Raw genomic sequence first — 55,613 nt, 5'->3', positions numbered from 1 at the left:
CCGATCACGCCGCCTAGCAGCGCGCCGCCGACACCCTTGTCACCATAGACCTTGGCGCAGCGTTCATTCATTTCGGCCCAGCGCGGGTCTGGCTGCGGGTAGGCGTTGGGATAGTAGCCCTGCGGCGGCGGGGGAGGGGGCGGCGCATCGACCACAGGCTGGGTCATCACCACGGTGGGGTAGGGCGCGCCGATCATTGGCGGATAGTAGATGGAGCCTGCCGCACCGCCGTAATAGCCGCCGGTGTAGCCGCCCTGCCAGCCACCGCTGACCGGACCGGGATGACGGTGTTCACCAGCCAGTGCCGGAGATGACACGGCACCCAGCGCAATGGCTGCGATCAAGAGACGACGAAGCATGCGGTTTGCCCCTGAAAAGGTTCGTTAACCGCAAACTTACCATCAGGACCCCCATAAAACCAAGGTTTCCGGCGCGCGAGAGTGCCGCCTGTCCCGAATCGGGGCAGGAATCAGATGCAGGATCAGATACGAGCCGCGATTGCTGCGGCAAGCGCCTCGATCCCGCGCGCGTCGTCCTCGTCGAAACGGTCGGGCGAGGGGCTGTCGAGATCAATCACCGCAATAACCGCGCCATCGCGAATCACCGGCACGACCAGTTCGGAGCGGCTCGCCGCATCGCAGGCAATGTGGCCCGGAAAGGCGTGCACATCCGGCACGAGCTGGGTCGTCGCGGTTGCTGCCGCCGTGCCGCAAACGCCCGAGCCGAGCGCGATGCGGATGCAGGCGGGCTTGCCGATGAAGGGGCCAAGCACCAGCTCCCCGCCGACCATGCGGTAGAAGCCTGCCCAGTTCAGATCCGGCAGGTATTGCCAGATCAGCGCCGCCAGATTGGCCATGTTGGCGATACCGTCGGGCTCGCCTTCAGTGAGGGCCTTGGCGGCTTCGAGAAGATCGGTGTGGAGTTCGGCGCGGCTCTGGCCGTCGGTGGGTGCGAATGTGAACATGGCAAGGTATCTAGCGTAACCGGTCCGAAAAGTCGCGCCGCGCAACTTCGCACAGGTGTGCCATTGCTCTGAGACACGGTCAGGCCTAGATTCCGGGCCATGAAGCTCCTCAAGAAACTGCTGATCGCGCTGCTCGTGATCGTCGCCATCATCGCCGCCTGGGTTGCCTGGTCAATTCACGGGTCCCCGGCCGAGTACACGCTCAACGAAACCTCGGGACCGAAACCCAAGCTGGCGCGACCCGACGGCCAGACGATCCCGACGATCAAGACGGCCGATCCGATTGGCTGGAAGGACGGCGAGGCTCCGGTCGCGGCGCAGGGTCTGCAGGTCACCCGCTTTGCCGACAAGCTCGATCACCCGCGCACCGTGGTGACCCTGCCCAACGGGGACGTGCTGGTTGCCGAGACCAATTCGCCGCCGCGCAAGGTCGAAGGCATCACCGGAGTCGTGATGGGGTATCTGTTCAAGAAGGTTGGCGCTGGCGGCCCTTCGCCCAACAAGATCGTGCTGCTGCGCGATGGCGATGGCGACGGCAAGGCCGAGCAGCGCTTCGTGATGGAGAACCCGGCGCTGGATTCGCCATTTGGCATGGCCTTCCGCGAAGGTCGCCTGCTGGTGGCAAACCACAACGCAGTGCTCTCGTTCCCGTATGAGCTGGGGCAGACCGCGCTGACGGGCAGCCCCGAGAAGCTGATGGACCTGCCGGGCGGCGGCAACCACTGGGCCCGCAACCTCCTGCTTGCGCCGGACGGTTCCAAGCTGTTCGTCACGGTCGGCTCGGCCTCGAACATTGCCGAAGAGGGCATCGAGACCGAATATCGCCGTGCTTCGATCCACCAGTACGATTTCGCCAAGAAGAAGTCGTTCGAGTACGCAGGCGGGCTGCGCAACCCCAATGGTCTGGACTTCAATCCCTACAGTGAAGAGCTGTGGACCGTGGTCAACGAGCGCGACATGCTCGGGTCGGACCTCGTGCCCGATTATCTCACCAACGTACCGTTTGGCGCGAACTATGGCTGGCCGTGGGTCTACTGGAAGAACAACATCGACCAGCGCGTGACGGCACCGATGCCGGAATACATGCTCGATTACGTGCGCAAGCCTGAATACGGCCTTGGCGCACACACTGCCCCGCTGGGGCTTGCCTTTGCGAAGGGTGGCAACCTGATGGGCGACAAGTTCCAGCAGGGTGCGTTCGTTGCGCGCCACGGGTCATGGAACCGCCGTCCGCTTTCGGGCTACGATGTTGTCTTCGTGAAGTTCGACACGCGCGGCAACGTCCTGCCCAATCCGCCGGTGCCGGTGCTGACCGGCTTCCTGACCGATGACGACAAGGCGCGTGGCCGTCCGACCTGGGTTACCTTTGCGAAGGACGGCGCGCTGCTGGTCAGCGACGATACCGGTGGCGTGATCTGGCGAGTCTCGGCTCCGGGGGCGAAGCCAGCTGCCGCCATAACGCCGCTCCCGACGCGTTCGGCACCGCCGCAGCCCAAGGGCACCGGCAAGTTCATCATGAAACCCAACGCTGATTCGGACCTGATGAAACCTCAGCAGTAAGCGCTTTTGCCCACCCCGCCCCCTCCTGCCTGCGGAAGGGCCGCGAGACTTTCTGAACGCAGTGAAGTCAGTCGCGGCGGGGTGGGCTCGTCAGAGCGACCGACCAGCTCGGCCCGCCAGCTCGTTGACGTACTGCCACGCCACGCGGCCGGAGCGGCCACCCCGGCGCTTTGACCATTCCAGCGCGTCGCCTTCCTCGTAAGCCAGGCCGAAGTGCGCCGCGTAGCCGGCGATGATGGCGAGGTAATCGTCCTGCGTGCAGTTGTGGAAGCCGAGGCTGAGGCCGAAGCGGTCGGCAAGAGCCAGCCGGTCATCCACAACGTCGCGCGGGTTGATCGGATCGTCCTGCTCGGAAAGATGGCGCTCCACAATCGCGCGGCGGTTCGACGTTACTGCCAGGCGCACGTTGGCCGGGCGTGCCTCCACGCCACCCTCCAGCCACGAACGCAACTTGCGCGCGCCATCGCTGTCGGAGGCGTCAAATCCGAGATCGTCCAGGAAGACGAGGAAGCGACGATCGACCTTGCGCAGGATGGCGAAGAGATCGGCGAGGCCAGCGTCCGGGCTCGCCTGCACCAGCGCGATGGATCCGGGCAGAGCGGTCTGCGCTGCCAGCGTCGCCGCCCGCAGCAGGGCCGATTTGCCCATGCCGCGCGCGCCCCACAGCAACATGTCGTGCGATGCAGCGCCGCGCGAAAGCCGTGCGACGTTTTCGACCACTGCCGCCTTCTGCTTGTCGATTCCCTGCATCAGGTCGAGCGCGGGCGCTTCCAGCGGATCGATCCCCCGCGCCGCCTTGCCGTCCCAGACATAGGCGGGGAAGGCCAGCCAATCGGCGCTGGCCTCGCGCGGCGGGGCAAGGCGCTCCAGCGCCTCGGCTATGCGGGTGAGCAGGACTGCGGTCATGCCCAGCCGATTATCGGGCCGGCGGTTATCCCGCAAGCGCCTCGCTGTCGAGATCGTAGAGCAGCGCTGCACCCGCCATGGCGGAGGAGCCGAGGCCTCGCGCTTCGGGTACGATCACGCGGTTGAAGAACTTGGTGACCGCGATCTTGCCGTGCAGGTCGGACGCGCGCGACTGGCGTGCCAGCTGCCAACCGGCGACGGCGACGGCGCACATCGTGGTGAAGGGCACCGAGCCCGCCAGCTTGTCGTCCAGCGAGGCAGTAGTGCTCATCCATTGGCCAATGGCCGCCGCGTCCTTGGCGAGCGCGGCGACTTCGGGGACGTCTTCCATTTCCGACGCGATCTCGGCCATCAGCGCCTGCAACACGCCGCCGTTTTCGTATCCGAGCTTGCGCGTGACGAGATCCGCCGCCTGGATGCCGTTGGTGCCCTCGTAGATCGGAGCAATCCTTGAATCGCGCAGGTGCTGGGCAGCGCCGGTCTCCTCGATGAAGCCCATGCCGCCGTGGACCTGAATGCCGAGGCTGGCGACTTCGCATCCGATTTCGGTGCCCCACGCCTTGAGCATCGGCACGAGCAGTTCCGCGCGCTTCTGCGCCGCGTCGTTGCCGAGCGCACCGCGATCGACCTGGCCTGCGGTGTAGTAGAGCAGGGCACGACTGCCTTCGGTCAGCGCCCGCATGCGCATCAGCATGCGGCGGACGTCGGGATGCTCGATGATCGCGACCGGGGCCTTGTCGGCCGAACCGGCGCGGGCCGACTGCACACGGTCACGCGCATAGGCCCGCGCCTGCTGGAAGGCGCGCTCGGCGATCTGCACGCCCTGGCTGCCGACATTGATGCGGGCCGAGTTCATCATCGTGAACATGGCCCGCAAGCCGCCGTTCTCGTGCCCAACCATCTCGCCGATGCATTCGCCATCGTCGCCATAGCTCATGACGCAAGTGGGCGAGGCGTGGATGCCGAGCTTGTGCTCGATCGAGACGCAGCGGACATCGTTGCGGGCACCGAGCGATCCGTCCTGTTCCACGTGAAACTTCGGAACGATGAACAGCGAAATGCCGCGTGAACCCTCGGGCGCGCCCGGCGTGCGAGCGAGAACGAGGTGGACCACGTTGGCGGCGGCATCATGCTCGCCGAAAGTGATGTAGATCTTGGTCCCGGCGATGCGCCACTTGCCGGCGTGAGGCCCTTCGGTGATCGGCGTGGCGGTGGTACGCAGCGCACCAACATCGGAGCCGGCCTGCGGCTCGGTCAGGTTCATCGTGCCCGACCACTCGCCGCTGATCAGCTTGGGCAGGTACATGGCCTTTTGCGCGTCGCTGCCGTGATGCTCCAGCACCTCGATCGCGCCAACGGTGAGCATCGGTAGCAGGGTGAAGCCCATGTTGGCCGCGCCCAGCGTTTCGAGAGTGGCAGTGGCCAACGTGAACGGCAGTCCCTGACCGCCAAATTCCGTGGACCCCGCGATCGAGTTCCAGCCCTGCTCGACGAAGGCCTTGTAGGCGTCGACATAGCCGGGGGGCAGGGTAACCTCGCCATCGCGCCACTTCGCGCCGATCTGGTCGCCCGCGCGGTGCAGCGGCGCCCATTCCCCCGCAGCGAATGCGCCAATGCCTTCGACGATCGCCTCGACCAGATCGGGCGTGGCAGCGGCAAAGCGTTCGCTCTGGGCGAGTTCGTCGATCCCGGCGCTCACGCGGATGGCGAGAAGCTGGTCGGCGGTGGGCGGCGTGAAAGTCATCGTCCTCTCCTGTCTCGCGCAATTTCAGGCGCAGGGCATGTGCGCTTGGCGCGGAGCCTGGGTCTCCCTATAGCGAGCCTGATGGAGCCGACAAAGCCTTCCAAAGTGCATCTGTCCGACGCCCGAGGACTCGAGCTCGCCGCGCAGGTCATCACGCTCGGCGGGACGGTCGCCGTGCCGACCGAGACGGTCTATGGCTTGGCCGCCCGCGCCGACGACGATGCGGCGGTGGCCGGGATCTACCGCGCCAAGGGCCGGCCCGATTTCAACCCGCTGATCGTGCACGTGCCCGACGTTACGGCCGCCGAAGCTCTTGCTCTGTTTGACAGGCGCGCGACGAGCCTGGCGAAGGCCTTCTGGCCCGGTGCGCTGACCATTGTCCTGCCCTTGCGCGAGGGTGCACGATTGGCGCCCGCCGTCAGCGCCGGATTGCCCACCGTGGCCCTGCGTTGTCCGGCACATCCGGTAATGCAGGCCCTGTTGAAAACCTGTGGATTGCCACTCGCCGCACCATCGGCGAATCGCTCGGGCGGGGTGAGCCCGACCAGCGCAGCCCATGTCGCGGCATCTCTGGGTGGCCGCGTCGACCTGATTCTCGATGGCGGAGAGACGCGGCAGGGAATCGAATCCACGATCGTCGGCCTGCGCGCGGATGGGTCATGGACCGTCCTGCGTCCGGGCCCGATCACCGAAGCCGAAATTGCCGGCGTTCTGGGCGGACAGAGCGCCGCCATGACGTCAGCAAAGATCGAGGCTCCCGGGCAGTTGGCGAGCCACTACGCCCCGGGCAAGCCCGTGCGGCTGAACGCGGTGAAGGCGCGGGCAGGGGAGTTCATGATCGGCTTCGGTGATATCGCGGGAGACGTGACGCTGTCGGCAGCTGGCGATCTGGCTGAGGGGGCGGCGCGGCTCTACGCCTGCCTGCATCAAGGCTCGACGGCGCCGCAACCGCTTATCGCCGTGGCACCGATCCCCGACGAAGGCATCGGCGTGGCGATCAACGACCGCCTGCGCCGTGCTGCGGCCTAGAGCGCTTTAGTCGCGTGCCTCATAGGGCACGCTGGCCCGCATCGCGTCCATCTCGGCATAGATGCTGCGGGCGTCACTGCAGGCCTCATCATCACCACGGCTGCAATCGCGGCGCGCCTCTTCGTATTGCCGCGCAAGCTTGCCATAGCGCTCTTCACGGCGGCGGATTTCGCGGCCGCGCTTCTGGTCCCGCTCGGAATCGCTGACCGTGATGCGATCGTAGACGCCAGCCGTCGTGTTGACGGCCTTCGCGCCCACCCGCACCGGCGCTGTCGCCAGGTCGAACGCGCTTTTGGCGACGCAGCCGGAAAGCGCGAACGCCAGAATGGAAAGCCCTGTGAGGCGACGGCGCATGAACTTCTCCCTCAAGGGAAAAATCCCACTATCCTAGCCACTTGGCAAGCAGGACCTGCACCAGTTTGGTCCTCGCGGAGTCAATCCGGTGCAAGTTGCACTGCAGGTCACTGGCCGTCGGCATCTTCGCTGGCGTCAGCCGCGCCTGCCGTATCCTTATCGCTGTTCGGCGTGACGCCATTCTCGCAGACCAGCTTGCCCGAGCCCATGGCGCTGACCTTGCAGGTAGCGCGGCCGAAAACACGCACTTCGCCCGAACCCATGATGTTGGCGTTGACGTGTCCGTTGGAGGCAAAGCGGGCATTGCCCGAACCGGCAACGTCGACCTTGACATCGTCGACCGTCAACCCATCCATTTCGGCATCGCCGCTGCCGGCGACAGTCATCTTCAATTCCCTGGCCTTGCCCGCCGCGCGCAGCTTGCCCGAACCGACCACGTCGATGCCGAGCTTCTGCGCGTCGATCGCGCGCGCCTCGACCACGCCTGACCCGGCGACGGTGATCTTGGCATCGCTGCCGCCGAGCTGGTCTGTTGTAAGATTGCCGGATCCGGCCAGCACGACCTCGCTCAACGCTGGAAGCGTGACGTTGACCGTAGCCGCGCGGGTTGACTGGCCGAGCTTCCAATCCTCGCGCGTGATGCCAAGCTGGCCTTCGGACAGGGCAAAGCGCAGCTTGTCGGCGCCTTCGCCCTCGACCGTGATCGCCAGCTTGTCGCCCCGGGTGATGCGCACGTTGTCGGGACCGAGCAGGGCAATGCCGGTCGGCGCCGCACCGCTTAGATCGAGATCGGCAAGCGGAACGCCCTTCTTGCCATTGAACGAGATATTGCCGCCGTCACAACCAGCGAGCGCAGTGGCCAGACCCATGACGGCAACACCAGCAAGCGCGCGAGCAAAATTCCTTAACATGACTTGGTCACTCCTGACGCTATTTCTGACTGTATTGCCGATATAACACGGTGATACGATCTCGACCAAGTCGTTGGTGGAGCCGGGCCATAAGTTGGTCGCAAAACCGGCAACGAAAAAGGCCCCCGGTTTCCCGGAGGCCTCTTTTCATGCGCAAGTGCGTGAAACGGATCAGGCCGTTTCGTAGTACTTCGGCGCGTGTTCGTTGAGGATCGCGAGGATCTTCTTGAGCGCAGCAGGCTCGTCGGTCTTTTCCATTGCCGCGAGTTCGCGGGCGAGGCGCGAGGAAGCCGCTTCGAAGATCTGGCGTTCCGAGTAGGACTGCTCCGGCTGATCGTCGGCGCGGAACAGGTCGCGCGTCACTTCGGCGATCGACACGAGGTCACCTGAGTTGATCTTCGCTTCGTATTCCTGGGCGCGGCGCGACCACATGGTGCGCTTGACCTTGGGCTTGCCCTTGAGAGTATCGAGCGCTTCGCGCAGCGTCTTGTCGGACGACAGCTTGCGCATGCCGATCGCTTCGACCTTGTTGACAGGAACGCGCAAAGTCATGCGTTCCTTTTCGAAGCGCAGCACGTAGAGCTGCAGCTTCATGCCGGCAATTTCTTCGTCCTGAAGTTCGACCACCCGGCCGACACCATGCTTCGGATAAACGACGTAGTCCCCAACATCGAAGGCGAGAGCCTTACCTGCCATTGGTAATCCTTTCGACGCGGGCAGGACCGGCAAACGGAGATCAGCGAAGCCTTGGGGGAAATGGACATGAGCCTGCCGGATCGACGGTCATGCGAGGCTTGCGATCCGGTTGCTGTTCTTGTCCTGCCGTTTTTCGTGGTGAAAGACGCCGGACGGGCATGAACCCACCGGCGCTTGGCGGCCTACATAACATCTCGGCAACAAAATTACCACCCCTGAACGCACTGCAGCGCAGCGGAAATCGTTTGCTGTCTCCGTTGCGGAGACAACAAACGCCTTACGCTGCGCAGGCGGAGGGTCGGAAGCGCAAGGGCGGCAGGAGCCACCGGCCCTTGCAACGTGCTGAAATCAGTCGCCTTCGCCGGGCTCGGCGGAGAAGTACTTGTCGAACTTGCCTTCTTCGCCCTTGTGCTCGTCGGCATCGGCCGGAGCGTCCTTCTTGGCGGTGATGTTCGGCCACTCTGCCGAATACTTGGCGTTCAGTTCAAGCCACTGCTCGAGCCCGGATTCGGTATCGGGCAGAATCGCTTCGGCCGGGCATTCCGGTTCGCACACGCCGCAGTCGATGCACTCGCTGGGGTTGATCACCAGCATGTTCTCGCCCTCGTAAAAGCAATCAACGGGGCACACTTCGACGCAATCCATGAACTTGCAGCGGATACAGGCGTCGGTGACGACGTAGGTCATGGCGATTTGATCCCTCAGGTCTTCGTTTGAGGCCGTGCTAGAGGCCTTTATGCCGTGGCGTCAAGCGGGGCCATCAAACCGGCAACCCGTCTGGCGAGGATTGGTCAGGAATTTCGAGCACACGGTAGCAGGATTGTGCTTCGCTGGCCGGGCCGCGCCGTCCGGGGATCGCCAGAACCTCGATAACGGTCACCCGGCTGCGCATCGGCAGGACGAGCACGTCGCCCATCTTCACGCCCGCGCTGCATCGCTCGATCCGGCGGCCGTTGAGGCGGATGTGGCCCGCGGAAACCCAATCCTGGGCAAGGCCGCGGCTGCCGGCGAAACGGGTGAACCAGAGGAACTTGTCGATCCGCAAGCAGGCTGTCTCCTCTCCTATCGCGCCACCAGTTCGGCGAGCGCGGCAAATGCTCCTGTGGGTGGCGGCTTCGGTCTTTCCGGCTCGGTCGCAGGTTCGCGACGGGAAGGCCGCCAGTCCCATAGTGGCGGGTGCGGGGGGCCGAATGCCTTTTCGGGCAGGCTGCGCCCCATGTGCACGCGAAAGCCTCCGGCACGCAGCAAGGCGGCATAAGCAGCGGTCGAAAGATTCATCGAGCGGGCAATCGCGGGATCCAGGAAGACGCGCCTTGCCTTCGTGGCCATGCGGGTTGCATGCGCCGCCTGGAGCAGCTTTTCGGCAAGATCGACCCGAAGACTTTCGTTGCCGAGCCTGCGGTATCCGGCAGGTGCAATCTTCGCGTGGACAACCGGCTGCATCGTCTCGGGCGGCAGGGGCGCTGGTCTGCCCCAGATGCGCGCCAGCCGGTGCCACGCCTGCATCGCGCCAGGGCGCAAGGCATTGGGCAGGAACAGGTCGAGCGCACCAATGCGCACGCCCAGCTTCTTCAGGCGCTGGCGCTGCGCTGCGTCGAGCCGGTCCAGTCCCGAGCCTTCCCGCACCAGCACCCCGCCCGCTTCCACGAGATGGAGCAGCAGCGCGCGCAGTTCAGGCCCGGAAGCGGGATCGCGGCTGGCTTCGTCGAGCGCAAGCAGGGGTTTGAGATGGCGCTGGTGCTGCGTCTGCAACCAGCCGTCCAGCGCCGCGACGACTTCCGCCTTGTCGGTGGGAGCAAGCCTGTCCAGCGCGACGTCGGGCTTGAGCCGAGGGGCCAGCATGGTTCGCCCGCGCTCGAGCTTGGCGACCACCGTGTCCTGCCAGACCAGCGCGGTGTCCTCGAACTCGATGCCCCTGGATTCGCGCGTGGCTTTGGCCAGCGCCTTGGCGCGATTGTGCAGGAGGCCCGGCAAGTGGCGCTCGGCGGCAGCCAGCAGCAGTCGGCGATCCTCGGCACGGGCGAGGGGATCGACCACGAAGCGGAAGCCCTCAAGATGTCCGATCGGCTCGTCATCCACGAGTACCGCGCCCTCGTCCGACAGACGCACCGGCAGCAGCGATGCGTCAGCCCCGGCCTTGCGCATCAGCACGGCAGTGCGGCGATTGACGAAGCGTTCGGTCAGCCGCGCGTGCAGCGCATCGGAAAGGCGCGCCTCTACGGCGCGGGCGCGGGCGGACATTTCGTCCTTGGCCAGCACCCAGTCAGGCCGCTGCGCGATGTAAGCCCACGAACGGATTGCGGAAATTCGAGCCTGCAGAGTGTCGATATCGCCCGAAGGATTGTCGAGCTGGGCGATCGCCTGCGCCACGTAGTCCGCGCCGAGATAGCCATGGCGCAGATCCTGCCACAGGCGGGCGACGAAGCGGCTGTGCGTTTCCTCCCCCTGCGAGCGGAAATCAGGCAGGCGGCAGACGTCCCAGAACCGTTCGACCGCACGCTTGCCGCGCACGCTCGACGCCGTATCCACATCTTCGGCCAGGCGTTTGAGCACCGCAAGGTCGATAGCCTGCGGAGGCGTCGCCAGTTCGGGGCGAGGGGGGAGGCTTTCGAGGTCCTCGATCAACGTTGCAAGGCTGTCGAAGCGCGGCTCCGCCTCGCGCCAGAACAGGCGGGTGAGGGGCGGGAAGCGGTGTTCCTCGATCGCGTAGATTTCCTCGTCGGTGAATTCAGGATTGGTGCCACCCGCGCCTGCCAACGTGCCGAAAGTGCCATCGCGCTGGTGCCGCCCGGCGCGGCCGGCGATCTGTGCCATTTCCGCTGTCGTCAGGCGGCGCTGGCGATGGCCGTCGAACTTGGACAAACCGGCGAAGGCGACATGATGGACATCGAGATTGAGCCCCATGCCCACGGCATCGGTGGCGACGAGATAGTCGACCTCGCCCGCCTGGTACATCGCCACCTGGGCATTGCGGGTCTGCGGGCTGAGCGCCCCCATGACCACCGCCGCGCCGCCGCGGAAGCGCCGCAGCATCTCGGCCATGACATAGACCTTCTCGGCACTGAAGGCGACAATCGCGCTGCGCGGCGGAATGCGCGAAAGCTTCTTGGCACCGACATGCGTGAGCGTCGAAAAGCGCGGGCGAGTGACGATTTCCGCCTCGGGCACCAGCGCCTTGATCATCGGCTCCAATGTCGAGGAGCCAAGCAGCATCGTCTCCTCGCGACCGCGCGTGTGCAGCAGGCGATCGGTGAAGACGTGGCCGCGTTCGGGATCGGCGGAGAGCTGAGCTTCGTCCAGCGCGACGAAGGCAAGGTCCGGGCGCGAAGGCATCGCCTCGACCGTGCAGAGATGCCAGCGCGCGCCCTTGGGCTCGATCTTCTCCTCGCCGGTGATCAGCGCGACGTTGTCCGCGCCCTTGATCGCGCAGACACGGTCATAGACCTCACGCGCCAGCAGCCGCAGCGGAAAGCCGATCGCACCCGAGGAGTGCGCGCAGAGACGTTCGATCGCGAGGTGGGTCTTGCCGGTGTTGGTCGGCCCAAGCACCGCCTTGACCACGCCTCCACCATTTGCGCCGGTGTGGGCGCTCTTCCGAGGCTGGGCAGGAATGCGCGGGGCCATGTGTCTGAATGTGGCGGGCATGATGCCCATAAACAAGAAAGGGCGGGGAATTTATCCCCGCCCTCGATTCTCGTGCGCTCATCGAGCTTACTGGTTCCCCCAGAGTTACTGGTTCATCGTCGCGAAGAAGTCTTCGTTGGTCTTCGAATCCTTCATCTTGTCGAGCAGGAACTCCATCGCATCGACAGTGCCCATCTGCATGAGGATGCGGCGCAGGACCCACATCTTCGAGAGCTGGTCCTTCGGCACAAGCAGCTCTTCCTTGCGGGTGCCGCTCTTGCCCACATCGAGCGCGGGGAAGATGCGCTTGTCGGCAACCTTGCGGTCGAGCACGATTTCCGAGTTGCCGGTGCCCTTGAATTCTTCGAAGATCACTTCATCCATGCGGCTGCCGGTGTCGATCAGCGCGGTGGCGATGATCGACAGCGAGCCGCCTTCCTCGATGTTGCGGGCAGCACCGAAGAAGCGCTTGGGGCGCTGCAGGGCATTGGCGTCGACACCGCCGGTCAGCACCTTGCCCGAGGAGGGCACCACGGTGTTGTAGGCCCGGCCCAGGCGAGTGATCGAATCGAGCAGGATGACGACGTCACGCTTGTGCTCGACCAGGCGCTTGGCCTTTTCGATAACCATCTCGGCAACCTGCACGTGGCGCGTGGCGGGCTCGTCGAACGTCGAGGAGATGACCTCGCCCTTCACGCTGCGCTGCATGTCGGTGACTTCTTCCGGGCGTTCGTCGACCAGCAGCACGATCAGGAAGACTTCCGGGTGGTTGTCGGTGATTGCCTTCGCCATGTTCTGCAGCAACACGGTCTTGCCGGTGCGCGGCGGCGCGACGATCAGCGCGCGCTGGCCCTTGCCCTGCGGGCTGACCAGATCGATCACGCGGGCCGACTTGTCCTTGACCGTCGGGTCGAGCGTGTCGAGCTTGAGGCGCTCGTTCGGGTAGAGCGGGGTGAGGTTGTCGAAGTTGACGCGGTGGCGCACGGCCTCCGGCTCGTCGAAGTTCACCTTGATCAGGCGGGTGATCGCGAAATAGCGTTCACCATCCTTGGGCGCGCGGACTTCGCCTTCGACGGTATCGCCGGTGCGCAGGCCCCACTTGCGGACCTGGTTGGGCGAAACATAGATATCGTCAGGGCCGGCAAGGTAGTTGGCCTCGGGGCTGCGCAGGAAGCCGAAGCCGTCCGGCAGGACTTCGATCGTGCCGATGCCGAGGATTTCCTCGCCGTCTTCCGCCATTTCCTTGAGGATGGCGAACATCAGGTCCTGGCGGCGCATGGTGCTGGCGCCTTCGACCTCGAGCTCTTCGGCCATCTGGACCAGCTCGGCGGGGGTTTTCTGCTTGAGTTCCTTCAGGTGCATTTCGTGTTTTTCCAAAGGGTTGGATAGATGGCCGGAAACCTCTGAAGGGCTTGGAGAAAGCGAGAGGGCGGCTGCATCGATCGGCAGCACATCTGCATTCCGGTTCGCCGCAGATATGCCTGCGCCAACCGATAGTCAATTGTGGATAGGGGCACGGGGGTGGTATCCTCCCGGCATCAAACCGGAAAACCGGTCTTTCGAGAGGAACAACAATGATCAGATTGCCCCGCCGCGGCGAAACCTTCCCCCGCCCGCAGGCCCAAGATGCTCCGGCCAATGCTTGGGGCTCGCAATGGAAGCATCTGCCGCGTTCGCCCATGCACCTGGTGCGTAACGCAATGCGCGATGGCCTGCGGACCTTGCGCGGCTGACCTGGGCTCTGACCCCTCCCGCCTGAGGGAGGGGAGAAGAGTCAGAACGGCTTCACGATCACCATGATCACGATCACCGCGGCAGCGATGCCCGGGATCTCGTTGAGCATGCGCAGCTTCTTGCCTGAAAGCTTCCGCACCCCTTGGGCGAGCAACTGCGCGTAGCTGGCCAGCCAGAAGTGATAGGCCGTCAGCACCAGGACGAAGGCCAGCTTGAGGTGGAACCACCCTTGCGCAAACGCGCCGATGTCCACCGCCAGCAGCAACCCGAGCACCCAGACCACCACCAGAGCCGGCCACATGATGATCTTCATCAGCTTGCGCTCGCGGTCCACCCAGACCGCATTCTCGGGCGAGCCTTCCGGCGCCTCCTGATGGTAGACGAAGAAGCGCGGCAGCATGAACAGGCCGGCCATCCAGAAGATCACGAAGATGACATGGCCCGCCTTGAGCCAGAGATAGAGCATCGCCAATACCTGCTGCATCTGTTGCGGCTCCGCCTGCCAGTGCGCCCCTGCTGAGGGCTATTTCGGCGCGGAAACCGGGGTTTGCAAGTGCCCGAAAAGTTCAGTCGCGCGACCAGCTCCGCACGATCTTCAGCAGGGCCTCGACGTTTTCGATCGGAGTGTGCTGGCCGATCCCGTGGCCCAGGTTGAACACGTGCGGACGGTCGGCGAAGGCTTCTAGGACGCGGATCGTCTGCTTTTCCAGCTCCGGTCCGCCTGCCAGCAGCAGCAGCGGATCGAGATTGCCCTGCACCGGCATCCCCGCAGGCATTTCGCGCGCGGCCCACAGCGGATCGATGGTCTCGTCGACGCCCACGGCATTGACCCCCGTCTCGCGGGCATAGGCGGCCAGCTTCTCGCCTGCACCCTTGGGGAAGCCGATCACCGGCACGTGCGGATAACGGCGCTGCATTTCGGCCGCGATCCTGGCATTGGGCGCGATGACCCAGCGTTCGAATTCGGCAGGGGCTAGGCTGCCCGACCATGAATCGAACAGCTGCAGGCCTTCGGCACCGGCCTCGACCTGTCCCGAAAGGTATTCGATGGTTACCTGCGTGATGGCATCGACGATCGCCTGGAACTGGCCGGGATCGCGATAGGCCAGCGCACGGGTATCGTGATGATCGCGGCTGCCTTCGCCTGCCACCATGTATGTGGCAACCGTCCATGGGCTTCCGGCAAAGCCCAGTAGCGTCGTCTCTGGGCCGATCTGTGCCTTCACCTTGGCCACCGTCTCGTAGATCGGCGAAAGGCGCTCAGGCGCCGCGACAAGGCTTTCCAGCGCAACGTCGAGCAGGCGCGGAGACAGGTCCGGGCCTTCGCCGACGAGGAACTTGAGATCCTGACCCATCGCATAGGGCACGATCAGGATGTCCGAGAACAGGATCGCACCGTCGAAACCGAAGCGGCGGATCGGCTGCACGGTCACTTCTGCCGCGGCGTCAGTGTCATAGACCAGCGCCAGGAAACCGCCCTTTTCAGCGCGCAACTCGCGGTATTCGGGCAGGTAGCGCCCCGCCTGGCGCATCAGCCAGATCGGCCGACGGGAAAGATTCTCACCCTGAAGAGTCCTGAGAAGAGGGCCGGGCATTTCGATCCAATCCACTAAAATAGATTCTTAGAATCAGGTTGAAGGTGTTTGTTGGCCCTGTGGAAACCGGGGATTGCGTGTCACTGCCCGATTTGTGAGTCCGCTTCCACACTTTTTGCTGTTCGCGACTCTGGACAGCACATGAGTCAACGCGAAGTTCTCACCGCTCTCCACAGGCTGGGGAAAACGCTGTCCACTTGTCCACAAGTGCCCCTGAAGATGACTCGGATCGAGGGTGAATCTGCGGGTCAAACTTGTCCCTGACTCTGTCCCGTGGTTTATCGGTGCTGTTTCCACAGGGTCATCCCGACCCTGCCCGGATGTCCACGGAAAGCCCGCCAAATGCAGCGCCTGCACCTGCACCTCCTGTCGGATTCCACTGGTGAAACGCTGGAAATGATCGCCAAGGCGGCGCTCGCGCAGTTCGATGGCGCAGACGTCGTGCGGCATTTCTGGCCGATGGTGCGTTCGATGCAGCATCTCGATCGCATCATCGGCGAAATTGCCGCAAATCCTGGACTTGTCCTGTTCACGCTGGTCAATGCCGAAACGCGCGAGCGACTGGAACAGCGCTGCATTGCCCTGGGCCTGCCGATGGTCCCCGCGCTCGATGCGGTGACGGATGCGCTGCAGCAGCAGCTCGGCGTTCAGGCCAAGGGTCGCCCCGGCCGCCAGCACATGATGGACGAGGCCTATTTCGCCCGCGTCGATGCGATCCAGTTCACCATTGCCCACGATGACGGCGTGAACTGGGAAAACTGGGAAGAGGCCGACATCGTGCTCGCCGGCGTTTCGCGCAGTTCGAAGACGCCGACCTCGATCTACCTCGCCAATCGTGGATACAAGGTGGCGAACATTCCGATCGTGGTGGAAAGCCCGCCGCCGCCGATGCTGTTTTCCCTGCGTCGGCCAATGGTCGTGGGCCTCACCACCAGCCCGGAGCGCCTGATCGCGGTGCGTCGCAACCGCCTCCTGTCCTTGAACCAGGCGCCCGAGACCGCATATGTCGACAACGAACAGGTGACGCGCGAAGTGCAGTACGCCCGCCGCATGTTCGCCGACAATGGCTGGCCGGTGATCGACGTGTCGCGGCGTTCAATCGAGGAAACAGCAGCGGCCGTGATCAATCTCTATAACGAACGTGGCGCTGCTGGCGGCAGCGGGGACGGAGCAAAACCGATATGACACTCGTGCCCCAGAAGCTGATTTTGGCCAGCCAGAGCTTCTCGCGCCGGATGATGCTCGAAGCCGCGGGCGTGCCCTTCGAGACGCGCACGTCCGATGTTGACGAAGCCGCGATCAAGCGCGAGCTGATCGGCGTCACCGGCTGCCAGATTGCCAGCGTTCTTGCCGAAGCCAAGGCTTTTGCCGTGTCCCTCGCCATGCCCGGACGGCTGGTGCTCGGCGGGGACTCGATGGTCGAAGTCTGCGGCCGTCAGTTCGACAAGCCGACGAGCCGCGAGAACGCTGTCGAGCATCTCGAATTCTTCTCAGGCAAAGACATGCACCTCCATTCCGCTGCCGTGCTGATGCGCGATGGCAAGGTGGTGTGGAAAACCTGCGAGACCGCAAACCTGCGGGTCCGGGAGCTTTCTCCCGCATTTATCCAGAGCTATCTCGACAGGGAGTGGCCCCAGGTTTCGGGCTGTGTCGGCGTGTTCCGCATCGAGGCACTGGGCGTGCAACTGTTCGAGAGAATCGAGGGCAGTCATTTCACGGTTCTCGGAATGCCGCTATTGGCGCTGCTGGGCGCGTTGCGTGAACAGGGTGAGTTGCCGTCTTGAAGCCTGACAAAGTTTCCGGGCCTTATGCCGAAGTGATCGGCGATCCGATCGCACAATCGAAATCCCCGGTGATCCACGGCTTCTGGCTGGAAAAGCTTGGCCTGAAAGGGCGCTATGATCGCGCGCATGTGAAGCCTGTAGGTCTCGCCGACTACCTTGCCGCGCGTCGCGCCGATCCTGACTGGCGCGGCTGCAACGTGACCATGCCGCACAAGCAGACGGTGATTCCACTGCTCGACCGGCTGGACCCCATGGCCGCGCGCATCGGCGCGGTGAACACCGTGGTGCCCGAAGACGGCGCGCTGGTCGGCTACAATACCGACGCGCCCGGCTTCCTCGAACCGCTGCGCGAAGACCTCGGCAGACCTCACTACTTCCGCATGGCCCGCGTGCTCGGCACCGGCGGCGCGGCGCGGGCCATCATCGCCGCGCTGGCGGACGAGCACATGGTCGTCGTGCTGGCCGGCCGCAATGTCGAAAAGGCCCGTGCCCTGCTCGACGAACTTGATCCGCAGGGGGAGCACCACGTCGCCCCGCTCGATCATTTTGCCGACGCCACCGATTTCGCTTTCGACGACCGCGAAGGCTGCTTCGATCTCGTCGTCAACGCCTCGTCGCTGGGCATGAGCGGTCAATCCCCGCTCGCCTTCGACATGACCCACGCCCCGCCGGGCTCGGTATTCTACGACATCGTCACCAGCCCGCTCGAAACCGAGTTCCTGAAATCCGCCAGGGCTGCCGGATTCCGCACGGTCGATGGCCTGTCGATGCTGATCGGCCAGGCCGACCACGCCTTCCGCCGCTTCTTCGGCGCCGTGCCGCCGCGCGGGCAGGCAGACAACGAACTGCGTGCGAGAATTCTGGCATGAGCAGGCCCTACATCCTCGGACTCACCGGCTCGATCGGCATGGGCAAGTCTGCCGTCGCGCTCATGCTGCGCGAACTGGGCGTGCCGGTATTCGATGCCGATGCCGCCGTGCACCACTTGCAAGGCCCGGGCGGCGAACTGATCCCAGCCATCGAGGAAGCCTTCCCCGGCACCACCGGCCCCGAAGGCGTCAAACGGCAGGAATTGGGCGCGAAGGTATTCGGCAATCCCGAAGCATTGAAGCGTCTTGAAGCCATCGTCCATCCTGCCGTTGCCCGCATGCGCCACGCCTTCATGGTAGAGCACATGGGCGAACCGCTCGTGGTGTTCGACATTCCGCTGCTTTATGAAAAGGGCCATGGAGCGGATCTCGACGCGGTCATGGTCGTCTCCGCCCCCGTCGAGGTGCAGCGAAAGCGCGTGCTCGCCCGTCCCGGCATGACGCCCGAAAAATTCGCCCACATTCTTTCGCTGCAGGTGCCTGACGCCGAGAAGCGCGCCCGGGCGACCCACGTGATCAACACCGGCGTCACCCTCGCCGAGACGGAGGCCCAAGTTGCCGCGCTGGTTGCGGCCATCCGGGAAAAAAACCCCCGTCAGTAACCGTCTCACCCCCTTGCCAGTCCGCGGCGAGGGGTCCACATATTCTTCAATGCGTGAGATCGTTTTCGATACCGAGACGACCGGACTGGACCCGAAAAGCGGGGATCGGCTGGTCGAGATCGGCTGTGTCGAAATGGTCAACCGGGTGCCTACGGGCCAGGTTTTCCATTGTTATTTCAATCCTGAGCGCGACATGCCGGCCGAGGCTGAAGCTGTCCACGGCCTGTCGATCACATTCCTTTCCGACAAGCCGAAGTTTGCCGAACTGGCAGACGAGTTTCTCGCCTTCATCGCCGACTCGCCGATGGTCGCGCACAACGCCGGATTCGACTTCGGCTTCATCAACAATGAGCTGGAAATGTGCGGGCGCCAACCTGTCAGCCGGGATCGCATGGTCGATACGGTGGCGATCGCGCGGCGCAAGCACCCCGGTGCCAAGCTCAGCCTCGATGCCTTGTGCACGCGCTACGGCATAGATCGCAGCCACCGCACCAAGCACGGGGCGCTACTTGACGCGGAACTGCTCGCCCAGCTCTATGTCGAGCTGATGGGCGGGCGGCAGATCGGCCTTGAACTGGCGGCAGTTGCCGCAGGGGCAGCCGGTCTCGTCGTGGTGGAGGAGTCGATCACCGTCACCTCCAGCCTGACCCGCACCTTCCGTTCCCCGCGCCCGCACGCTGCGAGCGCAGAGGAGCTTGCCCGTCATGCCGAATTCATGGCGGGCTTTGCCGAGCCGATCTGGTCGCGCTGAAACCTTCCGGCTTGCCCGTGGGTTCAGTCAGACCGGGCGTCTCGCCCGAGTGACAGGAGAAGTGACTTATGGATATTCGCGTTTCGGGACACCAGGTCGAAACCGGCGCTGCGCTGCAGACCCATGCCGAGGAGCGCCTCGGCGCCATCGTCGACAAGCACTTTTCCCGAGCGCTTTCCTCGAACGTGACCTTGGGCAAGGCCCCGCACGGGGGCTTTCGATGTGACATCGTAACCCACGTGACCCAGGGCCTGATCCTCAAGGGCAGCGCCGTGGCGCAGGACGCGCACGTTGCGCTCGACCAGTCGGCCGAGAAGATCGAGAAGCAGCTGCGCCGTTATCGCCGCCGCATCAAGGACCGCCATGAAGGCGCCGATCACGCCCGCAAGGCAGACGAGGCCAACTTCGAACTGCAGGAAGCCGCCTACACCGTCTTCGCCCATGACGAAGCGGGTGAGGAAGAACCCGCCGACGCACCGCTGGTCATCGCCGAAACCCGCGTCGACGTGCCCACCGCCAGCGTCTCGGACGCAGTGATGATGCTCGACTTGCGCAACACCAATGCCCTGCTGTTCAAGAACGCCGGCACCGGGGTGCACAACATGGTCTATCGCCGTGGTGACGGATCGATCGGCTGGGTCGAACCCAAGTAAGGCCCAAGTAAGGACCGCCAGGCCAACCCGGCTCGCCACGGCGGGCCGGGGATGGCAAATGCAAGCCTGCGTACGGCCCAGGAACGTGCTTTGCGCTTGCCTTCCCCCGCATTCGGGAGCATGGCGCGCCCCAATTCACCGTGCCTTTGCACTCATGTGATACGTTTTACCGTATGTCGGCTCTGTTCCAACTCGATCCACAAGCTGTCCGCGTCATCCGCGCCGATTCCAAGCAGCAGATCCTTGCCGATCTCGCTGCCTGCTTCGCGTCGGTCTACGCGCTCGACAAGGAAGTGGTGATCGATGGGATCGAGGAACGCGAAAAGCTTGGCAGCACCGGCTTCGGCCGAGGCGTTGCCATTCCCCACGCGCGTATCGACGGGCTGGAACGTCCGGTTGCAGTGTTCTTCCGGCTCGAGAATCCGGTCGAATTTGCCGCCGCCGATGGCATGCCGGTCGATTGCGTGTTCGGTCTGCTCTCGCCCTCGCAGGCTGGCGCCACGCATCTTCAGGCCCTCGCTGCGATCTCGCGCCTGATGCGGGACGAGCGGATGCACGAGCGTCTGGTCTCCGCTACCGATGCCGATGCGATCTACGGCCTGCTTGTCAACGTCATCGATCGCGATGCCGCCTGAGGACGGCGCCGACAGCGCAAGCCTGCACTGGCGCGCGCTGGAAGGTCTCTACGCTTCGGCGCCGGTCAACAGCCTGTTCGAATCCCGCCTGGAAATCGTCGGCGAGGGCTTGTCCCGCATCCATTTCGATGTCTCGCCCTCGTGTTTTCATGCTGCTGGGGCGGCCCATGGCACCATCTACTTCAAGATGCTCGATGACGCCGCGTTCTACGCTGCGAACACGCTGGTTACCGACCGTTTCCTGCTGACCACATCGTTCAACCTGTTCTTCAGCCGCCCGATCAAGGGCGGGCGCGTCACGGCGGAAGGGCGCTGGGTCTCGGGCCGGCGCCGCGTGCTCGTGGCCGAAGCGCGCCTGATCGATGAGGAAGGCGAGGAAGTGGGGCGGGGAACCGGCACGTTCCAGCGCTCGCGCATCCCCTTGTCCAGCCTCGATGGCTACAACGCCGGCCTGCGCGCCGCGCTCGCCTGATCCGCAGTGACGGAATCGCGCCTTCCGGCACACCTCGAAGTCCAGGGAATCATCCGTGCGGTCCAAGCCGAAGGCGGCTTTGCCATGGTGCTGCACAAGGGCGAACGCGATGGCGGGACAGTCCTGATTGTTATCTTGGAAAATCAGTCTCTTGGCAGTCTTTACGAACGCATGCCCGACATTGATGGACGCCGCAAATGGTGTATTTCCAAGTCGCAAGTAATTGAAAATAAGCAGGAATTCGAAGACTATCTGAGCCGCCGAATGCAGCAGGATCCGGACGTGTGGATAGTTGAACTGACCGTCGCGGATCGCGAACGGTTCGTCCGGGACAACCTTTCCGCTGGCTGAACGCGGGTTGACTCTTCCGCAGCGCACAATAAAGGCCCCATACCGATTTTTGCGCAGGCGGTGACGGACGGCAGCAAGGCCCGACGCACTGGCACGCAGACGGGGGGCAACCGACATGGCCCTTCGGCGATTGACCGGCACGCGGCATCGTTCGCGCACACCGGCCTTTTGTCGCGCCATGGCAGGAAGCTCACCGCCCATTGACGACAAAGTATGAGCACGAAGTTCAAATACGCAGCCAGCTTCAGCATTGCTGCGACTTTCATCACAACGCTTCTCAGCACTGGCGGATCCCACGCCGCCGCTCAAAGCCTCAACACCCCGGCCGCGATCACCGCGACCTTCATCTCCCAGCCCGTGGTTCAGCCCACCCCGATTCAAGCCGTTGCCACCGCAACGCCCGGAGCTGCCATCGAAGCTGAAGCCGCCGACGCGGATTCGCTTGCCGAGCTGGTCGAGGACACCCAGATTCCCGCCACGCTGTCGAACGAGCTCGAGTGCCTTGCCGGCGCCGTCTACTTCGAGGCCAAGAGCGAAACTCTTGCCGGACAGCTTGCCGTCGGTCGCGTGATCGTCGCTCGCGCCAATTCCGGGCGCTTTCCTTCGTCGTACTGCGGCGTGGTCTACCAGCCCTCGCAGTTTTCGTTCGTTCGCGGCCACGGCATGCCGGCAATCAACCGCGACAGCCGCGCCTGGCAGACTGCCGTGCGCATCGCCAAGATCGCCGATGAAGGCCTGTGGAAGAGCCCGGTAGAGGGCGCAATGTTCTTCCACGCGGCCCACGTCTCGCCGCGCTGGGGCAAGACCCGCATCGCGCGCGTCGACAGCCATATCTTCTATCGCTGATTTCAGCTGCCTTGGACGGCAATGAAAAGGGCCGGTCCCCGATGCGGGGCCGGCCCTTTCTTCTTGGCGTCTCCCTCGCCGTGGCGAGGGAGACGTAATCAATCAATGTCGGAAGTGGCGCATGCCCGTGAAGACCATGGCCAGGCCGGCCTCGTCGGCAGCCTTGATCACGTCTTCGTCGCGGATCGAGCCACCGGGCTGGATCACGCAGGTCGCGCCTGCTTCCACCGCCGCCATCAGGCCATCGGCAAACGGGAAGAACGCATCCGAAGCAACGGCAGAGCCTACCGTGCGCACTTCGGCAAAACCGTGGGTTTCAGCCGCTTCCTTGGCCTTGGCTGCCGCAATGCGCGAGCTGTCGCGGCGATTCATCTGGCCCGCACCGATACCGGCGGTGACGCCGTCCTTGGCGTAGACGATCGCGTTTGACTTGACGTGCTTGGCCACGGTCCACGCGAACAGGGCGTCTTCCAGCTCCTGCTCGGTCGGGGCGCGCTTGGTCACGACCTTGAGGTCGGCTTTCTCGATCTTGCCGGCATCGCGATCCTGCACCAGCAGGCCGCCTGCGATCGGCACCGTCGTCAGGCCCTTGCGATTGGCATCGGGCAGACTGTCGATCAGCAGCAGGCGCAGGTTCTTCTTGCGCGCAAAGGCTTCCTTGGCCGCATCGTCGGCGCCGGGCGCCACGACCACCTCGGTGAAGATTTCGCAGATCGCGTTCGCGGTCGGCCCGTCGAGCGGAACGTTGGTCGCCACGATGCCGCCGAATGCCGAAACCGAATCGCACTCCAGCGCGTCCTTCCACGCATCGAGCAGCGTATCCGCCGTGGCGACGCCGCAGGGATTGGCGTGCTTGACGATGACCACGGTCGGCTTGGCGCCGGCGAACTCCGCCACCAGTTCCAGCGCGGCGTTGGCATCGTTGTAGTTGTTGTAGGACAGCTCCTTGCCCTGCACCTGGGTTGCCTGTGGCAGGCCGGTGACGGCAGGATTGCGCGGCACATAGAGCGCTGCGTCCTGGTGCGGATTCTCGCCATAGCGCAGCGTCGTCACGCGGGTGTGCGCGGTGGCGAGGACGGGCGGGAAGTGCTCGCCCTGGTCCACGGTGGCGAACCACTGCGAGATCGCCGAGTCATAGGCCGCCGTCGCCGCATAGGCCTTGGCCGCCATCTTGCGCCGGAAGGCCAGCGTCGTCGCGCCGCCGGTCTGCTCCAGCTCACCCAGGAACGTGGCGTAGTCCGCAGCGTCGGTCAGGATCGTCACGTAATCGTGGTTCTTGGCGGCAGAGCGCACCATCGAAGGTCCGCCGATGTCGATGTTCTCGATCACTTCGTCGCGCCCGGCACCCTTGGCCACGGTCGCCTCGAAGGGATAGAGGTTGACCACGACCAGATCGATCGCGCCGATCTGGTGTTCGGCCATGGCGGCGGCGTGTTCGGGATTGTCGCGCACGGCCAGAAGGCCACCGTGGATCGTCGGGTGCAGTGTCTTGACGCGGCCATCCATCATTTCCGGAAAGCCGGTGTGCTCCGACACGTCCTTCACGGTGAGGCCTGCATCGCGCAGTGCCTTGGCGGTGCCGCCGGTCGAAAGCAGCTCGACGCCGCGCGCTGCCAGCGCCTTGCCAAGATCCACAAGACCGGACTTGTCGGACACCGAAAGCAGCGCCCGCTTGATCGTAACCTCGCTCACGTGGGAATTCCTATCTATCGCATCTTCTTCAGCAGCCAGGAGAAGCTCTCGCCGCTGCGGGGAACCTTGGCCGTCACGACCAATTGCCGCGTGCCGATAGGCCTTCCGAGCCCGTCTGCCCAGAGGGATTCCTCTATTCCGACAGCATCGCGGCCAGAGCGGAACTGCCACAGGCTGCCGTCTGGCAGCGATAGCGTCACGCCTTTGCCATCGGCGCTGGCGGCCAGTTCGATATGGGGCCCGAGATGAAAGCGCAGAGCAACGCCGATCATCCCGCGCTTGCCCTTGCGCCCTGAGGGCACCAGCAGGTCCTCGCCGCGCAGCTCGGTCCCGTCATCGCGCAGGATCAGGATGCGGCGGTGGGTCAGGCCGTAGCGACTGACGTAACCGTTGTGGCTCGCCTCGATCCGCGTCGCGCCGGGCCCTGCACCTTCGGCCGAAAGTGTGCGCCGATCGACCTCGACCTCGGACACGCCTGACCCCAGCTTGCCGTTGATCAGCACTGCGGTGGAATTGAAATCGTCGATCGTCAGCGTCGAATGCGCTGCCGTCGCGCGCAGGCCCTGTTCAAGCCGCAGCGGGATCATGCCGCCGGCAAAGGCCGCGCCGCCGCAGTTGACGATCAGTCGCTCCGCCCCGTGGCTCAGCTCGAATGCCAGCGTCGAAGCACAGCCATCGCGGGTATGCCGCGCCACCGGCGGGGGCCCCGCATCGAACTGCAGCACCGCTTTGCCCGCCGTCGCGCGTTGGTAGCCCCACTGCCGCGCATCGCGCAGGGGCCGCGTGCGGACGCCGCTGGCGCGCACCAGTTCCTCGATCCGCTCGGCCGGGACAGCGCCCGCGCCCTGCCAGTTGCCAAGGCCGCCATCGCCGTGAAGCAGCGCCAGCAGGGGCGGCACCAGCAGCGTCAGCATCGTCTGGATCTGCGGTAGCGGTTCGGCCCGGATCGCCTCGTAGCAGGCGCGCAGGTCCACCAGCAGCTCGATCGCCTCGATCTGGCAGAGCGGGCTGCGCGACAGCACGCCGCCATCGTCACCCACCAGTTCGCCCAGCGCCTTGACCAGCCCGGCCTCGCCATAAAGGCGGCGCGGCTTGCCATCGGCCATGAGCAGACCGACCGCGACCAGCGCGCACCAGCCTGCCACTTCGGAAAGCCGGTCGTCAGCCTTGGTCACGCGGCGGTCGAGCCAGCGCGCCGTGTCCTCGATCGTGTGCAGCACCCGCGTCCGGAACGCGCGGTCCTGGCCCGAAAGGATCAGCGGTGCGTGGACCATCCAGTTCAGCAGGCGGTGGCCGACATTGCCCACGTCCCACGCCGGCGTGGGGTCCGGCTTGGGATTGGCGGCCAGCCAGGTCTGGAGAATACGCTCGGCCACTTGTGCGCATTGTGCCCGCGTGCCGCCCGATTCAAGATCGCGCAGCCAGCGGAAACCATGGACCATCCGCTCGAATGAGGGCGACAGGCGGGGCCCCGAAAAGGCCGTGTCGGCGATGGGTGACTTGTAGCCGTGGACAAGGAAATGCCCGGCGCGCAAGGCCTTGCCCGCTGCGGCATCGCCCGGCAGCGGCGGCGTGACCGTGGCCGTCAATCGCGTGCGGGCGCGCTTGCGGAAAGGATGGATCGCGCTGGCCGGAAGTCCCAGGCTGTAGGCGAACCGCACCAGCCTGTCGCCCGTGCCGATGGCGGGAGGTGCGAAATCGGCAAGGGCAAGCGCGCGCCCCGGCTCGATCACCGCCGGGTCCGGGCGGTCGTCGTCAAGCGCCACGTAGCGGCTGCTTGCCTCGGGCGTCGGATCGGCCAGCGGTTCCTCCTTCGTCGCATCGAGCGGGATGGCGGGCGTGGGAGCAGAGCGGCCAGCACCTGCCGGGCGACTTCCAACATCCGGGAAGCCGCGTGTCTCCATGTCAGGCGGCCTCGCCCTGCCCAAGGGCCTTCAGGGCGGCGATGTTGGCCGCATACTGCGAAGGGCCGCCCTTGAACGTGGCGGTCCCGGCGACCAGCACGTCGGCCCCAGCTTCGACGCAGGAGCGGATCGTGCGGGTGTCGACCCCGCCGTCGACCTCGAGGTGGATGTCACGGCCCGACTTGTCGATCATTTTCCTCACCGCCTCGATCTTGCGAAGCTGGCTGGAAATGAAGCTCTGCCCGCCAAACCCGGGGTTCACGCTCATGATCAGGACCAGATCGACGTCATCGATAAGGTAATCGAGCATCTTCGCCGGGGTTCCGGGGTTGAGCGAAACGCCCGCCTTCTTGCCAAGGCCCTTGATCGCCTGAACCGTGCGATGAATGTGCGGGCCTGCTTCGGGATGAACCGTGATGATGTCCGCCCCGGCATCGGCAAATGCCTGAAGGTAGGAATCGACCGGCGAGATCATCAGGTGCACGTCAAACGGCTTGGTCGTGTGCGGGCGCAGCGCCTTTACCACCATCGGTCCGATCGTGATGTTGGGCACGAAGTGGCCGTCCATCACGTCGACGTGGATCCAGTCTGCCCCGGCTGCATCGATTGCTCGCACTTCCTCGCCCAGCCTGGCGAAATCTGCGGAAAGGATCGACGGCGAAATCAGCGGGGTCATCTGGTCATCTTCCTGCGTCGGGTGGCAGGCAGATTGGTAAACGCTCATGCGCTCAGGCATAGCCACCCCATCCCTTGCGCTTACCTTTCGCGAATCGGCGGAACAAGCACTATCGGCCTCATTATCCACACGGAATGTCCCGCTTTGGAGGCGGTTGATGGGATGAACGGCGGGCGAGCCAAGGGTTCAGCCACTATTCACGGCACGAATCTTACTTAACGAACCAGCCAACCGCCGTTATTGGAATCGGCGGGGAAGAAACGAGGCGCTGCGAGAGCTTTCATTGGAAGCGCGTGGATCAAGCGGTTGCCGCAGGAAACATCGAAATCGGGGCTTTTTGATATGACCAAGCCGAGACGGCTGCGCGCTGCGGCCGCTTTGACTGCCACTGCACTCGCCGCCACTGCAATGGGTGGAAGCACTGCTGCCAGTGCGGCTGGCCCGAACTGTGCAGGGCCGGTGAGCGACACCTGGATCAACGTCACGATCGACGGCGTGCGCAACGGCAATGGACTGATGGCGGTGACCCTCTATGCCGACGAGCCGCGCAAGTTCCTCGTCAAGAAGGGCTCGATGTACGTCGGCCGCGTTGATGCCACGGCGCCCGAAACGCGCATGTGCCTTTATGTGCCCAAGCCCGGCGTCTATGCGCTCGCCGTCTATCACGACGAGGATGCGAGCCGTAACATCAAGCGCAGCGGGGTTCTCGGCCTGCCCGAGGAAGGCTTCGGCTTTTCCAACAATCCGCCGACGATCGCAAGCATTCCCTCGTTCCGCTCGGTCCGCCTGAACATCTCGAAGTCGGGCCTGTCGACCCGGATTCATCTTAAGTATCCGTGAACGCTTGCCTCCTCCCCTCCCGCAGGCGGGAGGGGTTGGGGGTGGGAAGCTTGTGTATTACTCGCCCGCAGGCACGCCGATATCCGCGAAAGTGCGCGCCAGGTGCCATGGCGCCAGTTCCTCGGCCAGCGCATGGGCGCGCGGATCGTCGACGTCCATCCACCACGCATCGTCGATGTCCATGGTGCCCGCGCGTCCTGCATCGGCGAGCCGTTGCATGCCGTCCGAAAGGCTGCCGGGCTTGCCTTCGGCAATCGCCTCGTGGATCGCCCTGGCCAGGTCCGGGGTGGCCAGAAATGCCCCGCAATCGACCGCATCATAGGGTGCGATGGTCTTGCCGATAGCGGTAATCATGCCGTCGTCATCCATCTTGACCCAAGTCGCGTCCTCGGGATCGACCAGCGGGTTGTCGATGCGGCGGTCAACCGCCAGCGTCACGGCGCAGTCCGGCCGGTGTTCGTGGATCAGCCGCTCCAGAATGTCGGCATCGAACATGTGGTCGGCCATCATCAGCAGATAGTTGCCGTCGCAGCGCGTGGCCCCGGCCATGACCGAATGGCCGTTGGGCGTGGACCAGTTGGTCAGTCGCACCGGCACGATCTCGATGCCGGCGCGCATCGAAAGGTCGGCAAGAAAACCTTCCAGAAGGTCGGCCTGATGGCCCGTAACCACGACGACGCGCGTAACGCCGGCCTGCATGGCCTGCCGCACGCCGATTTCGATCAGCGGCACGCCTGCAACCGGGGTCATCGGCTTCGACGGGGAAAGCTCGGCAAGGCGGCTGCCAAAACCGGCAGCGATGATCAGCGCATCCATGGTCGCTTCGGGTAAAGGTTTAGGAGCCAAATGAAAAGGCCGACCAGACGAAACGTCGGGCCGGCCTTTCAATCCGTCAGGGAAGCTGTCGCTTATTCAGCGGCGAGCTTCTCCACCGAAGCGTATTCGTCGACCATCTGGGCGGCGACGTCGTCATTGAACTGCTGCGGCGGGTGCTTGCAGAAGTAGGCCGACGGGCCGATCAGCGCACCACCTTCGCCACGGTCGAGCGCGACCTTGCAGCAGCGGATCGCGTCCATCACGCAAGCAGCCGAGTTCGGGCTGTCTTCAACCGACAGGCGCAGTTCCAGGTTCATCGGAACGTTGCCCCACTGCTGGCCTTCCATGCGGATGAAGCACAGCTTGTTGTCCTTCTGCCAGGGAACATAGTCCGAAGGACCGACGTGGATGTTCTCGTCCTCGAGACGCGTGGCGAGCATTGCCTGCACGGCCTCGGTCTTCGATTCCTTCTTGCTGCCCAGACGCTGGCGGTCGAGCATGTTCATGAAGTCGGTGTTGCCACCGGTGTTGAGCTGGTAGGTGCGCTCGACGTTCACGCCGCGAGCAGCGAACAGGCTGGAAAGCACGCGGTGAACGATCGTTGCACCGACCTGCGCCTTGATGTCGTCGCCGACGATGGGGATGCGCTTCTCGCGGAACTTCGCTTCCCATTCCGGGGTCGAAGCGATGAACACGGGCATGCAGTTGACGACGGCGACGCCGGCTTCAAGCGCGCATTCCATGTAGAATTCGGTCGCTTCCTGCGAACCGACGGGGAGGAAGTTCAGGAGAACTTCGGCGCCCGATTCCTTGAGAGCCTTGACGATGTCGGCCTGGGTGGCTTCGGGCTGGTCGGCCACGATGAAGCCCTTTTCGCCGACCGAGGTCATGTGCGCGGCAACGCCGTCCGACACGCGGCCCATGATCACCTTGCCGCCGGTCATCGGGACATTGGGCTGGAACACGGTGGTGTTGTTCGGCGCGGCGAAGATCGCCTCGGCGATGTCCTTGCCAACCTTGCGCGCATCGACGTCGACGCCGAGCACGAAATCGACGTCACCGGCGCCATAGCCGCCAATGCGGTCGTGGATGAGGCCCTGCGACGAATTGTTGTTGCGATAGTAGGCTACACCCTGCACCAGCGAGCTAGCGCAGTTGCCCACGCCGATCACGGCGACCTTGATTGGCTTCATGAATAACGATCCCTTCAGACAGGCGCCCTGCGGCGGCTGTAATCAAACTGCCTCAAAATACCGAAATGCCATCGAATGCAAGCCGAATCCTCAGTCCGTCAAGACGAAGCGGGGAACCGCCGGTCATGGCAGACCTTGCAATCCCCACTCCCTGCTCGCAATCGTGCCGCCTGCGCTGCACCAAAGGGTGGGCGCGCAAGCCACAGCAATTTCCGATGGGACCGCGCCCTTAACGGAAAAAAGCTGCCAGCGATAGCCCGTTTCGCCAGAAGCCCTTCACAAGCTGGTCACAGCGTCGGCAACCGTTGCAATATGGTCACCGAGATCGGCCAGGTTCATCAGGGTCCGGGTGCCCGGAACCGCCCGTTCGAAATCTTCCGGACCAAAGGCATCGGTCAGAAGAGCACGAAAACGCACCCGTGCGGCGGCCGCGATGTGGGCGTCGTTCGGTGAATCTCCGGTGAACAGGAAGGCGGAGCGGTCGATTCCGAACCGCTCCTCGATCGCTCCGAAGTGCGGTTCGCCCTTGGCAAAGCCGGGATCATCCATTGACGGGGCGCGATAGCCCAAAGCGCAATCGACCGGCCAATCGCTCGCCAGACGCTCGACATATTGCTCGAGGTTGTTCGAGGAGATGACCACGAGAAGGCCGGAATCGCGCCACCGCTGCAGCAGCGCGGCCGTGTCGGGGGCAATGGCAATCCCGGTAAGGTAGCCGTCCTTCCAGTCCTCGAAGCGCTGCGCAACCGGATCGGTGTCCTGCCCGGGGTAAAGCTGGCGCAACTGCTTTTCGAATGGCAGGCCCGAGGTTGCGAAGTAGGAGCGGCGGGCCAGCGCAAACGGCGTGCCGAATGATTCTTCCATCAATTGCGCCGCACGGTCGGCGTAGTCCTCCATCGTCGGCACCAGCGTACCGTCGAGGTCGAACACCAGAACGCGGACATTCTGCTCCTGGCTCACGCGGTCAGGCTTTCGCGGGCCACGGCGAGGTCCTCGGGCGTGTCGACTTCGAACCACTTGAGGCCGGAGAGCCAGCGCACCTGCGGGGCGGTCGCCTCGTCCTGCGCCAGTTCATGCAGCACCATCTCGACCGAAGCAGTGGCGAGGTCCTTGGTTTCGCGGACCCTCTCGAACGCGGCCCAGTATGCGTCGCGGGCTGACTCGCGTACGAACGTCGTGCCGATATAGGCGCCGTCATACCTCGGCAGGGTCTTGGAAATGGCCTGCAGCGCGCCGTCCTTCTCAATGACCTTCATCTCGTCGGGCAGGACCGGCCGTTCCCGCTCGCAGGCGACCGCCACAGTAGCGCCCGCCGCTTCGGTGGTGAAATGGCGGGTGTACATGTCGGCGGGGAAGAGGTGGTCGGCGTTGGTCAGCACGAAGGGCGCGTCGCCGATGAGCTCCCGCGCCGCACCCAGCGAGGTCAGGTTCCCGGCTTCGAGCTGCGTGTTGCGCACGGTCCGCACCGGGTCACCTGGCCACTCGGCAGCGATGTGATCCTCGATCAGCTGCGCGCGATAGCCGGTCACCACGACCACGTCGTCGGCCACCGCAAGCAGGGCTTCGATCGCGAAATCGAGACAGGTGCGCGAGGCGACCGCCATCAGCGGCTTGGGCAGGGACTCGGTCGCGTCGCCGAGCCGACTGCCACGGCCCGCAGCAAGGATAACACCTTTCATGTTTTCTCACGGTTCCTTGTTGCGGTCGTTGCTTGGGCTAATTTGGGGGAAGGCGGCGCGTCGCGCAAGGGGTGGGGCTGATTGGTGCCGCGTTGCAGCACCAAAGGGTGCCCGAGTTCGCGCCAGGTTACCTGCAAGTTGTGCCAGAGTTGCCGGGGAGTTGCCCGGAAGTTCGGGAGAGTTGGAAATGCCGGGTCAGAGCTGGCGCATGTGCGGCGGAAGCAGCAAGCCTTCGCTGTCGGCGGCAATCAGCGGCGCGCACCAGGCCACTGCGCCAAGCCAGATGCACAGGCCGCCGAGCAGCATTCCCGGGAGGACCCAGGCAAGGCCCAGGAGGCAGAACACGCAGGCAACAAGCACATAGACGTCGCGCTTGAACAGGCGCTCCAGCGTCAGCGTCACGCTCTGCAGGATCGGACGACCTTCCAGCCTGCGCTCAAGCGCCGCGCGCAGAACATCGAAGCTGCCGCGCTTGGGGCCGATACGGACAAGGATGCTCATGGCCACGATGCCGCAGACCAGCAACACCACGCAGGCCAGGGCAATCCAGCCATAATCCAAGCCATAGGTGCGGATGACGCCGGTCATCAGCCCGATCACGAAGCCGAGATTGGCCACCATGTCGCAGGCGGTATCGAGCAGCGCACCGCGCCGGCTCATCGCCCACGAGACGCGGGCAATGTCGCCATCGACGCAATCGGTGACGGAAACCGCCTGGAACAGGAAACCGCCCAGGGCCAGCCATTCCACGCCGCCCTGTCCCAGAATGACGGCCATCACCATCGCCAGCGCCAGGGTGAACCAGGTGATGGGGTCGGGACCAAGGCCGAACTTCATCGCCAGCGCGGACATGCGGAACGAAATCGGCCGGTTGATCCAGCGACCTACCGGTCCTTCAGTGGGCTTCAGCGTCGCGCGCAGCAGCGCCAGGACGGTGGCATGGTCGCTCTCGGCGCGAATCAGCCGTGGATCGCCGCGGACCAGAACCAGCGCCGGATCCTCGCGCAGGGCTTCGAGCGCGGCCTTGGTGGGCTGCGCATCGGCTGGCAGCAGCGCGGTGCCGGGTGGCAGCGGCGCAGACGGTGCGGCGTAGGTGATCTGCGGCAAGGGGCGCGCGCGCATCGTGAAACTGCGCTGCCAGTCCTCGGCGACCGGAGAATCGGCGAGAATCACGATTGCGCTGGCGCCTGTGAGATCGGCAAGAATCACCGCTCGTGCCACGCCGCTGATGCCACCGATGCGGCGGCGCAGGTAGGGACTTGCCGGAATCGCGACGGAAAACAGGGTATTCAAGCGTGCGTGCCTCATCCAGAGCCATCAGCCCTTTCCACGGCCTATAGACACGGCTACCTGATGCGCCAAGCCAGCATCGTCGGGATACTTGCTGGCTGGCCAAGGCATTCAAGGGGTCGCAAGGGTGAACGCGGGAAACAGGACCGGGGCAATCGAGCGGCCCAAGCGTCCGCGTGAATTGCAGGACAGGCTTAACTACCATCTCTACCATCCGCTGGCGTGGCGGCTGGCGCGGATTCTTGCGCATACGCCGCTCACCCCCAACATGGTCTCGGTCTTCGGCGGCCTGCTCGTCGTGGCGGCAGGCGTGGTCTATTTCAACATGGATTCGACCGGCGGCCCATGGGCGCTCGGCTGGCCGATGGGAGCAATGCTGGGCATGGCCCTGCACATGAGCTGGCACGTGGTCGACGGTGCCGACGGCGATCTGGCGCGGATCACCGGCAGGACCAGCCCGATCGGCGAGATGGTTGACGGCATCTGCGATTATGCCAGCCATATCGCGCTCTACGTCCTGCTCGCCTTCGTGCTGACCCGGCAGATCGGGTCCGGGCAGGCCTGGGCCTGGACTCTCGCCGCAGGCGCCAGCCACATCGTGCAGTCCAATCATGTCGAGGTGCAGCGCCGGTTCTACCAATACTGGACCTATGCGGTCCCGTGGCTGAACAATGCCAAGGACAACAACGCCGGCCTGTTCGGGGAAAAGACCCTGTTCGCGCGCCTGTTCGAGCCGATCGCGCGCGGATACCTGTTCCTCGCCGCCGGGATGACGCCGCACGCCCGACAGATCGACGAAGCAGTGCGACAGGCGCTGGCAGCGGATGACAAGCCAAGGCTCGCTGCCATCCGTGCCGAAGTGGCGCGCGAGCAAAAGCCGCTGCTCGATTTCCTCAAGCTGCTGGGCCCCAATCCGCGCGCGATCGTGCTGGGGCTGGGCATGATTGCGGGCAGCCCGGTCTATTACTTCTTCTATCAGGTGGTGGTGCTCAACCTGCTGCTGCTGATCTCGGTGCAGCTTCACAACCGCGCCGCCAAGCGCACGGCGTCGAGGATCTGATCAGTTGATGCGGTAGCGGTTGAGCGAAAGCACGCCTGGCTGCGCCTTGCGCCAGACCATCACGAAGCCTGCATAGAACAGCAACGCGATCATCGGCGCCATGGCGTTGGTCACGACGGGATGCGCGTCGGCAAGAGCCGTGCCCTTGGCAAGGCCGCCAAGCCATATGCCCAGCAGCACTGCCGCTCCCGCTGCAAGCACGGGAATCGCGGCGTGGAACGGATGGGGTCGCACACCGAGGCCCGAAAGCCAGTGGCGCCGCATGTAGGACGCGACCAGCGCTGCCAGCAGCATGGCCAGCGCCGCGCCGAGAATGCCGTACTCCGGGGTCAGCAGCGGGATGGCGAGCCCGGCAATCACGATCAGGATCAGGTTGACCTGCAGGGCAAGCGCCGGGCGGCGGTAGTAGAGGATAAGCTCTGATACTCCGAATGCGCCGTTGACGGTTTCGGCCAGCACCATCGCCAGCAGCGCGGCATAACCGCCTGCATAGTGGGCGCCGAACAGATCGAGCAAGGCCTCGCCGGTTGCCGCCATCAGCAGGACCACGCCAAGCTGGATGGTCAGGATCACGCGCGTTGCCGCCGCCGTGGCCTTGCCGGTGGCGATATCGCCATCGGTCATCATGGTGCGGGCCGTAAGCGGGGTGAGGATGCCGTCGAAGGCCTGGCGTACCTGCAGGATCGGCGTGCGCAGCTGTCGCAGCACACCATAGACACCGACCGCTGCATCGCCGAGCAGGAAGCCGACGAGATAAAGGTCGATGCGCTGGGCCAGCGTGGTCAGGAAGTCGCTACCGCTGGCCGGCACCAGTGCGCGGACGCGGCGGAGCAGTTCGGACGGGTGCGGACGCCAGCGTCGCAAGCCAAGCGGACCGAGGCAGTGCCGCGCGCTCCACAGCGAGAACAGCGCGAGGGCGATCGATCCGGCCCAGTAGCCGATGATCATGCCGGTCTGTTCGAAGCCCAGATACCAGGCGCCGAAGGCCACCGCGGTCATCACATAGGGTTCGACAAGACCGCGTGCGATGACCTCGTAGCGCATCTTGTGGGTCCAGCGCGTGGCAGCGAGTGCAATATCGCCAGTGATCTGGCCGAGCACGGCAGGGGCGATCAGGGCGAGGGCAAGGCGCAGGCTTTCGGACACGAGGCCATCCGGCAGCGCCTGCGCGCCCAGAACCAGCAGCACCGAGACCGCCATTCCGGCAAGCGCGGCAAGCAGCAGCGCATCAAGCAGGACATGGGTGGCGCTGCGCCGGGCATTGTCCGGCGTCGTCTCTTCCAGCCAGGGAAAGATCATGCGCTTGAGGCCCAGGCTGGCGATCGGCACGGCAAGTTCGACCATTGCGCTGGCCATGGTGAACACGCCGTAGTTTGCCGCACCATAGAGCCGTGCGCCGACATAGAGGAACGATGCGCGCGCGGCGAAGCGGATGACGAAGCTCAGAGCGTTCGATCCCGCGCCGCGCGCGATTACTGTCTGTGAGCCCCGGTCTGCCGTCATTGCGCCCGCGCGCTTGGCGACAAATGCGCGCTGGCGCAAGGGTGCCGGGGTGCGTGGAGCGCAGTCAGGCCTTGTCGCGCTTCATGGCGACAAGGCACAGCAGCACGACGCCGAGCGCCAGAACTTCCATCACGCCCCAGGCAAGCCATTGCGAATGGTTGTAGAGCCAGACGCCGATGGCGGGTGCCGCGATGTAGGCCGCGCCGTTCACCGAAGCGACGATGCCGGCGGATTGGCCCTGTTCGGCCGGCGAAACGGCAAGGCTCGCGCCCGAGGTGAAACCGGGGCGGAAAAGGCCGAAGCCCATCGAAGCGATGGCAAAACCGACTGCTATGGTGTGAAGGTCACGGCCCATGGCGACTGGTACGATGCCGGCAGCGGCCAGGCTCATTCCCCAAAGCGTCGACGTTCTGGGTCCGAGCCCGAGCATCGGGATCAGTCCCCACTGCGCGAGCAAGGTCGCCACCGCGCCGCACATCAGCACGAGGCCGACCGGGCCGGCGCCAGCATCCGGATCGCCGCGCAGGCCAAGCCGGTCCAGCAGCAGGAAGCCTATCACGCCCAAGACCATCGCTTGAGCATGCCCACCGACCAACCCTGCAGCCAGCCACGGGCGCAGGCGGCGGTCGGTCCAGCGCAGACGGTCGATTCCCTGATGCTGGGGCTCCGCTTCGGGCAGTTCGTCGGGACTGCCATCGGGATGATCCTCCACCATGCGAGGATTGGACGAGGCGCTGAACGGCGCCGACATCACCTCGCCCCGCGCGGCAAAGCGCGGATCGTCATCGGGCAGTTGCGTGCGCAGCAGGACCAGCACGATCACCCCGAACAGCGCAAACATGGCAAAGGGGCCGACCAGCCCGAGGCCGGGCAGGATCAGCAGCGGAGCAAGCGCGGGGCCCAGTACCGTGCCCAGACCGAAGCTCGAAGCGACCAGCGACAGCGCCTTGGTCCGCTCGGCACGGCCGGTGCGGCTGGCGACATAGGCCTGCACAGCAGGTGGCGCGGCCGATCCGAAGCCGCCATACAGCGAACGGGCGATGGCAAACAGGCTCATGGTCAGGCCCGCGCCGAACCAGCCATCGAGGCCGAAGTGGAGGATCGCCCCGCACAGGGCGAATGAGGAAATGAAGCCGATAACCCCCAAGGCCATCATCGCCTTGCGCCCGCGACGGTCGGACCGGCGCGCCCAGTACGGGGCCATGATCACCCAGAGCAGCGCCGACCAAGAATAAGCGAGGCTTACCCAGACGTCGGCAATGCCAAGGCGCGTGCCGATCGAGGGCATGACCGATTGCATGGCAGTATTGCCCGCCGCCGTGACCAGCATGACCGCAAAAAGCAGGGCCATGCGCTCTTTCGGCAGGCGGATGGCACCCTCGCTCATGCCTTCACGCCCAAGGCGGGGATCGAAATTGTCCACGGCTGGTTCATCCAATGCTGACTAGGCCGGGCGAACGGTGCTTGCAATGGCAGGCCAAATTTGCGACCCGCTTCAGCCAAGCTTGACCGGCAGAGGACCATTTCCTGCAATGACTTCGACCCAGGTGGCGCGTGAGCCTCTTCTTCAGCGGGCAAAACGCAAGGTGGAACGCTTGGCTGGGCCGGCCGGGATTTTCTTCAAGGGCTTCCTCAAGCACCCCGCCATGGTGGGCGCAATCGTGCCGTCCTCGAACCGCACGATCGAGCGCGTGCTCTCGGTGGTCGATTGGGAAGAATGCCGCCTTTTCGTGGAATACGGCCCGGGTGTCGGCACCTTCTGTCGTCCGGTGCTGGAAAAGCTGCGCCGCGATGGCCGCCTGATCGTGATCGACACGAACCCCGATTTCATCGCCTACCTGCAGAAGACGATCGGGGACAGCCGCTTCATCGCCGTGCATGGTTCGGCTGCCGATGTGGAAGAGATCGTCAAGGCGCATGGCTTCGACCATGCCGACTACGTGCTTTCCGGCCTGCCGTTCTCGAACCTGCCCGAAGGCGTCGGCCCTGCGATCATGGGCGCAACGCATCGCGTGCTGCGCCCGGGCGGCGCGTTCCTCGTCTATCAGTACACCGCGCGAGCGCGTGACCTGATGGGCCAGTTCTTCCGCCGCATCGACAAGGGCTTCGAGCCGCTCAACGTTCCGCCCTGCGTGATCAGCTGGGGCTGGAAGGAATAACCCTTCAGTCGAAGATCGAGCGGATTTCCAAAGTGTTCGGTCCGCCGAGCTGGCGGTAGACCGCCGCCAGCACCGCGATGAAATAGATCAGCGCGCCCGAGGTGATCGCGCTTGAAACCGCGGCTGTCAGCACGCGCTGCAATTCGCCGCCGGTCGTCAGCACCAGGACGACGCCGACCAGCATCATGGCCAGGCCATAGACCACCGCAAAGAGCAGGCCGAGAAGCACGAGGAAGGCCAGCAGGCGGCCCGAATTGCCCTGGGTCAGCGCCCACGAGCGGCGCAGGGCCCGGATCGGGTTGCGCTCGCCCTCGATGGCGAGAACCGGCGCGACGAGCGCCATGCGCAGGCTGCACCAGACCATCGCCACGAATGCGGCAAGGATGACGATCGCACCAATGGCCTGAACGCCGGTCAGCGCGGCCGCGCTCACCAGCACGAGGAACGCCATGCCAAGCGCACCACCGACGATGATCTGTGCCAGCACATAGGGCCCCAGCGCGCGAAAACCGCGCGCGATGGCCTGGGCAACGGTCGGCCGGTCAGGATCGGTCATGACAATGAGCACGGTGACCGTCCCGGCCATCTGCAGCAGCGTGACGATGATCAGCAGGGGCAGTGACGAAGTCCAGGCATCGGCCATGATCTCCATCATCCGGCCCGGCGGCGTGCCGGGCGCCATCTGCGGTTCGGGCACGAAGATCGAGAAGGCAAGGCCCGGCAGCAGGAAGAATACGCCGGCAATGGCCATCAACACATCGCGGTTCGTCGCAACGAGGCGCGTGGCGGTCTTCCAGGCAAGGCTGCTGTCAAGTTTGCTGTCAGGGCGAGGCGTCATGCCGTGCGCAATAGCAGCGTCGGACGATCACGTCGAACGTCAGTTTTGCGTGCCCAGCCTCTTGTCACCCGTCCGGCGCCGGGCCATTTCGCAGGCCATGGCCCGAAATGAGACTATCGAGATCCGGTGCGAAAGCGCGCAAGTGCCCTATCGCGTTGCGCTGGACGAAATGGCCCGGCGCAATGCCGCGATTGCCGAGGGCGGCGCACAGGAACTGATCTGGCTGCTCGAACATCCGCCGGTCTATACCGCCGGGACCAGCGCCGCGCCCGACGAACTGCTCGATCCGCGCTTCGAGGTGGTCGAGGCCGGGCGGGGCGGGCGTTACACCTATCACGGGCCGGGGCAGCGCGTGGGCTATGTCCTGCTCGACCTGCGCAAGCGGGCGCGGGACGTGCGCGGTTTTGTCCATGCGCTCGAAGGCTGGGTGATCGATACGCTGGCCGATTTCGGTGTCGAATCTTGGCGAGCCGAAGGGCGAGTCGGCATCTGGACGCATGGTGCCGACAGGCGCGAGGCCAAGATCGGTGCCATCGGCGTGCGCATCCGCCGATGGGTGACGATGCACGGATTTTCAGTCAATCTCTCGCCCGATCTCTCGCACTTTGGCGGTATCGTGCCCTGCGGGATCGAGGAATTCGGCGTGACCAGTCTTGCCGCGCTGGGCAAGGAGGTTACACCGGAAGCGTGGGACGAGGCGCTGCTCTCGCACCTCGATCGTTTTCTCGAACGTCTGGATACGCCGTGCCCGCCATCAGCCGCCTGATTAGTCACCCGATTGCACTTCTCCCGATTGCACTGGGGCTCGCGCTGGGCGGTTGCGGCAAGAAGGCCGATGACAAGGCGGCGACAGCAGCCGGTGCAGAGGTGCTGCCAGGAACGATCTCGGACGACATGATCAACCTCGATACGTCCACCGCATCTCCGCCACTGGCACCAGTCCACACCGAGAAGAAGAAGGCAGCAGCGCCCTCGGCAAGCGAGGCTGCTGCGCAAACACCGGTTGCAGGCGATGACGCCGCTGCGGCACCGGCAGCAGGTTCAGCTGATCCCGAGTAGCTGCCGCGCCATCCTCAAGTGCGGCTGATCGACCATGCGGCCGTTGTATTGCAGCGTGCCAGCGTGGGGATTGGCAGAAAAGAGTGCCACTATGGCGTGGGCCTCGGCCAGTTCCTCCTCGGTGGGGGCAAAAGCCGCATTGATGATCGGTACCTGTGACGGGTGGATCGCCAGCATGCCGGTGAAACCATCGGCCTTGGCCGCTTCGGCGGCGCGGCGCGTGCCCTCTTCTTCACGGAAATCGTCGTAAAGCGTGTCGATTGCCCACACCCCCTTGGCATGGGACACCAGCAGGCACTGCGCGCGGATGAACCGGAAGGCATCCGTCCACGCGCCCGCGGCATCGCGCTTGCGGCTGGCGCCAAGCACGGCAGAGAGGTCCTCAGCGCCCCAGGTGAGGCCGGCAAGGCGTGGCATGGGCTCGTCGACGTACAACGGGATGGTAAGAGCCGAGCGCGCGGTTTCGCTGACCAATGGCAGGATTTTCGTGGCGCCGTTGGGCAGGCGGTTGCGTTGCTCGAGTTCGTAGATTTCGGCAGCGACCATGCGGAACTGGTCGGGGCCTTCGCACTTGGGCAGCATCACGCCATCGGGCGCGCCAGCCATGACCACGGCGAGGTCCTCGCGCCACAGGCCGGTCTCGATCGCGTTGATGCGCACCCAGCGCGCCAGCGGGCGGTTCTCGGTCACGTGCTGGCGGTGGATCGCAAGCCAGTCGCGAGCGAGGATGCGTGCCTGTGGCTTGGCCGCAGGGGCGACCGCATCCTCCAGATCGACGATCACCGCATGCGCGCCGGTGGTCATGGCCTTGCCCAGCTTCTTGTCACTGTCACCGGGAACGAAGAGCCATGATCTTGGCGGCATGCGGCATTGCTCCATTGGGTTTTCTTACTAAGCCGAGGCGGTTTCCTCCGCCAGCGTAGGATAGTCGGTATAGCCGACCTCTCCCGGGAAATACCATGTCTGTGGCACCCCCTTGTTCGGATTGATGTGCGCTCCGACACGGATGCGCTCGACCAGATCGGGGTTGGAGATGAACGGACGGCCGAAGCTGATCGCATCGGCCCGGCCCGAGGCGACGTCGGCAGCCGCCTGTTCGGGTGTGTAGTCGCTGTTGAGCACCAACGGGCCGGTGTAGATCGAGCGGATCAGCGCGTCCTGCTGCGGCACGTCGGTCTGGCCGAAGGTACCATCCGGGCCGGGCTGGCGAAGTTCGAGGAACCCGATGCCGAGGTCCTGCAGAACGCGGGCCGCCTCACCGAAGGTCGCCGCCGGGTTGCTGTCGTCAGTGCCTTGCGAATCGCCGTTGGGTGAGAGGCGCACCGCGACAAGGTCCTTGCCCCAGACCTCGATCAGGCGCTCGACCACTTCGCGCAGGATGCGCACACGGTTTTGCGGGCTGCCGCCATAATCGTCGTCGCGCAGGTTGGTGCCATCGCGCAGGAACTGGTCGATCAGGTAGCCATTGGCCGCATGAAGCTGCACGCCATCGAAGCCGGCCTTCTTCGCGTTTTCCGCAGCAAGGCCGTAGTCATCGACAAGACGCGGCATTTCATCGAGGCGCAGGGGCCGCGCCGTGGCGAAGTCCTTCTTGCCCTCCGGGGTGTGCGCCTGTCCCGGCGCGCGGGTGGCCGAGGCTGAAACCGGCGGCTCGCCTCCCAGGAAATACGGGTGCACGATGCGGCCCATGTGCCACAGCTGCATCACGATGCGGCCGCCAGCCTTGTGCACGGCTTCGGTCACCGGCTTCCAAGCCTCGGTCTGTTCTGCCGACCAGATGCCCGGTGCGCTCGGCCAGCCCGACCCTTCGCGGCTGATGCCGGTGGCTTCGGAAATGATCAGGCCTGCGCTGGCGCGTTGCCGGTAGTATTCGGCCATGACTGGCGTCGGCACGCCTTCGCCAGTAGCGCGACCGCGGGTAAGCGGCGCCATGATGATGCGGTTCGGGGCTTCGATCGCGCCAAGGCGCAGGGGCTGGAACAGCGGTTCGTGCATGCTAGAGGACCTTTCCGAAGATGACGGGGAAACGCCAGGTTTCCCTCTAAGTTTCTCTTTGCAACTGGATTAGGCTGCGCTCATGACGAATTCAAGTGACGCGGTCCTGTCATTTCGCCCCAGTCCCAAGCATTTCCTTGCCCTGCTGACAGGAAACCTTGCGCTGGCGCTGGGCCCATGGTTCGTGCGCATTGCCGATAGCGGGCCGGTCTCGGCAGGGTTCTGGCGGCTGGCACTGGCGCTGCCGTTGCTCGGATTGTTTGCATGGCGCAGCAGGGAGCCTCTGCGCGGCTATCCGGCCAAGGACTGCTGGTTCATCGTCGCTGCCGGCGTGGTCTTCGCGCTCGATCTGGCAAGCTGGCATGTCGGGATCGAGCGGACCAAGCTCGGCAACGCTACGCTCTTCGGCAATTCGGGCAGCGTGATCCTGATGGTGTGGGGACTGGTGACGATGCACCGCCGCCCGCACTTGCGCGAATTTGCCGCAGTGGCCATGGCGCTGGGCGGGGCCGGGCTGCTGCTGGGCCGCTCGATGGAGATCGATGCGCGCACCCTGGCTGGAGACCTGTTCTGCATCCTCGCCGGGCTGTTCTACGTCGTCTACATCCTGCTGGTGCAGAACGTGCGCGAGCGTCTTCGCCCGTGGAGCCTGCTGTTCTGGTCAAGCCTTGCCGGTTGTCCGGTCATGCTCGGCACGGCGCTGGCGATGGGTGAGCCGGTACTGGCAAACAACTGGTGGCCGCTGATCGGCCTGATGCTGGCAAGCCAGATCGTCGGCCAGGGCCTGCTGGTCTATTCGCTCGGCCATTTCCCGCCGCTGGTGATCGGACTGGTCCTGCTCACGCAACCGGCCGTCTCGGTCCTCGTCGGGTGGCTCTCGTTCAGCGAGGTCCTCGCCCTGCCCGACGCCATCGGCATGGCGCTGGTCGGCACCGCGCTGGTACTGGCACGGCTGGGCGAGGGAAAGAGCGCCTAGCTCAGCTACCGAACGGCTTCGCCCCCAGATCGCCCAGGCCGACCGTGCCGCTGGCCATGTCGAGCATGCGGTCGAGGCTCTTCTTGGCGGCGAGGCGGAGGCCCTCGTCCATCTCGATGCGCGGCTGCAGGTCGCGCAGGGCGAGGTAGAGCTTCTCCATCGTGTTGAGCGCCATGTACGGGCAGATGTTGCAGTTGCAGTTGCCGTCAGCGCCCGGCGCACCGATGAAGGTCTTGTCGGGGACGGCCAGTTCCATCTGGTGGATGATGTGCGGCTCGGTCGCCACGATCAGCGTGTCGCCCGGCATGGTCTTGGCAAACTGCAGGATACCGCTGGTCGAGCCCACGTAGTCGCAGTGGTCGATGATGTGCGGCGGGCATTCGGGGTGTCCGGCTACCGGAGCGCCCGGATGCTGGGCCTTGAGCTTGAGCAGCTCGGTTTCCGAGAACGCCTCGTGCACGATGCACACGCCCGGCCAGAGCAGCATGTCGCGCCCGAACTTGCGGTTGAGGTAGCCGCCGAGGTGGCGGTCCGGCCCGAAGATGATCTTCTGTTCGGGCGGGATCTGGGCGAGGATCGTTTCCGCGCTCGAGGAGGTGACGATGACGTCGGAGAGCGCCTTCACCTCGGTCGAGCAGTTGATGTAGGTCAGCGCGATGTGATCGGGGTGGGCTTCGCGGAACGCCTTGAACTTGTCGGGCGGGCACGAATCCTCGAGACTGCAGCCGGCGTCCATGTCGGGCAGGACCACGATCTTGTCAGGAGACAGGATCTTGGCGGTATCGGCCATGAACTTTACGCCGCAGAACGCGATGACGTCCGCATCGGTCTCTGCAGCCTTGCGCGAAAGCTCGAGGCTGTCGCCCACGAAATCGGCAATGTCCTGAATTTCCGGGCGCTGGTAATAGTGCCCGAGGATCACCGCGTTGCGCTCCTTGCGCAGGCGGTCGATCTCGGCGCGCAGGTCGAGGCCGGAAAGATTCAGGGGCTGGGCAGTCATCGCATCAAGTCCTCTCGCCCGGCGGAAGGCGGCCGGGCGAGAGGGGACTTAGGGTTCTCAGCCCGCTGCCGCAATACCTTCAGCAAGCGAAACGAACGGCGGGAATACGGCGAGCCCCATGATAACGCCGAACAGCACCACCACCGCAAGGGCGCTGAAGCGGGTGGCGGGATGCACCGTGCCGGTCTCGCGCAGGTCATGCATTGCGATGATGCCGACAGCGAAGAGCTGGACCGCACCTTCGACGACCGGCGTCAGCACGGGGCCGAGGATCGGCGCGGGCACGAGGCGGCCGATGGCCGGTTCGAGGATCAGGATCATCGCACCCATCATCAGGCGCCGGTGCCACTGCGTTTCGCGGCGCATGGCGATCGCGGCGATGACCATCGCGGCGAACAGCGCGGTGCCGATGTGCGTCAGCGCCAGGAAATAGGCGTTGCTGAAGAAGGGCGGCACGCGGTGCAGTTCGATCGCCATGCGACCAGTGAACATGCCAAGTCCGGCAATGAACAGGACCAGGGCGAGCGACACCCAACCTAGCTTGCGGTGCAGCGCGATGTTGCCGGTGAGTGCCAGCTGGTTCTGCAGCACGAACATGCCGAGCCATGACAGCATCGCCACACCGTGGAGATGGACCCACACCGGTGCGGTGGACGGTGAGGCCATCCCGCGCAGGGCCCATTGGCCGAACGCAAAGACGACGAACACCGCCATGCCGATGGTCATGCGGGTAAAGAAGCGCTGGTCGCGCGAGTACGGATAAACGGTATTGATTGCGGCGGTTGCCATAAGGTGTCTCCACCAGTCCCGACGCGCCCGCTAGGTGATTCGGTCCGATCTGGCGGTGATGTCAGTCACACTTGCAACCAATTTGCGGCGGCAATCCTCATCTGTCGCCCGCTACTTGTCGAACGTGACCTCGACCTTGGCCTTGCCGTAGCCTGCCACCTGCAGCGGGATCGACAGGTTCTGAGCGATGGCTTCCCTGGCAGCTTGCCGCGCAAGGTTCATCAGCACCGGATTGGCCGCCTGCTGGACCGCCTGCGCCTCGGCAAGGCGGGTATTGTCGCGAGTCAGCTTGTCCTGTGCATCGCGGCTGATCCAGATGCCGTCACGCAAGTATTGCGCGCGCGCCTCGTCAAGATTGGGACGGCTGACAGTGAGCGGCGGCAGGCGCACTGAAAGGGTCTGTGCGTCCGCGTTCCAGGTCAGCCGGTCCCGACCGACCTGGGCAAGATTGATGGTGTAGTCGATCCGCGCCGGGATTACCGCGACCTGCTTGGAATTGACGAGGCCGAACAAGCGAGAGTCGTTGCTCGACACGACGGGAGCGAGTTCGGCGCTGAATACGGTCAGCTTGTCCTGCTTTTCGAACGCAACAAGGCTGGTGGCGAGCGGATCGCCAAGATCGTCGGGTTGCCACCATCTCCATGCAAAGAACGCTGCCGCTGCAAGCGCAACGAGGAACAGGCCCCACGGCAAAAGCGAGATCCGCGCGAGGGAGGGCGCGGATTGCTGCGGGGAAGGGTGGGTGGTCAGGCCTGGATCATCCATGTCTCATCCTCAACCCGGACTCGCCCCTGTCGTTCCAGATCGAGCAGGTGGGCAAGCACCGAGCGGCCTGCTGCACCGTGGAGCCGAGGATCGAGGCCCTTGTACATGGCGCCGACGAACTCGGGAATGGCGTGCGGCCCGCCGTCCTCGAGCAGGCGCAGGATCTGACGCTCGCGCTGGCGGCGATGGCCGAGCATCCCGCGCACCAGCTGGCGCGGGTTGTCGATCTGCGGCCCGTGCGCTGGATAGAGCACGCGATCGGAGCGGTCATGGAGCTTCTGCAGGCTGGCCATGTACGCGGCCATGTCGCCATCGGGCGGCGAGACGACCGAGGTCGACCAGCCCATGACATGATCGCCGGTGAACAATGCGCCGCTTTCCACCACGCTGTAGCACAGGTGGTTGGAGGTGTGCCCGGGCGTGGCCACGGCTTCCAGCGTCCAGCCATCGCCCGAAATGCGCTCCCCATCGGCAAGCACGCGGTCGGGCATGTAGTCGGCATCGAACGCGGCATCGGCGCGCGGGCCGTCATCTTCCATGGTCAGCGGTGCGCAGCCGATGATCGGGGCGCCGGTGGCTTCCGCGAGCGGACGCGAGGCCGGACTGTGGTCGCGATGGGTGTGGGTGCAAACGATGGCGACGACTTTCGCACCGCCCACGGCGGCGAGGATCGCGTCGAGATGGCCCTGGCTTTCCGAGCCGACGACATCGACCATGCCGTAAGGGCCGGGATCGATCACGGCCACGTCCTTGCCGGCGCCGACGAGGTAGGTCTGCGTGCCGGTGAAGGTATAAGGCGAGGGGTTGGGCGCAAGCACGCGGCGCACCAGCGGTTCGAGCTGTTCGGCGCGGCCGACGGGCCATTCGCTGCGGTCGGGGATCGGGGGCATCTGGGCCATGGCTGGGGTATGGGGGCTGCGGTGCCGCCGCGCAACCGCACAAGTCATGTCAAATCGCCAGCGGCGACGTCACGACGTCGTCAAGATCACGCTGCGCTGGGATGATCCTCGACAGCGCGGGCGAGACGGTCACGCAGGCGCTGCACGGCACTGCCATTGGCAACGGCCTCGGAACGCCATGCCTGTTCGAGACGCTGAATGCGCTGGTAGAGGCGCTGGCTGTCATGAACCAGCGCCTGGACGTCTTGTGGCAGATTCGCGACGACTTCGGGGTCACTGTCCGGAAAGTTCGCGATCAGGCGGCCATGGCGGCGCAGTTGCAGTTCCGAAAGCTCACCTGCAAAATGGGCGCGGTGATTCAGCAGCCAGGCGAGGCAGTGCATCACCCGCGTCGTCGTGCGGAGCGCTTCGCAGCTTACCTGTACGCGCTGCAGATCCTCGTCGTCGGCCACGATCTGGTTGGTCTCGTTGCGTAGCCGGTCGAAGCGCGTGCGCACCTTATCGGCAAGGTCGAGGGCCTGCGCGTGAAGGGCGTCTATGATACGCGGGTTGAGGCTCGGCAACAAAGGCATGGATAGCGCATAGTCTTGTGGTCAGGCTTTCGCCAACAGGACAACGCTCGGATGCTTGTCCCGTTTCGTGAACGTTTCTTAACGGGACACCGCGCTTTTCGCCCTCATGTGAATCAAGTGCCTGATTTCAGGCGATGATATCGGGAATAAGATAGTCCTCGATCATCGCGATCTGGTCTTTCAGCAGCAATTTGCGCTTCTTGAGGCGGGCGATCTGCAACTGGTCGCGGGCGCCATTGAGCGAGAGCGCGTCGATCGCCGCGTCGAGGTCACGGTGTTCGATACGCAGCGCCGCAAGCCGCTTGCGCATTTCCTCTTCGGTCACGTTCCGCCCAACTCCTTCGACCCGGTGAACCGGTCGGCTTCTGCGACTTACGGCATAACCCGTAAAGTGCAACGCTCCGGCGCGGTTTGACTTGCAAGATACGGCCAATGTGGGAGCATGACAACGCGCCGCCTGTTCGAGTCGTGAAGAACCGGCTGAAAGGTTGCGCCGCCCCGCACGGGGATGGCCTCGTGCGGTTTTCTGAAGGGGGCTTTCCCTTAAGGAGGAAAAAGCATGGAATCGACGCACATCAGCGCACTCCAGACAAAGCACGCCGGACTTGAAAAGCAGATCCAGATGGAAATGTCCCGGCCCCTCCCTGACGATACGCTGGTGGCTCAGCTCAAGAGAAAGAAGCTGAAGATCAAGGAAGAGCTATCGCGCCTTCACTGATCGCGCGCCGCCTTCCAAGGCACCGCACGGAGCCGCCCCAAGGGGCGGCTCTTTTGCGTGAAGGCGTGCGTGAATAGCTATCCGCTCCACATCGGTTTCGCATCCGATTGTGCGCAACATTCCCAAACCGCACGCACTAGGCTAATCCATGTTCATGCTCAGTGCCGTCACCTCTGCTCGACAAATCCTGACTTCGCTGCACGAGGTCATGGCCTCCCGCGCCGGTGCCCAGGCCAAGCTGAACCAGATCGTCGAAGTCATCGGCGAAAATCTCGATTCAGAAGTGTGTTCGATCTACCTCCTGCGCGAGGGGATGCTCGAACTCTTCGCCACGCGCGGCCTCAACCAGGCGGCGGTCCACGTCACCCGGCTGGCCGTGGGTGAGGGCCTTGTCGGCACCATCGCTGGCAATGTCGAGACGCTCAATCTCGCCGAAGCTGCTGCCCACCCCGACTTCGCCTTCCGCCCCGAAACGGGGGAAGAAAAGTTCCACTCCTTTGCCGGCGTTCCGATCGTCCGGCGCGAACGCGCGGTGGGCGTAGTTGCGGTCCAGCACGTCGAGCCGCGCCGCTACGAAGAGGTCGAGATCGAGGCGTTGCAGACAGTGGCGATGGTTCTTTCCGAACTCATCGCCAATGCGGAGCTGATCGACGACGAGGAGACGCTGGGAGTCCCGGCCCACCTCACCGGGCCGGACCGCATCAAGGGCCTCACGCTCGTGAAGGGGCTGGCCAGCGGGGTTGCCGTCTATCACCAGCCGCGCGTCACCATCGAACATGTCGTTGCCGAGGATACCGAGGCTGAACGCCAGCGGGTCTACCTCGCGTTCGACAAGATGCGCGAACAGATCGACCGCATGGCCAGCCAGGCGGAGTTCGGCGTCGGGGGAGAGCATGAGGAGGTGCTCGAGACCTACCGCATGTTCGCCTACGACGAAGGCTGGTCGCGCCGGATCAACGAGGCAATAGATTCAGGTCTTACGGCAGAAGCGGCGATAGAGCGCGTCCAGCAGCGTACCCGCATGCGCATGCGCCAGATCGACGACCCGTTGCTGGCCGATCGCATGCACGATCTGGAGGATCTGTCGAATCGCCTGCTGCGGATCGTCTCGGGCCAGCTCGGCACGGCAGCCAGCATGGGCCTCAAGGGCGATGCCATCCTGATCGCGCGCAATCTCGGCCCTGCCGAACTCCTCGAATACGACCGGCGGCGCCTCAAGGGGGTCATTCTCGAGGAAGGCTCGCTCACCGCGCACGTCGTCATCGTGGCGCGGGCCATGGGCATACCGGTGGTCGGCCGCATGCGGGCGCTGCGTGGCAAGGTCCGCGACGGCGATCACCTGCTGCTGGATGGCGATCAGGGCGTGGTCGATGTCCGTCCCGCACCCACGCTGATCGAGGCGTTCGAAGCGCGCTTTGCCAGAAACCGCGAACGGCAGGCCCATTACGCCACGATGCGCGAGGTCGAGCCTTTCACCCGCGACGGCACGCGCATCGCCGTGCTGATGAACGCAGGGCTGCGTGACGATACGCCCATGCTCAACCTTACCGGCGCGGATGGCATCGGCCTGTTCCGCACCGAGTTCCAGTTCCTCGTTTCCGCAACTCTGCCTTCGCGCGAACGCCAGACCCGGCTCTATCGCGATGTGATGGACTCGGCCGGCGATCGCCCGGTGGTGTTCCGCACGGTTGATATCGGCGGGGACAAGGTGCTGCCCTACCTGCGCCACAACGACGGCGAGGCCGAAGAGAACCCGGCAATGGGCTGGCGCGCGCTGCGCGTGGCGCTTGAACGCGATGGTTTGCTGAAGGTGCAGGCACGCGCCCTGCTGGAAGCGGCAGGTGGGCGCACGCTCAACGTGATGTTCCCCATGGTCACCGAACCATGGGAGTTCGATGCCGCCAAGGCCGTGTTCGACGGTCAATTGGCGTTCCTGCGCAAGCAGAAGAAGATCCTGCCCGAGGCGATCCGCTACGGGGCGATGCTCGAAGTCCCGGCACTGGCCGAGTGTCTTGACCTGCTGGCCCCGAAGCTATCCTTCCTGTCGATCGGCACGAACGACCTGACACAGTTCCTGTTCGCGGCCGATCGCGCCAATCCCAAGCTTGCCGAACGCTACGATTGGCTCAGCCCGGCCATCCTGCGCTTCCTGCGTCGCGTGGTGAACACGGTGGCGCCGTTCGGAACCGACGTGACGGTGTGCGGCGAGATGGGGGGCCGCAGGCTGGAGGCGCTCGCCCTGCTCGGCCTTGGCATCACGCGGCTTTCGATCACGCCAGCCGCTGTCGGGCCGGTCAAGGAACTCGTCCGCAAGGTCGATGTGAACGAGATTCGCGCGGCGATGGCTGGCTGGCTGTCCGAACCACCACAGGACCTTCGTTCTGCGATCGCGGAATGGGCCTCCTCGCGCGGGATCGAGTGCGACTGAGGGTGACGCAGGGGCGTTTCGTCGTCGAAATCCGCAATTCCTCGTCGAAAGCCGTTGACATTCGCAGGGGTGACGCGAACCCTGTTAACGGGTTGCAAAGCATACGCGGAAGACGGGAGTAACGCCTTGGCTGAAGCCGGCGGTCTGCAGGACATTACCAATATCGACACCACGCCCATGCCCGCCGGGCAGCCGGGCCGACAGAGCGTGGGTGAAATGCTGCGCGCGGCGCGTGAGGCCGCAGGGCTGGACATCAAGCAGCTCTCGCAGGCCACGCGGGTAACGACCCGGCATCTGCAGGCGCTGGAGGTGGGCGATTATGCCGCGTTTCCCGGAAGGCCCTACACGCTCGGCTTTGCCAAGAGCTACGCCAGGGCTGTCGGCCTGGATGACAAGGTTGTTGCCGAGGCCATCCGGGCCGAGCTGGACCAGCAGGCGCCGCCCCCGCCGCCCCGCGTCATCAATCAGTTCGAGGTGGGCGATCCGGAAAAGACGCCTTCGCGGCTGACCGCATGGCTCGCTGCCGGTCTGGTCATCGCAATCGCGCTGGCGGGGTTGGTGTTCTGGCGGAGCTATTATCTCCCGTCGGCTGAACTGCCCCCGCTGGTCGGGCCGGAAGAGGCCAGGCCGGTGCCGAGCCAGGTCGCCGCCGCACCAGCGCCAGTTGCGTCACCAGCCGGACCGGTGGTGTTCACGGCCACCGAAGATCGCATCTGGGTGAAGTTCTACGACGGCACCGGCAAGCAGATCCTGCAGAAGGAACTGGCCAAGGGCGAAAGCTTCACCGTGCCGACCGACGTGCCCGAACCCAAGCTGTGGACCGGGCGCCCCGATGCACTTGCGATCACGGTGGGCGGGCAACCGGTTCCGCGCATTGCCGAGAAGGAAGGCATTGTGAAGGACGTTGCTGTCAGCGCAGCGGCCCTGCTCGCGCGCGGCACTGCTGCCGCCACGGCAAGTCCTGTGCCGACGCCTTCCGCGGCCGCCCCGGTCGCACGGCCTGAGCCGCGCCCCCGTGCGCAACGGCCTGTGGCGGCCAGCGAGCCGACAGCGGCTCCCGCGACGACCCAGGCTGAGGCATCACCGCCACCCGCCGCCCGGCGCTGAAGTGACGGGCGGAGGCGGATAAACCGCTGGCCGGTCTCGACTTGGTGCGGGCTATCGGGCAAACTTGAGGCGTTGATTGAGGGTGCGCGGGGGATCGTGCGCCGCTGAACGGGAACGACCATGACCATGACTTTCCGGCGTGCCGCGCCGCTTGGAGCCATCCTTCTGGGGCTGACCGCCCCGATCGCCGCGCCGGTGCTGGCCCAGTCCTCTGCACAGAAGACCACTGCCACACCGGTCGATCCCGAAATGCGTCTGCGCCGGATCGAGGCTGAAATCCGCGCGATGCAGCGCAAGGTCTTCCCTGAGGGCGCTGGCAAGACTTTCGTTCCGGAAATCACTGCAGGGCCGACAACCACGACACCGGCTGGCGCGCCGGCTTCGTCAGCGGTGACTGACATTCTGGCACGGATGGACGCGGTCGAGGCGCAGATGGCACGACTGACGGCGCAGGTTGAGGAAGGGCAGAACCGTTCGGCCAAGATCGAGGAACGCTTGGCCAAGCTGGAGGCCGCTGCCGCACCGGCGCCTGAAGAGCCCGCGGCGACGCCTGCGCCTGTCGTCACGACAACGCCCGCTCCCGTGCCCGTGGCACCGAAACCCACGACACCCGCCGCCACCAAGCCGACCGAGACCAAGCCTGCGACGCCTGCCGCCAAGCCGGCATCGCCCTCGGCCGCGCGCGTGGCCGCAGTTCAGGCGATCGAGAAGCCTGCGACCGGCGATGCCGCGCTTGACGACTACAACTACGGCTTCCGCCTGTGGGAAGCCAAGTTCTATCCCGAAGCGCAGCAGCAGTTGCAGATCTATGTCGATCGCTATCCCAAGCACAACATGATCAGCTTCGGTCGGAACCTGCTGGGTCGGGCCTGGCTCGATGATGGCAAGCCCGGCACCGCTGCGCAGTTCTTCCTGCAGAACTACCTTGCCGACAAGAAGGGCGCGCGTGCGCCAGACAGCCTGCTGTATCTCGGGATTGCCATGGTGCGCCTCAAGGATACCGAAAAGGCTTGCGGTGCGTTCGCAGAACTGGCCTCGGCCTATCCCGATGAAGTCGCCGGTCGTCTCAAGGGCCAGTACGATGGCGCGCGCGCTTCGGTGAAGTGCAAGTAATGGACTCGGGAATAGCCTGACCGCTGCTGCTGCGCGTTTTGCCGCGCAGTGGGCAGCGGTCGCTCCGCATGGGCCGGTCGGACTTGCCGTGTCGGGCGGACCGGACAGTCTCGCCATGCTGGTGCTGTTCCACGAAGTTGCGCCGCGCAACTTTCAGGTGGCCACGGTCGATCATGGCTTGCGCGCGGAATCGGCAGGGGAAGCGGCGATGGTCGCTGCGATCTGCGCCGGGCGCGGCATCGCGCATCAGACGCTGACACTTTCGCTGGAAAAGGGCAGCGCCGTGCAGGAGCGGGCCCGCGCGGCGCGCTATCGAGCGCTCGCCGAATGGGCGCAGGCAGAACGGCTTGCAGCAATCGTGACCGCCCACCATGCAGACGATCAGGCCGAGACGATGGTCATGCGGCTCAATCGTGGTGTCGGCTTGCGAGGCTTGGCAGCGATGCGGCCCGTTGCGCAAGTGCCGGGCGCCCCCAGGCTCAGGTTGCTCCGGCCTTTGCTGTCATGGCGGCGGGCGGAGTTGCAGGCTGTTGTAGACGTCGCCGGTCTTGCAGCTGCCGACGATCCGTCTAACCGCGATCCGGGCTATGAGCGGGTGCGCATGCGTGACGCCCTGACGTCAAACGAAGCGTTTGCCATCATGGGTTTCGCCCGCAGTGCCCGGAACCTTGCCGACGCCGATGCCGCTCTGGAATGGGTGGTCGACCAGCTCTGGGAGGAGGTCGTGGCTGCGAGCGAGGGTTTCACGTGGAACCCACCGTCGGGCTTGCCCGATGTGCTCGCGATGCGCCTGCTCGAGCGCGTGCTGGCCGCACTGGGTGCGGGTGCGCCACGGGGCGCGGAGCTGGTCCGGTGGCTTGGAATGCTGCGCGAGGGCGGAGTCGCGACACTAGGGGGCGTAAAGGGCGATGCACGGGCAAACGCCTGGCGGTTCACCTTGGCGCCCCCGCACGTGTCCAGATCCTGACCCTTGCACCATGCCCTATCGGCACAGGTCGCTGAAAAACCACATTCGCGCTATATTGCGAGTCACCCGATATTGAGAATCGGGGTGGCAATCCTACATTGCCTCCATACCCGCCCGCGTTTTCCGGGCGATTGCGGAAAGACAGCGATGAACGACGACCAGCCCCAGGGAAATCCGTGGATCAAGAGCCTCCTTGTCTGGGGCGGAATCTTTCTCGCGCTGTTGCTGGTGGTTTCGATGTTCGGGTCGCGGGTCGATACCAATGCGACGACAATCCCCTATTCGGCCTTCCGCTCGCAGGTCAGCGATGGTTTGGTCCGTTCGGTCGAGATCGCGCCCGAGCGCATCACCGGCACGCTCAAGAACGGCAGCCAGTTCGCGACCGTTCCGGTCCCCGGTGATGCCGATCTGCCCAAGCTGCTGCAGGACAACGGCGTGCAGTATGCCGGCAAGGCGGCCGAACAGCCGAACATGCTGATGTACATCCTGTTCAACTCGTTGCCGTTCCTGCTGATCCTTGGCGTTGCCTTCTTCGCGCTGCGCCAGATGCAGAAGGGCGGCGGTTCGGGCGCGATGGGCTTTGGCAAGTCCAAGGCCAAGCTCCTGACAGAGCGTTCAGGCCGCGTGACCTTCGATGACGTCGCCGGCATCGACGAAGCCCGCGAGGAACTGGAGGAAATCGTCGAGTTCCTGCGCGATCCCTCGCGCTTTTCCAAGCTCGGCGGCCAGATCCCCAAGGGTGCGCTGCTGGTCGGTTCGCCCGGCACCGGCAAGACCCTGCTGGCCCGCGCCATTGCGGGCGAAGCGGGCGTGCCGTTCTTCACCATCTCGGGTTCGGACTTCGTCGAGATGTTCGTCGGCGTCGGTGCGAGCCGCGTGCGCGACATGTTCGAGCAGGCCAAGAAGAACGCGCCGTGCATCGTCTTCATCGATGAAATCGACGCGGTCGGCCGTCACCGTGGCCACGGCCTCGGCAATTCGAACGACGAGCGCGAGCAGACGCTGAACCAGCTGCTGGTCGAAATGGACGGCTTCGAGGCAAACGAGGGCATCATCATCATCGCGGCAACCAACCGCCCCGACGTGCTCGATCCCGCGCTGCTGCGCCCCGGTCGTTTCGACCGTCAGGTGGTCGTGCCGATCCCTGACATCGAAGGCCGCGAGAAGATCCTGTCGGTGCACATGAAGAAGGTGCCGCTGGCGCCTGACGTCAACCCGCGCACGATCGCGCGTGGCACGCCCGGCTTTTCGGGCGCCGACCTTGCCAACCTCGTCAATGAAGCCGCCCTGCTGGCCGCGCGCCGCAACAAGCGTCTCGTTGCCATGCAGGAGTTCGAGGACGCCAAGGACAAGGTCATGATGGGGGCCGAGCGCCGCTCGATGGTCATGACCGACGACGAAAAGAAGATGACCGCCTATCACGAGGCTGGCCATGCCATCGTTTCGGTCAAGGAACCGGCATCCGATCCGATCCACAAGGCAACGATCATCCCGCGCGGCCGGGCCCTCGGCATGGTCATGCGCCTGCCGGAACGGGACAGCTATTCCTATCACCGTGACAAGATGCACGCGAACCTCTCGGTCGCGATGGGTGGACGCGTGGCGGAAGAGCTGATCTTCGGGCACGACAAGGTGTCGTCCGGTGCCTCTTCGGACATCCAGTACGCCACCTCGCTGGCGCGCTCGATGGTCACCAAGTGGGGCATGTCGGACAAGCTCGGGCCGCTGCAGTATGAAGACCAGCAGGAAGGCTATCTCGGCATGGGCGGTTCGCAGCGCCTGTTCGTCTCGGACGAGACCAACAAGCTGATCGACAGCGAGATCCGCGGGTTGGTTGACGGCGCACACGCACGTGCGACCGACATTCTCAAGACCAACGAGGACAAGCTCCACCTCCTCGCTCAGGCTTTGCTTGAATACGAGACGCTGACCGGCGACGAGATCAAGGAACTGCTCGACAGCGGCAAGCTGGACCGACCGCAGAACCCGACGGGCACCGCCCGGCCGGTTGCGGCCCAGGGCTCGGCGGTGCCGCGCGCGGGCAAGAAGTTCGGCTCGACCAATCCGCAGCCGGCCTGATCCCCGGCCAGATCTTAAAGCGAGAGGGCGGGGGGCAACCTCCGCCCTTTTCGTTGAAAAAACCGCTCATCCTTAGCCTGTCGAAGGATGCACACGAAGCACCGGCGTCCTTCGACAGGCTCAGGTCGAGCGGGGGTAGGGTGCCTTATCCCCCCGCTTCCACGAGGATTACCACCGCGAACAGCATCATGGCGACGAAAGCGAAGAGGCTAAGGAACCACGTCCGCCACCATGCGCCGAACCAGGACAGGCCGTAAGCGCCGCGCAACTGCAGCAGCATGTGCAAGGGCGGCAGGAAAGCGAGCGCGGGTAGTCCGGGCAGGGCCAGCCTGCCCCCGACGGTCGCCACGATGCCCAGCAGCGTCATGAAGCACAGCGAATAGGTGACGAACACGGTGTGATCGTAAAGCCCGAAGCGGCGGCTGAACGGGAACAGCAGCCACAGGAACGGCACCGAGATCGGGATTAATGCCCAGCTCAGCTTGTAGCTGTAGTTCTGCACCTTATAGAGCGCGAGGCTCGGATTGGCCTTGGCCTTCTTCACCGCTTCCTTGATCCAGCCGATATCGCTGGCAGTCTCGAGGCCGCTGGTATCGATGTTGCCGACGTTGATGCCGCTCGCCTTGACCTGCTCCAGCCCGGCGATGTTCTTGCGCGTTTCGGCAATTGCTGCGTCGATCTTCGCCAGCTCTGCAGCGTCGCCGCGTGCCGCGATCCGTTCGGCCTCGAGGACCGCCAGATCGTTGCGTTCCTGTTTGAGGCCCTGCTCTACCGTCGTATTCACGCTGGCACCAATATCGCCGCCCAGCGAATTGATCGTGGTGAACAGCGCGAACACGCAGAACAGGAACAGCGCGATCGGTGAAACATAGCTCGCCCGCCGTCCGTCGATGTATTCGCGGGTAAGCTTGCCGGGCTTGGTCACCAGCAGGGGCAGCGTGCGCCAGATCTTGCCTTCGAAGTGGAACACGCCGTGAAGCAGGTCGTGGAAGAACGCGCCGAGTGTCTTGTGGACGTGCGCTGCCTGACCGCAGGCATGGCAGTGGCTGCCGACCAGCGGCGTGGCGCAATTGAGGCAGGCCGATTCGTGGGTGTGACCGTCGGCCCGATGATCGCCCGCCGTCGGCTCCACGGTGCGTGCCGCTGCCAGCGCGCCCGCCATGTGGCCCAGAGTCTCGGTGCCGTTCAAAATCTCGTTCCCCCTGTAACTTGTTGCAGCATAACGAACGTGCGACGTTCTCGCCACACCCTTGAGACGGCGCGACAAGTGAGACGGCGCGACAAGGGGGAGTGATTTCACGGAACATTAACCTTGTCCGTGCAGTCCGGAGCCCAAGAGGGTAAGCAGCACGCGTGTACACGTCGCGGGATCAGATGATGGCGCTCGGTGGAGCGGGCGGGGGAAGCGGCTTCGGC

General features: G+C 64.7%; 58 protein-coding genes (2 of these 58 cut by a window edge). 25 read left to right on the top strand and 33 right to left on the bottom strand.

Annotated features, from left to right (window positions below; all coding sequences use genetic code 11):
• Positions 1-359 carry the beginning of a glycine zipper 2TM domain-containing protein gene (locus IM701_RS15265; protein WP_193827390.1) on the bottom strand. The gene continues 385 nt to the left of window position 1, outside the view, so the window shows 359 of its 744 coding nt (coding positions 1-359); it begins with the start codon at positions 357-359; its stop codon lies off the left edge, out of view.
• A gap of 122 nt (positions 360-481) precedes the next feature.
• A complete protein-coding gene (locus IM701_RS15260) occupies positions 482-964 on the bottom strand; it encodes a GAF domain-containing protein (RefSeq protein ID WP_193827389.1) in 483 nt (160 codons plus the stop codon).
• A gap of 99 nt (positions 965-1,063) precedes the next feature.
• Between IM701_RS15260 and IM701_RS15255 the strand changes: the two genes are divergently transcribed.
• Positions 1,064-2,524, top strand: a complete 1,461-nt coding sequence (locus IM701_RS15255) for a sorbosone dehydrogenase family protein (protein ID WP_193827388.1) — start codon at positions 1,064-1,066, stop codon at positions 2,522-2,524.
• 90 nt (positions 2,525-2,614) lie between these two features.
• On the opposite strand, the gene IM701_RS15250 is transcribed toward IM701_RS15255, so the two are convergent.
• Together IM701_RS15250 and IM701_RS15245 are read right to left on the bottom strand one after the other, a co-directional pair.
• Positions 2,615-3,430 (bottom strand): DUF815 domain-containing protein, encoded by an 816-nt coding sequence (locus IM701_RS15250; protein ID WP_193827387.1) that lies wholly within the window; start codon positions 3,428-3,430, stop codon positions 2,615-2,617.
• 25 nt (positions 3,431-3,455) lie between these two features.
• The gene (locus IM701_RS15245; protein WP_193827386.1) at positions 3,456-5,174 is read right to left on the bottom strand and encodes an acyl-CoA dehydrogenase; all 1,719 of its coding nucleotides are present in this window, start codon (positions 5,172-5,174) and stop codon (positions 3,456-3,458) included.
• 81 nt (positions 5,175-5,255) lie between these two features.
• On the opposite strand from IM701_RS15245, the gene IM701_RS15240 reads away from it, so the two are divergent.
• A complete protein-coding gene (locus IM701_RS15240) occupies positions 5,256-6,203 on the top strand; it encodes an L-threonylcarbamoyladenylate synthase (protein ID WP_193827385.1) in 948 nt (315 codons plus the stop codon).
• 6 nt (positions 6,204-6,209) lie between these two features.
• On the opposite strand, the gene IM701_RS15235 is transcribed toward IM701_RS15240, so the two are convergent.
• The 9 genes from IM701_RS15235 to hemE form a co-directional block, all read right to left on the bottom strand.
• Positions 6,210-6,557 (bottom strand): hypothetical protein, encoded by a 348-nt coding sequence (locus IM701_RS15235; protein WP_039333198.1) that lies wholly within the window; start codon positions 6,555-6,557, stop codon positions 6,210-6,212.
• A gap of 107 nt (positions 6,558-6,664) precedes the next feature.
• Positions 6,665-7,468: a head GIN domain-containing protein gene (locus tag IM701_RS15230; protein ID WP_230487734.1), complete on the bottom strand. Its 804-nt coding sequence runs from the start codon at positions 7,466-7,468 to the stop codon at positions 6,665-6,667.
• A 171-nt stretch (positions 7,469-7,639) separates the two neighbouring features.
• Complete coding sequence (locus IM701_RS15225; RefSeq protein ID WP_011443787.1) at positions 7,640-8,164, bottom strand: CarD family transcriptional regulator; 525 nt, start codon at positions 8,162-8,164, stop codon at positions 7,640-7,642.
• Between the two features lie 348 nt (positions 8,165-8,512).
• Positions 8,513-8,851, bottom strand: a complete 339-nt coding sequence (fdxA, locus tag IM701_RS15220) for a ferredoxin FdxA (protein ID WP_011443786.1) — start codon at positions 8,849-8,851, stop codon at positions 8,513-8,515.
• A gap of 73 nt (positions 8,852-8,924) precedes the next feature.
• Positions 8,925-9,209, bottom strand: a complete 285-nt coding sequence (locus IM701_RS15215) for an RNA-binding S4 domain-containing protein (protein ID WP_230487733.1) — start codon at positions 9,207-9,209, stop codon at positions 8,925-8,927.
• 17 nt (positions 9,210-9,226) lie between these two features.
• On the bottom strand, positions 9,227-11,809 hold the full coding sequence (locus tag IM701_RS15210; RefSeq protein WP_193827384.1) for a helicase-related protein: 2,583 nt from the start codon (positions 11,807-11,809) through the stop codon (positions 9,227-9,229).
• An 84-nt stretch (positions 11,810-11,893) separates the two neighbouring features.
• Positions 11,894-13,150, bottom strand: a complete 1,257-nt coding sequence (rho, locus tag IM701_RS15205) for a transcription termination factor Rho (protein ID WP_039333211.1) — start codon at positions 13,148-13,150, stop codon at positions 11,894-11,896.
• A 412-nt stretch (positions 13,151-13,562) separates the two neighbouring features.
• Positions 13,563-14,006, bottom strand: a complete 444-nt coding sequence (locus tag IM701_RS15200; RefSeq protein ID WP_039333213.1) for a CopD family protein — start codon at positions 14,004-14,006, stop codon at positions 13,563-13,565.
• A gap of 82 nt (positions 14,007-14,088) precedes the next feature.
• Complete coding sequence (gene hemE, locus IM701_RS15195) at positions 14,089-15,117, bottom strand: uroporphyrinogen decarboxylase (RefSeq protein WP_193827383.1); 1,029 nt, start codon at positions 15,115-15,117, stop codon at positions 14,089-14,091.
• Between the two features lie 342 nt (positions 15,118-15,459).
• Between hemE and IM701_RS15190 the strand changes: the two genes are divergently transcribed.
• The 10 genes from IM701_RS15190 (at position 15,460) to IM701_RS15145 (ending at position 22,080) form a co-directional block, all read left to right on the top strand.
• Positions 15,460-16,302, top strand: coding sequence for a pyruvate, water dikinase regulatory protein (locus IM701_RS15190; RefSeq protein ID WP_193827382.1), 843 nt, complete (start codon positions 15,460-15,462; stop codon positions 16,300-16,302).
• Positions 16,299-16,901 carry a nucleoside triphosphate pyrophosphatase gene (locus IM701_RS15185; protein WP_193827381.1) on the top strand — a complete coding sequence of 201 codons (603 nt, stop codon included), beginning with the start codon at positions 16,299-16,301 and terminating at the stop codon, positions 16,899-16,901. Before IM701_RS15190 ends, IM701_RS15185 begins: the two co-directional genes overlap by 4 nt.
• Positions 16,898-17,770, top strand: a complete 873-nt coding sequence (gene aroE / locus IM701_RS15180) for a shikimate dehydrogenase (protein ID WP_193827380.1) — start codon at positions 16,898-16,900, stop codon at positions 17,768-17,770. The genes IM701_RS15185 and aroE overlap by 4 nt, the downstream gene beginning before the upstream one ends.
• Entirely contained in the window at positions 17,767-18,372 is a 606-nt protein-coding gene (gene coaE, locus IM701_RS15175; protein WP_193827379.1) for a dephospho-CoA kinase, read from the top strand. Before aroE ends, coaE begins: the two co-directional genes overlap by 4 nt.
• A gap of 49 nt (positions 18,373-18,421) precedes the next feature.
• On the top strand, positions 18,422-19,123 hold the full coding sequence (dnaQ, locus tag IM701_RS15170) for a DNA polymerase III subunit epsilon (protein ID WP_039333217.1): 702 nt from the start codon (positions 18,422-18,424) through the stop codon (positions 19,121-19,123).
• Between the two features lie 68 nt (positions 19,124-19,191).
• Positions 19,192-19,776: a ribosome hibernation-promoting factor, HPF/YfiA family gene (gene hpf / locus IM701_RS15165; protein ID WP_062343044.1), complete on the top strand. Its 585-nt coding sequence runs from the start codon at positions 19,192-19,194 to the stop codon at positions 19,774-19,776.
• Positions 19,777-19,949: 173 nt separating this feature from the next.
• The gene (locus IM701_RS15160; protein WP_039333222.1) at positions 19,950-20,411 is read left to right on the top strand and encodes a PTS sugar transporter subunit IIA; all 462 of its coding nucleotides are present in this window, start codon (positions 19,950-19,952) and stop codon (positions 20,409-20,411) included.
• A complete protein-coding gene (locus tag IM701_RS15155; protein WP_039333224.1) occupies positions 20,401-20,883 on the top strand; it encodes a PaaI family thioesterase in 483 nt (160 codons plus the stop codon). Before IM701_RS15160 ends, IM701_RS15155 begins: the two co-directional genes overlap by 11 nt.
• A 6-nt stretch (positions 20,884-20,889) precedes the next feature.
• Complete coding sequence (locus tag IM701_RS15150) at positions 20,890-21,234, top strand: DUF1491 family protein (RefSeq protein WP_193827378.1); 345 nt, start codon at positions 20,890-20,892, stop codon at positions 21,232-21,234.
• 213 nt (positions 21,235-21,447) lie between these two features.
• On the top strand, positions 21,448-22,080 hold the full coding sequence (locus IM701_RS15145) for a cell wall hydrolase (RefSeq protein ID WP_039333228.1): 633 nt from the start codon (positions 21,448-21,450) through the stop codon (positions 22,078-22,080).
• Between the two features lie 102 nt (positions 22,081-22,182).
• On the opposite strand, the gene purH is transcribed toward IM701_RS15145, so the two are convergent.
• Genes purH through rpe form a run of 3 tightly spaced genes read right to left on the bottom strand, consistent with a single transcriptional unit; the run spans position 22,183 to position 26,352 of the window.
• Complete coding sequence (gene purH, locus IM701_RS15140) at positions 22,183-23,772, bottom strand: bifunctional phosphoribosylaminoimidazolecarboxamide formyltransferase/IMP cyclohydrolase (RefSeq protein ID WP_193827377.1); 1,590 nt, start codon at positions 23,770-23,772, stop codon at positions 22,183-22,185.
• Between the two features lie 14 nt (positions 23,773-23,786).
• Positions 23,787-25,676, bottom strand: a complete 1,890-nt coding sequence (locus IM701_RS15135; RefSeq protein WP_193827376.1) for a heparinase II/III family protein — start codon at positions 25,674-25,676, stop codon at positions 23,787-23,789.
• Between the two features lies 1 nt (position 25,677).
• Positions 25,678-26,352 (bottom strand): ribulose-phosphate 3-epimerase, encoded by a 675-nt coding sequence (gene rpe, locus IM701_RS15130; RefSeq protein WP_193828484.1) that lies wholly within the window; start codon positions 26,350-26,352, stop codon positions 25,678-25,680.
• Positions 26,353-26,694: 342 nt separating this feature from the next.
• Here rpe and IM701_RS15125 point away from each other — a divergent pair, with 342 nt between their 5' ends.
• The gene (locus tag IM701_RS15125) at positions 26,695-27,192 is read left to right on the top strand and encodes a DUF2141 domain-containing protein (RefSeq protein WP_039333233.1); all 498 of its coding nucleotides are present in this window, start codon (positions 26,695-26,697) and stop codon (positions 27,190-27,192) included.
• Between the two features lie 57 nt (positions 27,193-27,249).
• Here IM701_RS15125 and IM701_RS15120 read toward each other — a convergent pair whose 3' ends face one another.
• The 5 genes from IM701_RS15120 to IM701_RS15100 form a co-directional block, all read right to left on the bottom strand.
• On the bottom strand, positions 27,250-28,008 hold the full coding sequence (locus IM701_RS15120) for an NTP transferase domain-containing protein (RefSeq protein ID WP_039333235.1): 759 nt from the start codon (positions 28,006-28,008) through the stop codon (positions 27,250-27,252).
• Between the two features lie 92 nt (positions 28,009-28,100).
• Positions 28,101-29,201 (bottom strand): inositol-3-phosphate synthase, encoded by a 1,101-nt coding sequence (locus IM701_RS15115; protein WP_039333237.1) that lies wholly within the window; start codon positions 29,199-29,201, stop codon positions 28,101-28,103.
• A 276-nt stretch (positions 29,202-29,477) separates the two neighbouring features.
• A complete protein-coding gene (locus tag IM701_RS15110) occupies positions 29,478-30,161 on the bottom strand; it encodes an HAD family hydrolase (RefSeq protein ID WP_039333239.1) in 684 nt (227 codons plus the stop codon).
• Positions 30,158-30,880 (bottom strand): NTP transferase domain-containing protein, encoded by a 723-nt coding sequence (locus tag IM701_RS15105; protein ID WP_193827375.1) that lies wholly within the window; start codon positions 30,878-30,880, stop codon positions 30,158-30,160. The genes IM701_RS15110 and IM701_RS15105 overlap by 4 nt, the downstream gene beginning before the upstream one ends.
• A gap of 195 nt (positions 30,881-31,075) precedes the next feature.
• Complete coding sequence (locus tag IM701_RS15100) at positions 31,076-32,173, bottom strand: CDP-alcohol phosphatidyltransferase family protein (protein WP_193827374.1); 1,098 nt, start codon at positions 32,171-32,173, stop codon at positions 31,076-31,078.
• A gap of 124 nt (positions 32,174-32,297) precedes the next feature.
• On the opposite strand from IM701_RS15100, the gene IM701_RS15095 reads away from it, so the two are divergent.
• Positions 32,298-33,230: a CDP-alcohol phosphatidyltransferase family protein gene (locus IM701_RS15095; RefSeq protein ID WP_193827373.1), complete on the top strand. Its 933-nt coding sequence runs from the start codon at positions 32,298-32,300 to the stop codon at positions 33,228-33,230.
• Here the strand turns inward: IM701_RS15095 and IM701_RS15090 are convergent, their stop codons facing one another.
• Together IM701_RS15090 and IM701_RS15085 are read right to left on the bottom strand one after the other, a co-directional pair.
• Positions 33,231-34,733, bottom strand: coding sequence for a lipopolysaccharide biosynthesis protein (locus IM701_RS15090; protein ID WP_039333246.1), 1,503 nt, complete (start codon positions 34,731-34,733; stop codon positions 33,231-33,233).
• Between the two features lie 64 nt (positions 34,734-34,797).
• On the bottom strand, positions 34,798-36,120 hold the full coding sequence (locus IM701_RS15085) for an MFS transporter (protein ID WP_193827372.1): 1,323 nt from the start codon (positions 36,118-36,120) through the stop codon (positions 34,798-34,800).
• A gap of 145 nt (positions 36,121-36,265) precedes the next feature.
• Between IM701_RS15085 and IM701_RS15080 the strand changes: the two genes are divergently transcribed.
• Positions 36,266-36,892, top strand: coding sequence for a class I SAM-dependent methyltransferase (locus IM701_RS15080; RefSeq protein ID WP_039333248.1), 627 nt, complete (start codon positions 36,266-36,268; stop codon positions 36,890-36,892).
• 4 nt (positions 36,893-36,896) lie between these two features.
• On the opposite strand, the gene IM701_RS15075 is transcribed toward IM701_RS15080, so the two are convergent.
• The gene (locus tag IM701_RS15075; protein WP_039333250.1) at positions 36,897-37,730 is read right to left on the bottom strand and encodes a glycerophosphoryl diester phosphodiesterase membrane domain-containing protein; all 834 of its coding nucleotides are present in this window, start codon (positions 37,728-37,730) and stop codon (positions 36,897-36,899) included.
• Positions 37,731-37,827: 97 nt separating this feature from the next.
• Between IM701_RS15075 and lipB the strand changes: the two genes are divergently transcribed.
• Entirely contained in the window at positions 37,828-38,496 is a 669-nt protein-coding gene (gene lipB, locus IM701_RS15070; protein ID WP_039333252.1) for a lipoyl(octanoyl) transferase LipB, read from the top strand.
• Positions 38,475-38,789, top strand: a complete 315-nt coding sequence (locus IM701_RS15065; protein WP_039333255.1) for a hypothetical protein — start codon at positions 38,475-38,477, stop codon at positions 38,787-38,789. The genes lipB and IM701_RS15065 overlap by 22 nt, the downstream gene beginning before the upstream one ends.
• Here IM701_RS15065 and IM701_RS15060 read toward each other — a convergent pair.
• The gene (locus IM701_RS15060; protein WP_193827371.1) at positions 38,772-39,653 is read right to left on the bottom strand and encodes a CoA ester lyase; all 882 of its coding nucleotides are present in this window, start codon (positions 39,651-39,653) and stop codon (positions 38,772-38,774) included. The genes IM701_RS15065 and IM701_RS15060 overlap by 18 nt on opposite strands.
• Positions 39,654-39,680: 27 nt before the next feature.
• Positions 39,681-40,784 carry an alkene reductase gene (locus tag IM701_RS15055; protein ID WP_193827370.1) on the bottom strand — a complete coding sequence of 368 codons (1,104 nt, stop codon included), beginning with the start codon at positions 40,782-40,784 and terminating at the stop codon, positions 39,681-39,683.
• An 82-nt stretch (positions 40,785-40,866) separates the two neighbouring features.
• Here IM701_RS15055 and IM701_RS15050 point away from each other — a divergent pair, with 82 nt between their 5' ends.
• Entirely contained in the window at positions 40,867-41,760 is an 894-nt protein-coding gene (locus IM701_RS15050; RefSeq protein ID WP_193827369.1) for a DMT family transporter, read from the top strand.
• Between the two features lies 1 nt (position 41,761).
• Here the strand turns inward: IM701_RS15050 and nadA are convergent, their stop codons facing one another.
• The 6 genes from nadA to IM701_RS15020 form a co-directional block, all read right to left on the bottom strand.
• Positions 41,762-42,760 (bottom strand): quinolinate synthase NadA, encoded by a 999-nt coding sequence (gene nadA, locus IM701_RS15045; RefSeq protein WP_039333262.1) that lies wholly within the window; start codon positions 42,758-42,760, stop codon positions 41,762-41,764.
• 57 nt (positions 42,761-42,817) lie between these two features.
• On the bottom strand, positions 42,818-43,549 hold the full coding sequence (locus tag IM701_RS15040) for an adenylate cyclase (RefSeq protein WP_193827368.1): 732 nt from the start codon (positions 43,547-43,549) through the stop codon (positions 42,818-42,820).
• Between the two features lie 111 nt (positions 43,550-43,660).
• Positions 43,661-44,314, bottom strand: a complete 654-nt coding sequence (locus IM701_RS15035) for a DUF4230 domain-containing protein (protein ID WP_039333265.1) — start codon at positions 44,312-44,314, stop codon at positions 43,661-43,663.
• Complete coding sequence (locus IM701_RS15030; protein ID WP_370584367.1) at positions 44,296-45,213, bottom strand: MBL fold metallo-hydrolase; 918 nt, start codon at positions 45,211-45,213, stop codon at positions 44,296-44,298. Before IM701_RS15030 ends, IM701_RS15035 begins: the two co-directional genes overlap by 19 nt.
• Before the next feature lie 86 nt (positions 45,214-45,299).
• Complete coding sequence (locus IM701_RS15025) at positions 45,300-45,785, bottom strand: DUF1465 family protein (RefSeq protein ID WP_174544576.1); 486 nt, start codon at positions 45,783-45,785, stop codon at positions 45,300-45,302.
• A 127-nt stretch (positions 45,786-45,912) separates the two neighbouring features.
• Positions 45,913-46,110: a YdcH family protein gene (locus IM701_RS15020; protein ID WP_039333267.1), complete on the bottom strand. Its 198-nt coding sequence runs from the start codon at positions 46,108-46,110 to the stop codon at positions 45,913-45,915.
• Positions 46,111-46,344: 234 nt separating this feature from the next.
• On the opposite strand from IM701_RS15020, the gene IM701_RS15015 reads away from it, so the two are divergent.
• From IM701_RS15015 to ftsH, 6 genes are all read left to right on the top strand, one after another.
• Entirely contained in the window at positions 46,345-46,503 is a 159-nt protein-coding gene (locus IM701_RS15015) for a YdcH family protein (protein WP_082013319.1), read from the top strand.
• 148 nt (positions 46,504-46,651) lie between these two features.
• Positions 46,652-48,931: a phosphoenolpyruvate--protein phosphotransferase gene (gene ptsP / locus IM701_RS15010; RefSeq protein WP_193827367.1), complete on the top strand. Its 2,280-nt coding sequence runs from the start codon at positions 46,652-46,654 to the stop codon at positions 48,929-48,931.
• Positions 48,932-49,057: 126 nt separating this feature from the next.
• Positions 49,058-50,038 (top strand): helix-turn-helix domain-containing protein, encoded by a 981-nt coding sequence (locus IM701_RS15005; protein WP_193827366.1) that lies wholly within the window; start codon positions 49,058-49,060, stop codon positions 50,036-50,038.
• Positions 50,039-50,158: 120 nt separating this feature from the next.
• A complete protein-coding gene (locus IM701_RS15000) occupies positions 50,159-51,151 on the top strand; it encodes a tetratricopeptide repeat protein (protein ID WP_193827365.1) in 993 nt (330 codons plus the stop codon).
• Positions 51,152-51,239: 88 nt separating this feature from the next.
• On the top strand, positions 51,240-52,118 hold the full coding sequence (gene tilS, locus IM701_RS14995; protein WP_230487732.1) for a tRNA lysidine(34) synthetase TilS: 879 nt from the start codon (positions 51,240-51,242) through the stop codon (positions 52,116-52,118).
• Between the two features lie 147 nt (positions 52,119-52,265).
• Complete coding sequence (gene ftsH, locus IM701_RS14990; RefSeq protein ID WP_039333275.1) at positions 52,266-54,197, top strand: ATP-dependent zinc metalloprotease FtsH; 1,932 nt, start codon at positions 52,266-52,268, stop codon at positions 54,195-54,197.
• A gap of 145 nt (positions 54,198-54,342) precedes the next feature.
• Here ftsH and IM701_RS14985 read toward each other — a convergent pair whose 3' ends face one another.
• Positions 54,343-55,386 (bottom strand): DUF3667 domain-containing protein, encoded by a 1,044-nt coding sequence (locus tag IM701_RS14985; RefSeq protein WP_230487731.1) that lies wholly within the window; start codon positions 55,384-55,386, stop codon positions 54,343-54,345.
• 188 nt (positions 55,387-55,574) lie between these two features.
• On the opposite strand from IM701_RS14985, the gene IM701_RS14980 reads away from it, so the two are divergent.
• Positions 55,575-55,613, top strand: partial view of a M23 family metallopeptidase gene (locus IM701_RS14980; protein ID WP_230487730.1) — the beginning only. It continues 1,491 nt past the right edge of the window; 39 of the gene's 1,530 nt are visible here — the first part of the coding sequence; its start codon is at positions 55,575-55,577; its stop codon lies off the right edge, out of view.

This window comes from Novosphingobium sp. ES2-1, assembly GCF_015169775.1.
GTDB classification, from domain to species: Bacteria; Pseudomonadota; Alphaproteobacteria; order Sphingomonadales; family Sphingomonadaceae; genus Novosphingobium; species Novosphingobium subterraneum.
This window is presented reverse-complemented; position numbering and strand designations above follow the sequence as displayed.

What these genes read in the sequence shown, in the direction of transcription:
- IM701_RS15260 (WP_193827389.1), bottom strand. Translation starts at nt 964, where the DNA reads ATGTTCACATTCGCACCCACCGACGGCCAGAGCCGCGCCGAACTCCAC.
- IM701_RS15255 (WP_193827388.1), top strand. Translation starts at nt 1,064, where the DNA reads ATGAAGCTCCTCAAGAAACTGCTGATCGCGCTGCTCGTGATCGTCGCC.
- IM701_RS15250 (WP_193827387.1), bottom strand. Translation starts at nt 3,430, where the DNA reads ATGACCGCAGTCCTGCTCACCCGCATAGCCGAGGCGCTGGAGCGCCTT.
- IM701_RS15245 (WP_193827386.1), bottom strand. Translation starts at nt 5,174, where the DNA reads ATGACTTTCACGCCGCCCACCGCCGACCAGCTTCTCGCCATCCGCGTG.
- IM701_RS15240 (WP_193827385.1), top strand. Translation starts at nt 5,256, where the DNA reads ATGGAGCCGACAAAGCCTTCCAAAGTGCATCTGTCCGACGCCCGAGGA.
- IM701_RS15235 (WP_039333198.1), bottom strand. Translation starts at nt 6,557, where the DNA reads ATGCGCCGTCGCCTCACAGGGCTTTCCATTCTGGCGTTCGCGCTTTCC.
- IM701_RS15230 (WP_230487734.1), bottom strand. Translation starts at nt 7,468, where the DNA reads ATGTTAAGGAATTTTGCTCGCGCGCTTGCTGGTGTTGCCGTCATGGGT.
- IM701_RS15225 (WP_011443787.1), bottom strand. Translation starts at nt 8,164, where the DNA reads ATGGCAGGTAAGGCTCTCGCCTTCGATGTTGGGGACTACGTCGTTTAT.
- fdxA (WP_011443786.1), bottom strand. Translation starts at nt 8,851, where the DNA reads ATGACCTACGTCGTCACCGACGCCTGTATCCGCTGCAAGTTCATGGAT.
- IM701_RS15210 (WP_193827384.1), bottom strand. Translation starts at nt 11,809, where the DNA reads ATGCCCGCCACATTCAGACACATGGCCCCGCGCATTCCTGCCCAGCCT.
- rho (WP_039333211.1), bottom strand. Translation starts at nt 13,150, where the DNA reads ATGCACCTGAAGGAACTCAAGCAGAAAACCCCCGCCGAGCTGGTCCAG.
- IM701_RS15200 (WP_039333213.1), bottom strand. Translation starts at nt 14,006, where the DNA reads ATGCAGCAGGTATTGGCGATGCTCTATCTCTGGCTCAAGGCGGGCCAT.
- hemE (WP_193827383.1), bottom strand. Translation starts at nt 15,117, where the DNA reads ATGCCCGGCCCTCTTCTCAGGACTCTTCAGGGTGAGAATCTTTCCCGT.
- IM701_RS15190 (WP_193827382.1), top strand. Translation starts at nt 15,460, where the DNA reads ATGCAGCGCCTGCACCTGCACCTCCTGTCGGATTCCACTGGTGAAACG.
- IM701_RS15185 (WP_193827381.1), top strand. Translation starts at nt 16,299, where the DNA reads ATGACACTCGTGCCCCAGAAGCTGATTTTGGCCAGCCAGAGCTTCTCG.
- coaE (WP_193827379.1), top strand. Translation starts at nt 17,767, where the DNA reads ATGAGCAGGCCCTACATCCTCGGACTCACCGGCTCGATCGGCATGGGC.
- dnaQ (WP_039333217.1), top strand. Translation starts at nt 18,422, where the DNA reads ATGCGTGAGATCGTTTTCGATACCGAGACGACCGGACTGGACCCGAAA.
- hpf (WP_062343044.1), top strand. Translation starts at nt 19,192, where the DNA reads ATGGATATTCGCGTTTCGGGACACCAGGTCGAAACCGGCGCTGCGCTG.
- IM701_RS15160 (WP_039333222.1), top strand. Translation starts at nt 19,950, where the DNA reads ATGTCGGCTCTGTTCCAACTCGATCCACAAGCTGTCCGCGTCATCCGC.
- IM701_RS15155 (WP_039333224.1), top strand. Translation starts at nt 20,401, where the DNA reads ATGCCGCCTGAGGACGGCGCCGACAGCGCAAGCCTGCACTGGCGCGCG.
- IM701_RS15145 (WP_039333228.1), top strand. Translation starts at nt 21,448, where the DNA reads ATGAGCACGAAGTTCAAATACGCAGCCAGCTTCAGCATTGCTGCGACT.
- IM701_RS15135 (WP_193827376.1), bottom strand. Translation starts at nt 25,676, where the DNA reads ATGGAGACACGCGGCTTCCCGGATGTTGGAAGTCGCCCGGCAGGTGCT.
- rpe (WP_193828484.1), bottom strand. Translation starts at nt 26,352, where the DNA reads ATGACCCCGCTGATTTCGCCGTCGATCCTTTCCGCAGATTTCGCCAGG.
- IM701_RS15125 (WP_039333233.1), top strand. Translation starts at nt 26,695, where the DNA reads ATGACCAAGCCGAGACGGCTGCGCGCTGCGGCCGCTTTGACTGCCACT.
- IM701_RS15120 (WP_039333235.1), bottom strand. Translation starts at nt 28,008, where the DNA reads ATGGATGCGCTGATCATCGCTGCCGGTTTTGGCAGCCGCCTTGCCGAG.
- IM701_RS15115 (WP_039333237.1), bottom strand. Translation starts at nt 29,201, where the DNA reads ATGAAGCCAATCAAGGTCGCCGTGATCGGCGTGGGCAACTGCGCTAGC.
- IM701_RS15105 (WP_193827375.1), bottom strand. Translation starts at nt 30,880, where the DNA reads ATGAAAGGTGTTATCCTTGCTGCGGGCCGTGGCAGTCGGCTCGGCGAC.
- IM701_RS15090 (WP_039333246.1), bottom strand. Translation starts at nt 34,733, where the DNA reads ATGACGGCAGACCGGGGCTCACAGACAGTAATCGCGCGCGGCGCGGGA.
- IM701_RS15085 (WP_193827372.1), bottom strand. Translation starts at nt 36,120, where the DNA reads ATGAGCGAGGGTGCCATCCGCCTGCCGAAAGAGCGCATGGCCCTGCTT.
- IM701_RS15080 (WP_039333248.1), top strand. Translation starts at nt 36,266, where the DNA reads ATGACTTCGACCCAGGTGGCGCGTGAGCCTCTTCTTCAGCGGGCAAAA.
- IM701_RS15075 (WP_039333250.1), bottom strand. Translation starts at nt 37,730, where the DNA reads ATGACGCCTCGCCCTGACAGCAAACTTGACAGCAGCCTTGCCTGGAAG.
- lipB (WP_039333252.1), top strand. Translation starts at nt 37,828, where the DNA reads ATGGCCCGAAATGAGACTATCGAGATCCGGTGCGAAAGCGCGCAAGTG.
- IM701_RS15060 (WP_193827371.1), bottom strand. Translation starts at nt 39,653, where the DNA reads ATGCCGCCAAGATCATGGCTCTTCGTTCCCGGTGACAGTGACAAGAAG.
- IM701_RS15055 (WP_193827370.1), bottom strand. Translation starts at nt 40,784, where the DNA reads ATGCACGAACCGCTGTTCCAGCCCCTGCGCCTTGGCGCGATCGAAGCC.
- IM701_RS15050 (WP_193827369.1), top strand. Translation starts at nt 40,867, where the DNA reads ATGACGAATTCAAGTGACGCGGTCCTGTCATTTCGCCCCAGTCCCAAG.
- nadA (WP_039333262.1), bottom strand. Translation starts at nt 42,760, where the DNA reads ATGACTGCCCAGCCCCTGAATCTTTCCGGCCTCGACCTGCGCGCCGAG.
- IM701_RS15040 (WP_193827368.1), bottom strand. Translation starts at nt 43,549, where the DNA reads ATGGCAACCGCCGCAATCAATACCGTTTATCCGTACTCGCGCGACCAG.
- IM701_RS15035 (WP_039333265.1), bottom strand. Translation starts at nt 44,314, where the DNA reads ATGGATGATCCAGGCCTGACCACCCACCCTTCCCCGCAGCAATCCGCG.
- IM701_RS15030 (WP_370584367.1), bottom strand. Translation starts at nt 45,213, where the DNA reads ATGGCCCAGATGCCCCCGATCCCCGACCGCAGCGAATGGCCCGTCGGC.
- IM701_RS15025 (WP_174544576.1), bottom strand. Translation starts at nt 45,785, where the DNA reads ATGCCTTTGTTGCCGAGCCTCAACCCGCGTATCATAGACGCCCTTCAC.
- IM701_RS15015 (WP_082013319.1), top strand. Translation starts at nt 46,345, where the DNA reads ATGGAATCGACGCACATCAGCGCACTCCAGACAAAGCACGCCGGACTT.
- ptsP (WP_193827367.1), top strand. Translation starts at nt 46,652, where the DNA reads ATGTTCATGCTCAGTGCCGTCACCTCTGCTCGACAAATCCTGACTTCG.
- IM701_RS15000 (WP_193827365.1), top strand. Translation starts at nt 50,159, where the DNA reads ATGACCATGACTTTCCGGCGTGCCGCGCCGCTTGGAGCCATCCTTCTG.
- ftsH (WP_039333275.1), top strand. Translation starts at nt 52,266, where the DNA reads ATGAACGACGACCAGCCCCAGGGAAATCCGTGGATCAAGAGCCTCCTT.